At 50.0% G+C, this 57,671-nt stretch carries 53 protein-coding genes (1 of these 53 running past the window's edge); 32 read left to right on the top strand and 21 right to left on the bottom strand.

The genetic code is table 11. The annotated features are described in order from the left end of the window. The 7 genes from CFREI_RS02620 to CFREI_RS02590 form a co-directional block, all read left to right on the top strand. Positions 1-156, top strand: partial view of an acyl-CoA carboxylase subunit beta gene (locus CFREI_RS02620; RefSeq protein WP_035112064.1) — the end only. Its footprint begins 1,467 nt before the window's first position; only the last 156 of its 1,623 coding nucleotides appear in the window; its start codon lies beyond the left edge, outside the window; its stop codon occupies positions 154-156. 15 nt (positions 157-171) lie between these two features. Further along, complete coding sequence (locus tag CFREI_RS02615; RefSeq protein WP_027012836.1) at positions 172-405, top strand: acyl-CoA carboxylase subunit epsilon; 234 nt, start codon at positions 172-174, stop codon at positions 403-405. A gap of 203 nt (positions 406-608) precedes the next feature. Beyond that, on the top strand, positions 609-830 hold the full coding sequence (locus CFREI_RS02610; protein ID WP_027012835.1) for a hypothetical protein: 222 nt from the start codon (positions 609-611) through the stop codon (positions 828-830). 197 nt (positions 831-1,027) lie between these two features. Continuing rightward, the gene (locus CFREI_RS02605; RefSeq protein ID WP_027012834.1) at positions 1,028-1,270 is read left to right on the top strand and encodes a hypothetical protein; all 243 of its coding nucleotides are present in this window, start codon (positions 1,028-1,030) and stop codon (positions 1,268-1,270) included. Between the two features lie 207 nt (positions 1,271-1,477). Then, positions 1,478-1,699, top strand: coding sequence for a hypothetical protein (locus CFREI_RS02600; RefSeq protein ID WP_027012833.1), 222 nt, complete (start codon positions 1,478-1,480; stop codon positions 1,697-1,699). Positions 1,700-1,983: 284 nt separating this feature from the next. After that, positions 1,984-3,330, top strand: coding sequence for an HNH endonuclease signature motif containing protein (locus CFREI_RS02595; RefSeq protein ID WP_156907763.1), 1,347 nt, complete (start codon positions 1,984-1,986; stop codon positions 3,328-3,330). Between the two features lie 250 nt (positions 3,331-3,580). Continuing rightward, positions 3,581-3,829, top strand: coding sequence for a hypothetical protein (locus CFREI_RS02590; protein WP_027012830.1), 249 nt, complete (start codon positions 3,581-3,583; stop codon positions 3,827-3,829). 3 nt (positions 3,830-3,832) lie between these two features. Here the strand turns inward: CFREI_RS02590 and CFREI_RS02585 are convergent, their stop codons facing one another. Then, positions 3,833-4,051, bottom strand: coding sequence for a hypothetical protein (locus tag CFREI_RS02585; protein ID WP_027012829.1), 219 nt, complete (start codon positions 4,049-4,051; stop codon positions 3,833-3,835). On the opposite strand from CFREI_RS02585, the gene CFREI_RS02580 reads away from it, so the two are divergent. Beyond that, a complete protein-coding gene (locus tag CFREI_RS02580) occupies positions 4,050-4,271 on the top strand; it encodes a hypothetical protein (RefSeq protein WP_027012828.1) in 222 nt (73 codons plus the stop codon). The two genes, CFREI_RS02585 and CFREI_RS02580, sit on opposite strands and share 2 nt — an antisense overlap. A gap of 35 nt (positions 4,272-4,306) precedes the next feature. Next, on the top strand, positions 4,307-4,594 hold the full coding sequence (locus tag CFREI_RS02575; protein ID WP_156907762.1) for a hypothetical protein: 288 nt from the start codon (positions 4,307-4,309) through the stop codon (positions 4,592-4,594). An 18-nt stretch (positions 4,595-4,612) separates the two neighbouring features. Here the strand turns inward: CFREI_RS02575 and CFREI_RS02570 are convergent, their stop codons facing one another. The 3 genes from CFREI_RS02570 to CFREI_RS02560 form a co-directional block, all read right to left on the bottom strand. After that, positions 4,613-5,239, bottom strand: coding sequence for an RloB family protein (locus CFREI_RS02570; protein ID WP_156907761.1), 627 nt, complete (start codon positions 5,237-5,239; stop codon positions 4,613-4,615). Next, positions 5,199-6,566 (bottom strand): AAA family ATPase, encoded by a 1,368-nt coding sequence (locus CFREI_RS02565; protein ID WP_027012825.1) that lies wholly within the window; start codon positions 6,564-6,566, stop codon positions 5,199-5,201. The genes CFREI_RS02570 and CFREI_RS02565 overlap by 41 nt, the downstream gene beginning before the upstream one ends. A 406-nt stretch (positions 6,567-6,972) precedes the next feature. Then, positions 6,973-7,644 carry a TetR/AcrR family transcriptional regulator gene (locus CFREI_RS02560; protein ID WP_027012824.1) on the bottom strand — a complete coding sequence of 224 codons (672 nt, stop codon included), beginning with the start codon at positions 7,642-7,644 and terminating at the stop codon, positions 6,973-6,975. A 104-nt stretch (positions 7,645-7,748) separates the two neighbouring features. Between CFREI_RS02560 and CFREI_RS02555 the strand changes: the two genes are divergently transcribed. From CFREI_RS02555 to CFREI_RS02530, 6 genes are all read left to right on the top strand, one after another. Then, positions 7,749-8,639 carry an NAD-dependent epimerase/dehydratase family protein gene (locus CFREI_RS02555; RefSeq protein WP_027012823.1) on the top strand — a complete coding sequence of 297 codons (891 nt, stop codon included), beginning with the start codon at positions 7,749-7,751 and terminating at the stop codon, positions 8,637-8,639. 108 nt (positions 8,640-8,747) lie between these two features. Continuing rightward, on the top strand, positions 8,748-10,175 hold the full coding sequence (locus CFREI_RS02550) for a vWA domain-containing protein (RefSeq protein WP_051255958.1): 1,428 nt from the start codon (positions 8,748-8,750) through the stop codon (positions 10,173-10,175). Between the two features lie 42 nt (positions 10,176-10,217). Beyond that, entirely contained in the window at positions 10,218-10,817 is a 600-nt protein-coding gene (locus tag CFREI_RS02545) for a Maf family protein (protein ID WP_027012822.1), read from the top strand. 10 nt (positions 10,818-10,827) lie between these two features. Continuing rightward, positions 10,828-11,466, top strand: a complete 639-nt coding sequence (locus CFREI_RS02540) for a peptidylprolyl isomerase (protein ID WP_051255957.1) — start codon at positions 10,828-10,830, stop codon at positions 11,464-11,466. Continuing rightward, positions 11,463-11,834 carry a DUF3151 domain-containing protein gene (locus CFREI_RS02535; RefSeq protein WP_027012821.1) on the top strand — a complete coding sequence of 124 codons (372 nt, stop codon included), beginning with the start codon at positions 11,463-11,465 and terminating at the stop codon, positions 11,832-11,834. The genes CFREI_RS02540 and CFREI_RS02535 overlap by 4 nt, the downstream gene beginning before the upstream one ends. 100 nt (positions 11,835-11,934) lie before the next feature. Beyond that, positions 11,935-12,591 carry a DUF6891 domain-containing protein gene (locus CFREI_RS02530; RefSeq protein ID WP_027012820.1) on the top strand — a complete coding sequence of 219 codons (657 nt, stop codon included), beginning with the start codon at positions 11,935-11,937 and terminating at the stop codon, positions 12,589-12,591. A gap of 708 nt (positions 12,592-13,299) precedes the next feature. Here the strand turns inward: CFREI_RS02530 and CFREI_RS02525 are convergent. After that, positions 13,300-14,361, bottom strand: a complete 1,062-nt coding sequence (locus CFREI_RS02525) for a Cj0069 family protein (protein ID WP_027012819.1) — start codon at positions 14,359-14,361, stop codon at positions 13,300-13,302. Between the two features lie 156 nt (positions 14,362-14,517). Between CFREI_RS02525 and CFREI_RS02520 the strand changes: the two genes are divergently transcribed. The 4 genes from CFREI_RS02520 (at position 14,518) to CFREI_RS02505 (ending at position 20,826) form a co-directional block, all read left to right on the top strand. Further along, on the top strand, positions 14,518-15,405 hold the full coding sequence (locus CFREI_RS02520; protein ID WP_027012818.1) for a sulfurtransferase: 888 nt from the start codon (positions 14,518-14,520) through the stop codon (positions 15,403-15,405). A gap of 224 nt (positions 15,406-15,629) precedes the next feature. Then, positions 15,630-17,408, top strand: coding sequence for an acetyl/propionyl/methylcrotonyl-CoA carboxylase subunit alpha (locus CFREI_RS02515; RefSeq protein ID WP_027012817.1), 1,779 nt, complete (start codon positions 15,630-15,632; stop codon positions 17,406-17,408). A gap of 107 nt (positions 17,409-17,515) precedes the next feature. Further along, the gene (locus tag CFREI_RS02510) at positions 17,516-17,872 is read left to right on the top strand and encodes a hypothetical protein (protein WP_027012816.1); all 357 of its coding nucleotides are present in this window, start codon (positions 17,516-17,518) and stop codon (positions 17,870-17,872) included. Positions 17,873-18,204: 332 nt separating this feature from the next. Further along, entirely contained in the window at positions 18,205-20,826 is a 2,622-nt protein-coding gene (locus CFREI_RS02505) for a coiled-coil domain-containing protein (RefSeq protein WP_290246120.1), read from the top strand. Positions 20,827-20,900: 74 nt separating this feature from the next. Here CFREI_RS02505 and CFREI_RS02500 read toward each other — a convergent pair whose 3' ends face one another. The 3 genes from CFREI_RS02500 to CFREI_RS02490 all read right to left on the bottom strand — a co-directional run bounded on the left by CFREI_RS02500 (position 20,901) and on the right by CFREI_RS02490 (position 27,456). Next, positions 20,901-24,302 (bottom strand): pyruvate carboxylase, encoded by a 3,402-nt coding sequence (locus CFREI_RS02500; protein ID WP_027012814.1) that lies wholly within the window; start codon positions 24,300-24,302, stop codon positions 20,901-20,903. 569 nt (positions 24,303-24,871) lie between these two features. Continuing rightward, complete coding sequence (locus CFREI_RS02495; RefSeq protein WP_027012813.1) at positions 24,872-26,278, bottom strand: NAD(P)H-quinone dehydrogenase; 1,407 nt, start codon at positions 26,276-26,278, stop codon at positions 24,872-24,874. Between the two features lie 44 nt (positions 26,279-26,322). Beyond that, the gene (locus tag CFREI_RS02490; RefSeq protein ID WP_027012812.1) at positions 26,323-27,456 is read right to left on the bottom strand and encodes an amidohydrolase; all 1,134 of its coding nucleotides are present in this window, start codon (positions 27,454-27,456) and stop codon (positions 26,323-26,325) included. 49 nt (positions 27,457-27,505) lie between these two features. On the opposite strand from CFREI_RS02490, the gene CFREI_RS02485 reads away from it, so the two are divergent. Then, on the top strand, positions 27,506-29,026 hold the full coding sequence (locus CFREI_RS02485) for a phospho-sugar mutase (RefSeq protein ID WP_027012811.1): 1,521 nt from the start codon (positions 27,506-27,508) through the stop codon (positions 29,024-29,026). Here the strand turns inward: CFREI_RS02485 and upp are convergent. Continuing rightward, on the bottom strand, positions 29,023-29,658 hold the full coding sequence (upp, locus tag CFREI_RS02480; protein WP_027012810.1) for a uracil phosphoribosyltransferase: 636 nt from the start codon (positions 29,656-29,658) through the stop codon (positions 29,023-29,025). The genes CFREI_RS02485 and upp overlap by 4 nt on opposite strands. A gap of 55 nt (positions 29,659-29,713) precedes the next feature. Between upp and CFREI_RS02475 the strand changes: the two genes are divergently transcribed. Genes CFREI_RS02475 through CFREI_RS02465 form a run of 3 tightly spaced genes read left to right on the top strand, consistent with a single transcriptional unit; the run spans position 29,714 to position 31,994 of the window. Continuing rightward, positions 29,714-29,977 carry a hypothetical protein gene (locus CFREI_RS02475; RefSeq protein ID WP_027012809.1) on the top strand — a complete coding sequence of 88 codons (264 nt, stop codon included), beginning with the start codon at positions 29,714-29,716 and terminating at the stop codon, positions 29,975-29,977. Next, entirely contained in the window at positions 29,974-30,768 is a 795-nt protein-coding gene (locus CFREI_RS02470) for a C40 family peptidase (protein WP_027012808.1), read from the top strand. Before CFREI_RS02475 ends, CFREI_RS02470 begins: the two co-directional genes overlap by 4 nt. 11 nt (positions 30,769-30,779) lie before the next feature. After that, on the top strand, positions 30,780-31,994 hold the full coding sequence (locus CFREI_RS02465) for a SatS C-terminal domain-containing protein (protein ID WP_027012807.1): 1,215 nt from the start codon (positions 30,780-30,782) through the stop codon (positions 31,992-31,994). A gap of 664 nt (positions 31,995-32,658) precedes the next feature. Here CFREI_RS02465 and CFREI_RS02460 read toward each other — a convergent pair. From CFREI_RS02460 to CFREI_RS02425, 8 genes are all read right to left on the bottom strand, one after another. Next, complete coding sequence (locus tag CFREI_RS02460; protein WP_035112180.1) at positions 32,659-33,930, bottom strand: adenosine deaminase; 1,272 nt, start codon at positions 33,928-33,930, stop codon at positions 32,659-32,661. Positions 33,931-33,982: 52 nt separating this feature from the next. Beyond that, positions 33,983-35,056: an inner membrane protein YhjD gene (yhjD, locus tag CFREI_RS02455; protein WP_027012806.1), complete on the bottom strand. Its 1,074-nt coding sequence runs from the start codon at positions 35,054-35,056 to the stop codon at positions 33,983-33,985. Positions 35,057-35,082: 26 nt separating this feature from the next. Continuing rightward, complete coding sequence (gene trpS / locus CFREI_RS02450) at positions 35,083-36,099, bottom strand: tryptophan--tRNA ligase (RefSeq protein ID WP_027012805.1); 1,017 nt, start codon at positions 36,097-36,099, stop codon at positions 35,083-35,085. 11 nt (positions 36,100-36,110) lie between these two features. Further along, complete coding sequence (locus tag CFREI_RS02445; protein ID WP_027012804.1) at positions 36,111-36,893, bottom strand: LGFP repeat-containing protein; 783 nt, start codon at positions 36,891-36,893, stop codon at positions 36,111-36,113. Between the two features lie 14 nt (positions 36,894-36,907). After that, positions 36,908-37,798, bottom strand: a complete 891-nt coding sequence (locus CFREI_RS02440; RefSeq protein ID WP_035112060.1) for an exodeoxyribonuclease III — start codon at positions 37,796-37,798, stop codon at positions 36,908-36,910. A gap of 29 nt (positions 37,799-37,827) precedes the next feature. Further along, complete coding sequence (locus CFREI_RS02435) at positions 37,828-39,015, bottom strand: MFS transporter (protein WP_084170760.1); 1,188 nt, start codon at positions 39,013-39,015, stop codon at positions 37,828-37,830. Between the two features lie 91 nt (positions 39,016-39,106). Continuing rightward, on the bottom strand, positions 39,107-40,315 hold the full coding sequence (locus CFREI_RS02430; RefSeq protein ID WP_027012803.1) for a serine hydrolase domain-containing protein: 1,209 nt from the start codon (positions 40,313-40,315) through the stop codon (positions 39,107-39,109). A gap of 49 nt (positions 40,316-40,364) precedes the next feature. Further along, positions 40,365-41,141, bottom strand: coding sequence for a DUF4261 domain-containing protein (locus CFREI_RS02425; protein ID WP_027012802.1), 777 nt, complete (start codon positions 41,139-41,141; stop codon positions 40,365-40,367). A 409-nt stretch (positions 41,142-41,550) separates the two neighbouring features. On the opposite strand from CFREI_RS02425, the gene CFREI_RS02420 reads away from it, so the two are divergent. Then, positions 41,551-43,761 (top strand): NADP-dependent isocitrate dehydrogenase, encoded by a 2,211-nt coding sequence (locus CFREI_RS02420; protein ID WP_027012800.1) that lies wholly within the window; start codon positions 41,551-41,553, stop codon positions 43,759-43,761. A 58-nt stretch (positions 43,762-43,819) separates the two neighbouring features. On the opposite strand, the gene CFREI_RS02415 is transcribed toward CFREI_RS02420, so the two are convergent. Next, a complete protein-coding gene (locus CFREI_RS02415; protein ID WP_156907760.1) occupies positions 43,820-44,410 on the bottom strand; it encodes a TetR/AcrR family transcriptional regulator in 591 nt (196 codons plus the stop codon). Positions 44,411-44,413: 3 nt separating this feature from the next. On the opposite strand from CFREI_RS02415, the gene CFREI_RS02410 reads away from it, so the two are divergent. From CFREI_RS02410 to CFREI_RS02380, 7 genes are all read left to right on the top strand, one after another. After that, complete coding sequence (locus CFREI_RS02410) at positions 44,414-44,584, top strand: hypothetical protein (protein WP_169719154.1); 171 nt, start codon at positions 44,414-44,416, stop codon at positions 44,582-44,584. Positions 44,585-44,631: 47 nt separating this feature from the next. Beyond that, positions 44,632-45,498: a DUF418 domain-containing protein gene (locus CFREI_RS02405; RefSeq protein WP_051255955.1), complete on the top strand. Its 867-nt coding sequence runs from the start codon at positions 44,632-44,634 to the stop codon at positions 45,496-45,498. 122 nt (positions 45,499-45,620) lie between these two features. After that, positions 45,621-46,082, top strand: coding sequence for a GyrI-like domain-containing protein (locus CFREI_RS02400; protein WP_051255954.1), 462 nt, complete (start codon positions 45,621-45,623; stop codon positions 46,080-46,082). Between the two features lie 18 nt (positions 46,083-46,100). Beyond that, positions 46,101-46,919 (top strand): MerR family transcriptional regulator, encoded by an 819-nt coding sequence (locus CFREI_RS02395; RefSeq protein ID WP_027012798.1) that lies wholly within the window; start codon positions 46,101-46,103, stop codon positions 46,917-46,919. Positions 46,920-46,991: 72 nt separating this feature from the next. After that, positions 46,992-47,750 (top strand): SMI1/KNR4 family protein, encoded by a 759-nt coding sequence (locus CFREI_RS02390; RefSeq protein WP_027012797.1) that lies wholly within the window; start codon positions 46,992-46,994, stop codon positions 47,748-47,750. A gap of 273 nt (positions 47,751-48,023) precedes the next feature. Then, the gene (locus CFREI_RS02385; protein WP_027012796.1) at positions 48,024-49,046 is read left to right on the top strand and encodes a TFIIB-type zinc ribbon-containing protein; all 1,023 of its coding nucleotides are present in this window, start codon (positions 48,024-48,026) and stop codon (positions 49,044-49,046) included. A gap of 32 nt (positions 49,047-49,078) precedes the next feature. After that, positions 49,079-50,497: a DUF6620 family protein gene (locus CFREI_RS02380; protein ID WP_027012795.1), complete on the top strand. Its 1,419-nt coding sequence runs from the start codon at positions 49,079-49,081 to the stop codon at positions 50,495-50,497. On the opposite strand, the gene CFREI_RS02375 is transcribed toward CFREI_RS02380, so the two are convergent. Together CFREI_RS02375 and CFREI_RS02370 are read right to left on the bottom strand one after the other, a co-directional pair. Further along, complete coding sequence (locus CFREI_RS02375; RefSeq protein ID WP_027012794.1) at positions 50,494-50,685, bottom strand: YbdD/YjiX family protein; 192 nt, start codon at positions 50,683-50,685, stop codon at positions 50,494-50,496. The two genes, CFREI_RS02380 and CFREI_RS02375, sit on opposite strands and share 4 nt — an antisense overlap. Further along, positions 50,669-52,903, bottom strand: a complete 2,235-nt coding sequence (locus CFREI_RS02370) for a carbon starvation CstA family protein (RefSeq protein ID WP_035112057.1) — start codon at positions 52,901-52,903, stop codon at positions 50,669-50,671. Before CFREI_RS02370 ends, CFREI_RS02375 begins: the two co-directional genes overlap by 17 nt. A gap of 277 nt (positions 52,904-53,180) precedes the next feature. Here CFREI_RS02370 and CFREI_RS02365 point away from each other — a divergent pair, with 277 nt between their 5' ends. Beyond that, the gene (locus CFREI_RS02365) at positions 53,181-53,888 is read left to right on the top strand and encodes a hypothetical protein (protein ID WP_027012792.1); all 708 of its coding nucleotides are present in this window, start codon (positions 53,181-53,183) and stop codon (positions 53,886-53,888) included. On the opposite strand, the gene CFREI_RS02360 is transcribed toward CFREI_RS02365, so the two are convergent. Continuing rightward, on the bottom strand, positions 53,885-57,613 hold the full coding sequence (locus tag CFREI_RS02360) for a DUF5979 domain-containing protein (RefSeq protein ID WP_156907759.1): 3,729 nt from the start codon (positions 57,611-57,613) through the stop codon (positions 53,885-53,887). The two genes, CFREI_RS02365 and CFREI_RS02360, sit on opposite strands and share 4 nt — an antisense overlap. Positions 57,614-57,671 lie beyond the last annotated feature (58 nt).

Raw genomic sequence — 57,671 nt, 5'->3', positions numbered from 1 at the left:
ACCCTTGTCAACCCATATATGGCTGCAGAACGCGGCTATGTTGACGCGGTAATCCCACCGTCTGAAACCCGCGGTCAAATCATTGAAGGCCTCCGCCTCCTCGACCGCAAAGTTGTTCAGGTTCCGGCTAAGAAGCACGGCAATATCCCGCTGTAAACCGAAAGGCACTCAATGTCCGAGGACACCACTACCAGTGAAGTGAAAAAACCCTTCCTGACCATTGTCAACGGTAATCCTGACGACACCCAGGTAGCGGCACTCACTGTGCTCTTTGCCACTATGGCATCCAATGCCCAGGCACAAGAAGAAGAGCGCGAACGCAATATGTGGGGCAGCTACGATGATCGCCTCCGTGCGAACTCCTCGTACAACCCCGCCTCATTCCGGAATGTGAGCTTCTACTAGAAGCAACCAGCAGCCGTAAAAACTCCTCCGTTCCTTGTTCGGAGGAGTTTTTTGTCTCATCGTTTCGTCTGCTCGAACTAGTTTTAGTCAGTAAATACCAATAAATGCCATAGACAAATTAAAAAATTCAAGTACGATCGCGAACGAAGCACTTTAGTTTTCAAAGTGCAAATTCTCATCTCGTATTTGAAATGGAGGAAACCATGTCCAGCAAATTGACTCGCCGTATCGCCACAGCAGGCATTTCAGCAGCAGCTGCAGGCGCATTGTTCGTCCCCTCCACTGCCGCCGATGACCTTGTAAGCGATCTAAGCTCCAAGTACGCCGGTTCCTTAATTGAGTTTTGGTGGAACTTTGCGTGGATCCCTGCATACTTCTCATCGGTCTTCCACGTAAATGAAATCCTTACCTCACTCGGGTTTTAATCACTAGAACCCGACAAGCGAACTTGACGTGAAAGTTATACACGTGCTTGATAGCTTCACATCTGAATGGATGTGCTGAAGTCACTTCCGCTCTGACGTAAGCTACCAGTATTCGGCGGGGCATTGGTTTACACAACACCAATACCCCGCTTTTTCGTCATTAAGACTCAATAAATATTCTCAATCGAAGGAATACCATGTTCAAAGTATCCCGTCGTCGCATCTTAGCGGCAACCTCCACTGCCATCATTGCTAGTACGGTCTTTATCCCACAAGCAGCTGCAGGCGATTATGACACCTTAAAATCAGCACCCGGTATAGGCTCGCTTTTAAGCACTTTCGAAATGCTCTACTCACTTTCCGCTGGTCCACTGACCCTCTCCTCAAACCTCGGCATTTTTGATTTTATTAATGGCATCCTTGCCGCAATCCCCAGCTAAAGAACAGATAGGGGGTCGCCAAACAAATTGGCGGCCCCCTTATTTGGGCTTTACAAACCAAATTTATTCTGAATGAATTGCAGCAAAATACAACTAAAAATCTTTCTGTAATTCTGTAATATCTTCCAACAGGGCATCGATACATAAACTGAGTAGCTCAAAAGCAACTCTATTCCTTTTTCAACCTTCCACTTTGGAAGCATCGTAATGTTTGGTAAATTCACCCGCCGCGCAACTGTTGCAGGAGCTACTGCAGCCGCTATGGGCGCTGCCCTCATCCCTAGTGCAGCAGCACAAGACCTCAGCAAGACTATTAATGATTCCGTTGCAGGCTTTCTTTGGGACCTCTTGAATACTGTTTTCTGGATTCCTGCCGGTATTTCCATGGAATTAGGCATTTTTAATTTATTGGAAAACCTTTCACTCTAAGAAAGTTTGCATTCCCCCAATTCATCTATTGTTGTTGCGAACCACATTGCCCAGGCGTGCCGCGGCGTCGAGAAGCACCCCCAAATAAGGGGTTTCCCAAAACGCATTTTGACGCCCCCACCTGGGTAAACATCACTTTTTGCCGCACCGCTTGCGTTACGACGCCCAGCGCCCCCAATGCTGCCAAATACCTTACGCACAGAACCCCGCCCCACCCAATTAAAACACCGATTGACCTGCGATTTTACACTTGTATCATACCTGCGAATCGGGTAGAATAAGTGGTGAAAGAAATTCTTGGAATCGGGCAGGGCAATACAATGGGCGTTGGATTTTTCCACATACAGGCACCAGATAATCTCGCTGGCGCCCGGCGTATTGCGCTCAATATTGAAACGTGTGAATTTTACCGCTACCACGTGCAAACAGCGAATTTTCAGTACGCCGACATTATGAAACTCGGGGCCCAACTCGCTGCCGACGATCCCACCGTAAGTGAAACCGTACACAAACGAATCCTTGGTTTTATCTACCGCCTAGGATTTCAACTCCCTCGCCTGATCCCATATGTTTTTGAGCAAGGCATTGTCAGCGTGCCAATGATCTCCGCAATGGAACGTGCACTTCAAGACCTCCCCAAAATCCCAGAGTCACACGTAGCTAAAGCTATTGAATCCGCCATTATTCAAAAACTCACGCCGATCCGTAGGCACCAACACCTCCCCACCCCAAACGCACTGGCTGCCTGTATCGAAGAAGAACTCCGCACCTACCGAATCATTGGAGACCCTGACACCACTGGCCGCCAACAATACTGGAATGGCCCCGCCTACACCTGTGGACTTTGGACCGTTGGCGCGGACGTCGATAAGCCTACGGCTGAAGCAATCGACCGACATGTCGAAGCCGTTGCCAACGCCAATAACATCAGCAAACTTGACGCCTTTACACAACTACTAAAAGGCGAAAAAACCCTTACCAAAGTCACCATATTCGGCATCGGTGTACAACAACCAAACACGCAACTCCACATCACCCACCTCTACAAAACCGGGCAACTCTCCGAAGCCGACCGAGAAACCCTCAGCAACACCCCCATTAACTACCGCAACGCCCTGGACATTGCACTCCACCAACGAGCAAGCCACGACCCCAGCCAAGAACAGCGCATCCTAGTACAACAACGTGACGGCCACTGCCGCTACCCCGGCTGCACCACCCCAGCCAACCAGTGCGACATAGACCATGTAATCAACCACAATGACGGCGGACCAACCACACTCAGTAACCTCCAATGCCTCTGCCGCACCCACCACAACCTCAAAACCGACCGTAAAATCTCTGCCACAATGACCGCTGATGGCGCCGTTGGCTGGAAAGACAACACTCCAGCCATTGGCCCCGAACACCAAAACCTCGGAACCACACTCCCCGAAGGTCCCTTAGCGGGCATCACCGGCAAACTAGACATAAAAACAATACAAAGCCCACAAAAGTTGGCGCCCCCAAGCCGCCACGGCATGGGAAGATTTGGCACCACCTTTGATAACTTCAACCACAATATTCACCTACAAAGAAACACAAGAAGACAAATCCCCGAACCAGAACCCGACGACCCACCACCCTTCTAATGAACTAGACGGGGTGTGAGGGTTCCTGGGGGCTTTTGGGCTGGCAGTGTTTTTAGGCATGCCATTTTTAAATTCTGGAGCGGTGCGGTGCCGCTAATTTAGTGAAAAATTCACTAGGGATCTTGTAACGTTTTCCGCCATCGCACCGCTACGATAATTAAACAGATCAAAAATACAAGCGTATTTTAAGGCAGCCGGCGCCTTATTTTGAACTGTTTCATCATATTCACCTACTTTTTGGAGGGACCTTATGTTCAAAACACTCCGCCGACGTGCCCTCACAGCAGCAGCTGCAGCAACTGGCATAAGCGTTGCATTCATTCCACAAGCAGCAGCCGGAGATTTCGATCAATTTGTTAAAGATACACCTGTTTTAAATGCACTCTCCCATGTTGTGGACATCCTTTACCCACTCTATGGAGTTCCGCTTGCCCTCTCCACACAACTCGGTATTACTGATGTCCTCCGCGCAATAGTGGGCGCCATACTACCCGGATAATTTTTAACCAACTTCAGCTAAAGGCACCAAGCTAATTTGGTGCCTTTTTACGTTAACTAAAAGCTCACCAAAATATTTTTCACCTTGGCTGTAATGTTTTCTTATGCCTATACGATGCATTAAATAAGTAGCCCAAGAATACATCAGTATTACTGAGGTTATTGGAACCTCAAAAAAATAAGCTGTTTCGCCATATTCGCCGACCCATTGGAGTAAATTCATGTTTGCTAATTTTCGACGTCGCGCCCTCACCGCTGGCATGACCGCCCTCACCGCCGGAGCTATCCTAATCCCCAACGCCGCAGCCGCAGACCTTAGCGCCGAGATTAATAATGCGTTTACCAGCTTCCTCTACATCGTATTGAGCTACCTATACTGGATCCCAGCAGGTATCTCCATGGAACTCGGCATCTTCGACCTGCTTAACACAATCTCCGGCTAAAACAATTCACACCCGCCGGTTGTGATATTCAATAGATGTTCAAAGTGGGGCGCCAAAAAATTGGTGCCCCACGTTTTTATTTCAGCAATTGCGGATTTGTACTTCCGAATTGCTTCGCTAAATTCACAGAGCCAATTGGAGTACTAGCATTAGCCGCCGCACCCTCACCATTTGAACGACTGGAATCATCGTTGGCACTGTTCCAACCGCACTGGCAGCAGTATATCTCGGTAGAAGAATCGACGAAATCCACTCTTTATCCACCAGGCGGCTTCCTTAATGATCTTGGCCAACTTGGATCCCTAGGAAAACTTTTAAAGTAATCAATAGTTAAGATATTTTCAATTTATTGTGCGCAGTTCAGCAAGGCGTTTTACTAAGTGCGGCACAGCAGTCGAGCAAGTCTTTCCCATTTCATTGTAATCACACAAATCTACTTGTTCGCTTGCCGTATCTATAAGGACAAATGGAAAGGATAGACTCAAGCTCTTACCATTTGACCCAATTAAATGTCCTCCTTTCTTCAATCGTTCCTGAATCTGCTTCCGCCCCCAATTACATTTACGTATGTCCTCAAAATGACCAAGCAGCCATGTATCAAAACTTTCGTTTGATACTACGAACCAATAACTAGTTGATTTTGACGTTAATTTCTTTGCTAAGCGAAACGCTTCATCAAACTGTCGAGTGCTGGAATCATCAACGTCAACAACAAAATAGACTTCGTCATACGGTGCGCGAGAATCCCTTTCAATTTTAGAAAGAGCGGAATTGACCATGGTCTCAGGAGACTCAGGAATTGGGACAATTTGCAAGTTTGGAATTCTCCACATTTCACGTAATCGTCGAAAATACTCCACCTCAGTCACTTCGCCTTGAACAACAATCATCAAGGCTGGATTCGACTTACGCGAACCCCGCGCTCCTTTACGTCGTTTGTGCCGCTGACGATTCCGATTCGCTGCCACTTACTTCATCGCTCCCTTGACGCATCGACTCCAACGCCATCCTCAAACCACTTTCGGACATAATCGGCACTGCCCCAAATGCTCCTTGGAAATAACGTTTTTCAATATTATGCGGTTCCCGCAAAGAAAATTCGTCAAGAGCTACCAAAGTTGATGTAGCTCCACGTTTCTCCACTAACCAAACTTCTTCGCGGTCAAGAGCTTCCACGGGATGTTTACCCAACAAAGTCATATCATGGCTACTAAAAATAAGCTGCGCGCCACGTGTATTTACCGAAGGCTCTCCAAAGTAACCGACAAGTGCACGCACAAGCGCTGGATGCAGACTACTGTCAATTTCATCAATTACCAACACAGAGCCTCGATATAAGGCCCAATACGCGGGAATTGCAATATCCATCCATACGCGAGTTCCTTGGGATTCATCCAACTCACCAAGACTGAAAGCATCATCGCCTTGACCGTGAGAAAACTCCACATATTTCATATATTGTTCAAGGTCTTTGATCTCCAACTTTGACGGATCCTCTAGAAGTTCAACCCCGCCATCATCGCGATTCAATATGAAATGTACGCTTTTAATCCTCTCGGGAAGTTTCTCTTCAACAACGCGCACATCAGATACACCGACATCGGCGGTAACCAATGCCAATTTAAGTAGCTTCATCCAATCACCGTGCTTTGAAGCAATATCAACGACCCACTCGTGTCGCAAAATACGATCGTCGTCATTACACGTGACAATCGGCAATAATGAATCACTCCACCACCGCGCGCCACCAACAAAGCGACCAGGCGTTTTGACTGTGAGCCACGCAGACAGTGTCAATGCCCAAGGCGTCAAAAACTCAGAGATGTTATCTTGAACTGCCTTGGAGATATCTATATTCTTATTAAAGATAATGGCATCACGCGAGCGATGAAAAACTCTTCGCCAAGAACGTTTCTCATTAGCTTCAAGCGTTTCAGTAACTACGCCTTCCTTATCTAACACCAGCACCCAACGAAATCGAATATCATCTGCAACATATTCGACATCGAACACTGTCTCACTTGTCTTTTTGAGCCGATGAGGATCATATAGTTTCTTGACCGCATCTGGATTGCGCAACGACGACAGAACTGCCACCTTCAGATATCCTAGCGGCGCAATCATATTTGATTTTCCCGCTGCATTAGGGCCGAAAATGGCAGCCCGAGGCAGTACTAAATCTTGCCAACGCTCGCCTGACCGAGGCCGCAACGTACTAAAGGTGCGCCGTTGCAAATCTAGTGTTACTTCCTCGGCAAATGAACGATAGTTCTCCAAAGTAACAGAAAGCAACATGCCTCAACAGTAACGTTTTGGAGCAAATATTGCATAATTTGTACCAAAATCACCCCTTATTTGAAGAATTTTACCTCTTACAGCACGTCACGCATTACGCTACGTCGTCACACAGCCGCACCATGCATAGCATCGAACGATCGTTCAGCGATACACAACCTCAAGTATTTAGCTGCATCGCTTGCTATGTTCACACTGGGGCAGGAATGTTGGTTGGATTTATTTTTACACGCATTTGATCATCCAAAATTTATGATTCGAAAAACCGGGTTATAACCTAAGTAACACCGGCAATATTGAGCAAAATTCTTCTCAATACCCCAACCAGCCTTAGTGCAATTTTGGCGCGCCGAACTGGGATCCGTGACAGCACCCAAAGCACTCCACTAGCCGCAAAATATTCTCACTACAGTTCTTCAAGCTCTCTGCGTAAAGCTTCGAGTGCTCGCATGATACTGCGTTCAAAGAATCCTTCAGTGTCTTCTATTGTGCCCTTGAGGTGCCCAAACAACTCAAAGCTTATTATTCCATACATTCCAGACCAAAACGCTACGATCGGTTCGGGCAGTATTTTTTGCTCCAGCATGATTTCCCACTGAAACCGGTCACCGTTTGTTTTTTCTACATAAAACTGTTGGAGCAAAATCTTCCCAACCCCGGCAGCGGGCTCGATTGTGATATCCGGCGCCTTGTAGCCAGGTACCGGAGATCCGTAGATCAAGGCGTAAAAATGTGGATGGGCGTGAGCCCAATTGCGTATTGCTTTTGCTATTTCAAGGGCATTGTCCACTTGTTGTTCCCACCGCATAGAAGTGGGAAGTGTTGCAGCAACCTTAGCCGCAGCCGCGTTCTGGCTTTCGAATGCCCGCACAATAAGTGTGGTATAGAGCTCGTCGATGCCATTGAAGTATCTATACAAGGCGGAAGGAACCATGCCAACGTCGCGGGCGACTTTCCGCAGGCTGAGCCCAGCAGCCCCGTACTTAGCGAGATGCTGTTCAGCAGTTTCAATAATCGCCCGTTCAGTCGCCGCTCGATTTTTTGCTCGATTTCCAACACCTTGGGGCTTTACAGACATAGGAACATTCTTACACATTTTGCGAACACTGTTCTTGATTTATCGCCCTAGCGGTCGCTATCATAAAAGAGAGAACACCGTTCACACTTTCAGAAAGGGTCATCATGTCACAGTTTTTAATCCTTGGCGCAGGCCCCCTCGGCCAGGCTACTGCCACCGCTTTACTCGAACTTGGACACACGGTTTTGGTTGGAACTAGGTCCGGAACGAAAGTACCTGGCACAACTACATTGACGATCGACGCCTCCGACCCTGACGCTCTTACAAAAGCGGCCACAGATTGCGAGGCAATGGTGGTTTGCACAAATCCGACCTATCACAAGTGGGCTACTGAATGGCCACCCATTATCGATTCTGCTATTGTCGCTGCTCGAAAAACTGGTTGCCGAATCGTTCTTGCAGGGAACTTATATGCGTTTGGGCCAAACTCCGGAGTAATGTCGGAGCAAACCCCGCAGCAACCTTTAGAAACTAAAGGAAAGGTGAGGGCACAACTTTGGGAGATGCTTGAAGCGGCATCCAAAGAATATGGCATAGCAGTAGCAGAGCTTCGTGCAAGTGATTATTTTGGCCCAAATGCTGGCAACAATGCTCATTTGGGCGATCGCTTTATGAAGCCGGTGCGAAACGGGGCTACCGCTCGAATTATAGGAGACCCAAATGCACCACACTCGTGGTCATATATTCCGGACATTGGGCAGTGCCTCGCTATTTTGGCCACTCAGCCGGAGCTTTCGGGAAGGTTTTGGGTTGGGCCAAAGTCAGGCGATGCGTCAATGCGTGAGATCGCCGCTTCCCTAAATGCCAAGGCAAAGGTAAAGCAATTGGCAAAAGCGTTGTTGTGGATACTATCGTTATTTTCTCCAACATTGCGGGAAGTATTTGCTATTCGGTATCAGTTTACTGAGCCGTTTATTCTGGATGATTCTGAGCTGCGCAGGGAATTTAATTTCACCCCCACCCCCTTAAAGGAAGCACTTCAGAAGTCATTCTAGCCCGGTTGGCACCCCCAGAAATTCAGCCACTCCCAATTAGGTAGCGCGCTTGCTATTCTATGTGCAGCATTTCTACTGCACACAGCGAATCCTTCTCTGGGGGTTGCCATGTCATTTCGCACAGTTTTTGCCCTGTGCTCTGTCCTTTTTCTCCTCCCCGGTTGTTCCGCATTTAAAAATGAGCCCCCTACCGTACTGGTGTTTGATGCCTCATCAAGCATGCTAATTAATGATGCAAATGGGCTGCGTGTTAATGCGGCAAAGGCTGCCGCTCGCACACTTATTGATTCATTGCCTACAAAGACGGAGTTAGGCATTGTTGCATATGGACAAAGCGTTGGAGATAGCCCGGCAGAAAGAGGCTTAAGCTGTGAAGATGTGAGTTTGGTCCGAACACTTCAGCCAATTAAGGATCCGGCGAATGCCTATAATTCCATAGGAAGTATTACCCCTCGTGGATGGACGCCATTAGCAAAGGCAATTGAAAAGGCTGTGTCTCAATTACCACCAGATATTCCAGCGAATGTGATTGTGCTTTCGGACGGCATTGATACTTGTGATGGGGATTTTGAGGCGCTCGCCAATGCGGTTACGCACTCACATCCAAAGGTACGTATCGACGCCGTGACCTTTAAGGAAGATGCCCACCATCTGGCCTCCATTACGGCAGCCACTGGAGGAATTTCAGTTACAGCCGATAACCAGGAGCAGTTAACACGACGGTTACATGCGTTTCGGGACGAAGCCTTACATGAGGCTCTCAATGGCAATGGAATGAATTCGATTAATTTGGGCGAGCACATTGATCAGATTCAGCAAAATAATCCGGACTTTCCAGACCTCCGTTGTGATGAAAGCACCTGCACGGTGACATTTAAAAAGAGCGACTATATTTTTGTAGATAAGACACTTCATGCCATTGAACCAAACAATGCAACTACAATTGACGGTATTGTAATCGGGGATTCAATCGATAAGGCTATTGGATATTGGGGTGATCCCGTACAACAAAAAGATTTAGGCAATGGAACAACGGAGTACTTATTTCCAGTAGGTTCAACAAACTCCTGGAAAGTCATTGTTGAGCAACAAGAAATCACAAGTATTACATTGTGCAGGTGCAATCCCGACCCAAAAGTGCCGGCTGAGCAGCAAGGAGGAGATATTGCTATAGGCGCAACCTTAGGTGAGCTTCCGGAAGGATTGGATCGGGATCATATTGTTACTATGGGAAATTTTTATGGAGTAAAGCATTCCAGTGGAGTGTTTATTTTGGCGGAAAATACCGATACCGATCCGCTGCAGACAAAGGTTTCTCATGTCTTGCCTTTTAACCGGGACAATGATGTGGCATTTAAGAATCGGCAGGAAGCCGATGAGTATTTCGGCCCGCCAGAAAAATACGGAGTAAAAGAAGATAAAGAGTTCGCCGTATATTCAACAAATAATCCAGAGATGTTTTTTGCGGTGCAATGGCTACCAGGAAAGGAAGGGAATATAGATATTCTGCCATTGCGCTCAGCTGCGGAGTACTAGGCTGTGGGCGGCGTCGAGAAGCGAAACAGTAGTGTGTGAGACATGAAGATTGTGCTTGCCTCAGGCTCGGCATCCCGGTTGGCCATTTTGCGTGCGGCTGGCGTGGAACCCGTAATGCACCCAGCAAACATCGATGAAGAGCAGCTCCTCACCAAACTTGCCGACGCCCCCGCCCAGGAACAAGTCATGGCACTCAGCGTTGCCAAAGCAGAGCATATCCAGCGCGAGTACCCCAACGACATAGTTATCGGCTGTGATTCCATGCTCCTACTTGACGGCCAATTACAAGGTAAACCACTTACCGTAGAAACTACCATCGCCCGTTGGAAACATCAGCGCGGCAAGACCGGGGCATTAATTACCGGGCACTGCATTGTAGCGCCGGGCAATATCCAACGGGTAGTAGAGGCGGCGTGGACAAGCATTACATTTGCCCAGGTCAGCGACGCAGATATCGAGGCATACGCGCACACCGGCGAACCCTTGCAATGCGCGGGGGCTTTTACCCTGGAAGCACTGGGCGGCTGGTTTATTGACCGGATCGAAGGCGACCCTTCAAATGTGCTGGGATTAAGCTTGCCGTTGCTTCGCAAAAGCCTCTACCGATTTGGGTACAACGTTTCAGATTTTTGGATCCATTAACATAACACCCATGAAGTATTTGCCCTACCTTGCAGCTACCGCGCTGATACTCACAGCCTGTTCAACCGAAACCTCTACCCCCACACAACCGCAGGACAATACCTGCGGCTTTACGGAATCTGGCACCGCGGCCAGGGAAGTTTCGCTACCACCTGGGCCAAATGATGGAATGGTCACTGTAAAACTGGCCACAAATCAAGGCGAAATTGAAATGAATTTAGATGGTTCAAAAGCTCCCTGCGGTGTCGGAGCAATCGAACACCTGGCCAAATCTGGTTTTTATGACAACACCTTATGCCATCGCATTACTACCCAAAATATTTACGTACTCCAGTGCGGCGATCCCACTGCCACAGGTTCCGGCGGCCCCGGCTTTACCTTTAAAGATGAATACCCCGTTGACACCGGCGAACAAGGCCTCTACCGCGCTGGCGTTATTGCAATGGCAAATGCTGGACCAGATACCAATGGTTCACAGTTCTTCTTGAACTATCAAGACTCCCCATTACCACCCAACTACACAATCCTCGGCCGCGTCTCTGACCAAAGCTTGCCGGTCCTCCAAGCAATCGCACAAAAAGGCGCAGCAGATGGCGCCCGTGATGCCGCACCTGCCGAAGAAGTCCGCATCGATAAGGCCTCACTATGAACATGAAAGACTACCTCGCCCCACCACCCGTCAAACTCCCAGACACCCTTACACATACCGACGCCCGAAGCCACCCCGAAAGCCCTCTTGCCTGGGCAATCCTTGCCGAAACCTGCGAAGACCCTCTAATACGCTATGCATTCGCCCGCACCGGCTACCACCGAGGACTCGATGCCCTACGAGCCAATGGCTGGAAAGGCTTCGGTCCAGTCCCCTGGTCCCACGAACCAAACCAAGGTGTCCTACGCGCCATTGCACAACTCGCACTCGCCGCCCGCGATATCGACGAAACTCACGAATACGACCGCTGCCGAGCACTCCTCTCCGACTGTGACCCCAGCTGCGTATCCCACTTGCTCGATACATAGTGTTGCAGGTTGCACTTTTTAAACCCTATTTCGGCCATATTCATTCCCCTGGCCCTATTGATCCCTCTTGAACTCAGATTCGGATAGTCCCTGAACTACAATGAACTATAACGCCCAGCCCACAGGCCTCGCTATTCCAGCCCAATACCTCCCAGAAGGTGTCGGAAAAGAACAACAACAAGAGCTGCTCGACATTCTCTGGACAAAAATCCTTGCCGGTGGTGAGCCCTACTTCGAAGAATTCGTCGACTACATTAGCGAATTCCCCTTTTTTAGCGAGGACGCTGAACGACGCGAATTACCACCAATATCGACCCACGACGCCGAAGCTATCACCGAATACTTATTCAATGCCAGGCTCGCCCAACAACAAACCTTTAACGACGCCCCCGAAAACGCGATCACACGCGCCTTTGCGGAGCTAAGCCAACATAACATCCTTGCAAAAGAAAACTTCACCTGCTGCAATAGCACCGGACACGACGAAATCCTAAGCGAAGTCCCCCAATACGGAAACTGGAAAGCCTACATTTTCTTCCACCAGCAAGACACCGAGAGCATGTTTGAATATGGGGATGGTGGCTTAAGCTATGGCCCCATCGGCGATACAACCGAAGCGGAGCTTCTAGAGATCATTGCCAGCACCGTTATCCCAATACTTAATAACCACGGCATAACAACCCAATGGGACGGCACTTCAACATCGCGAATCAACCTGCACAACGTCAACCTGTATTACCCACTCCAATGGACATAACCCAACCTCCGGCGATATTTGATACTGATCTTGTGGGAAGAAATAAAAACTGGGGAGAGTTTGGAGAGTGTGGAGTACCCAGGACAGCGCAGAAAGGCAGATTTATGTTGTGGACTCCTGGTTTGAGGGTGTGAGCTGGGGAAATGCGGTGGTGGGTTGTGGGTGATGTGAAATCTGCCTGATTTCGGGGGGTGGGTGTGTCAGATCTGCCTGATTTTCGGCGTTAGCAGGCTGCTTTTCCCGAGTTTTTTGGGGTGGGGCGGCTGGTTTCCCGAGCCTTCGAGCCGCTTTACCCGCAATTTGATAGGTCTACCCTATCAAACTAGCGATGTTTTCATCTCTACTGTCGCAGATTCCATAAAATCGCCTGAAAAAATGGAATTTGCGACAGCAACCCATGTTGTGCACAATCGTTGACCTGGGGTTTGTCGCAGATTCCATTAAAACAGTGAAAAAAATGGAATTCGTGACAGGTTCCCTACCTATCGTGTCGCAGATTCCATAAAAACAGCCGAAAAAATGGAATCTGTGACAACACGCCCAACCAGCGCCCAAGAAGGACCAGCCAGCACCCGAAAAGACCAACCAGCGCCCCAAAAGACCGGCCAGAAACCACACACCCCCGCCCCAAAAAACATTACTCCAGTTCCACACAAGAAAACTCCCCACTAAGCGGGCCTTAGCCCGACTTATGGGGAGTTTGTGTTGTTAGGCGTGCTTCTTTTCCACCCGGGAGATTGCTTCGTCAGCGACCATTTCTTGAATACCCATGTCAAGTTCGGACGTAAATCCAACGCAGGAGCAGTTGATTTCTCCAAGGACGTAGGTGTCGCCGCCATCTTCAGCGTCATCAAGCATAAAGTCGGCGGTCCAGATCAAAGGAATATTGTCGCCGCCGAGTTTTTCTGCGATCACTGGGCGGACTTCGGCAAACATATCTACGAGTTCTTGCCACTTCTCAGGGGAATCGTAGGTGTACTTTGCGCCAGAGAAGAGGGTTGCGGAGAAATTGTCTCCACCTTCGGCCGGCTTCTTATGCACTACGAATACTGGGTGTGGTCCTACGAGCAGAATGCGGATTTCGCCTTCGACAATGCGTGGCATAAAACGCATGTCTACGAGCATGCCGTTGTCGCCAATGATGTATTGGTCACAGAAGTCCATGAATTCACCGAGTTCACGAATTTCGGTGTGGTTGTCCACGGCTTCGGTGCAGCGCAATTTGGTGTCCAGCGGCAATTCCGTGCCGGGCTCCACAGAAGCTGCAAGCTCTTTGTCTTCCAGTTGAACACGCCAAATGCCCTCACCTGTGGAGCCGCGGTTTTGCTTAAGAACGCGTTCACCATAGGAGAGGGATGTTGGGAAGGTCTTGTGGAAGGTTTCTACGTCGTAGTACGCGTAGGTGTCAGATGGAACAAGTTCGGTATCGGCAAGCTTAACCAACGCATCCTTTGCCCCATAGGACATCATTTCGTCTGGGCGAGACATGCCTACCAGACCGGCTTCATCGGACAGGCGGGTAAGTAGCTCAAAGTAGCCTTTTTCTCCACCTGGGATATTGCCAGGGTTTACGCGGGAGATGTATGCGTCAAAATTCTTCGAGATGTACTCGAACAAAGCATCGGACCACTCAGGGCGGTAGTACACCACTTCCGCGTGCCAGCCTTTAGCTTTAATGGCGTCGACAATTGGCATGGTGTCTTTGCGGTGACCGTTGAATTGCTTGTCGCTGCCGCCTTCAACTTCAAAAACGACTATGGCCTTATGCATAAACTCTCCTTTGGGTGGGGATTCAATATCCATCGACAGAATAAGACATCAGGCCACATCACCGCTGAGGACGTAACCGACGCCACACTAAAGCACGCGCTTCATTATGGCCTTATGCATAAGCTGGAATAGGCATGATCCTAGAAAGGAAGTTTTATGACTGCACCATTCGACCCAAATCCCCAGTTCGCCGAGTATGCACATCCTGAGCGTTTGGTTTCTGCTTCTTGGCTGAGTGCCCGCCTTGGCACACCTGGTCTACGAGTAGTTGAATCTGATGAAGATACACTACTTTATGACATAGGCCATATCCCTGGCGCCGTTCGAATTGATTGGCGTAAGGACCTCAATAATCCGGTTACACGCGATTACATTTCAGGCGAAGCGTTTGCAGAGCTAATGAGATCTAAGGGAATATCGCGCGACGATACAGTGGTTATATACGGGGACAAGTCGAACTGGTGGGCGTCTTTCACCTTATGGGTTTTTGAGCTTTTCGGACACGAAGATGTCCGGCTTCTTAATGGTGGCCGCGACGCATGGATGGCAGAGGAACGCGACACCTCATTTGTGGTTCCGGAGTACCCACGCACGGACTACCCAGTCATTGAGCGTAACGACGTCCCGCTACGCGCATTCGCAGCTGAGGTTAAGGAAAATATCGGTACCACTCCGCTACTGGATGTTCGGACGTTAGAGGAGTACACCGGTGAGCGTTTCAATATGGAAGGCTACCCCGAAGAAGGGGTAATGCGTGGCGGCCATATTCCAACTGCTACACACATCCCTTGGAATCTTGCCGTACACCCGAATTCCCGATTCCGCTCATTGGCAGAGCTAGAAGATATTTACGCAGAGGTTCCAGATGATGTTATTGTCTACTGCCGAGTTGGCGATCGCAGTGCCCATACATGGTTTGTTCTGAAGTACCTTTTGGGCCGGAAAGGTGTACGCAATTATGATGGCTCTTGGGTCGAATGGGGGAATATGATACGTATGCCGATCGCCATTGGCCCCACCCCCGGAGAAATTCCAAGCAATTAAACATTATTCAGGCACGCAGGTAGTGGCGACTCTTACCCCATTCCAGGGGAATCAGGCTACCCCCTAGCGTGCATTTTCGCTGCAATACCGCCTTGGTTTCACAAGTTTGTGTGTAAGAATGAGTGGTGTCTTACTGCTCCTCACCCCCCATGTGAGGAGTGGCACACTCGTTTTTCAAAAGGCGGCGCGTCGCGTCGCGGTGCAATTCTTCAGGAGGGGTTCTCGTGACAGTCGAGACCAAGAAAATCACTAAGGTACTTGTCGCCAACCGCGGCGAAATCGCCATTCGGGTTATTCGCGCAGCTCGTGATGCTGGCATTGCCAGTGTTGCTGTCTACGCAGAACCAGATGCTGATGCACCTTTCGTTTCAATGGCCGATGAAGCATTCGCCTTAGGCGGGCAGAACTCTGCCGAGTCGTACCTTGTGTTTGACAAGATTCTCGACGCCGCGAAGAAGTCCGGTGCGGACGCAATTCACCCTGGTTACGGCTTCTTGTCTGAAAATGGCGACTTCGCTGAGGCTGTTATTAATGCTGGACTGATTTGGATTGGCCCATCGCCGCAATCCATTCGTGATCTTGGCGATAAGGTGACCGCTCGTCATATTGCATTGAAAGCCAATGCCCCTATGGCACCTGGCACCAAGGAACCAGTCAAAGACGCTGACGAGGTTGTTGCTTTTGCCCAGGAACATGGTCTTCCGATTGCTATTAAGGCCGCCTTTGGTGGCGGTGGTCGTGGCATGAAGGTTGCCTACAAAATGGAAGAAGTTAAGGATCTTTACGAGTCCGCTACTCGTGAAGCACTAGCTGCTTTCGGTCGAGGCGAATGCTTTGTGGAGCGCTATCTTGATAAGGCTCGTCACGTTGAGTGTCAGGTTCTTGCAGACCAGCACGGCAATGTTGTTGTTGCTGGTACCCGCGACTGCTCCCTGCAACGTCGTTTCCAGAAGCTCGTCGAAGAGGCGCCAGCACCATTCCTTACCGACGAGCAGCGCACTCGCCTACATGAGTCCGCTAAAGCAATCTGCAAAGAAGCTCATTACTATGGCGCTGGCACCGTCGAATACTTGGTCGGTTCCGATGGTTTAATTTCCTTCCTCGAAGTAAACACTCGTCTGCAGGTAGAGCACCCTGTAACCGAGGCAACCACCGGTCTAGATCTAGTTCGTGAACAGTTCCGCATTGCGGAAGGCCGCGAGCTCCATATCAAGGAAGACCCAACTCCTCGTGGTCACGCAATTGAGTTCCGTATCAATGGCGAGGATGCAGGCACAAACTTTATGCCAGCTCCCGGCAAGATCACCAAGTATGTTGAGCCTGCTGGCCCAGGTATCCGCATGGACTCCGGCATTGTTGAAGGTTCTGTCATTGGCGGACAGTTCGACTCAATGCTTGCGAAGCTCATCGTGTACGGAGAAACTCGCGATGAAGCTTTGCAGCGTGCCCGCCGCGCACTCGATGAGTATGTTGTCGAAGGCATGCCAACAGTCATTCCATTCCATCGTCATATCGTTGACAATCCTGCATACATCGGTGATGGCACCAAGTTTGATGTTTACACCAAGTGGATTGAGGAAGAGTGGGATAACCCGATTCCTGCCTATGTTGATCCGGAAGAGGGTGAAGAGGCCGAGGAAGCAACACCTGCACAAAAGGTTGTCGTTGAGATTGATGGGCGTCGTGTAGAGGTGGCTCTGCCTGGTGACCTAGCACTTGGTGGCGGCAATGGTGCCGCTAAGAAGAAGGCTAAGAAGCGCCGTGGCGGTGCCGGAAAGAAGGCTGTTTCAGGTGATGCTGTGGCAGCCCCGATGCAAGGTACCGTGATTAAGGTCAATGTTGAGGAAGGCCAAGAGGTCGAAGAAGGCGAGACGGTAGTCGTTCTCGAGGCCATGAAGATGGAGAACCCGGTAAAGGCTCATAAGTCTGGTGTGGTAACCGGTCTTGCATGTGCTGCTGGCGAAGGTGTCAGCAAGGGTGCTGTCCTTATGGAACTGAAGTAGCCTCCTTGTAGGAAGTTTTACTAGGCCCGGAGAAATCCGGGCCTTTTCCATACACGCATAAGGCCACACGACTTGAACGAGCTTCAATTCCATTACAATCCACTCGTATGGAAGCAATGGAACTCAATGGCGGCCGTTTCTACTTACGGCCGCTCCACAACGACAATCGCATCGACGACCGACCAGCCCTGCAGCATATTACTGACAACCCCGACGACCTTATTATGCAAGCCCAAGCCGGATGGGCGTCGGAAAGCATATTTAGTTGGGCTGTGTGTGAGCAAACCAATGTGGAAATGCTCGCGTTGGCGGTATACGACGGGAAAATTCGAGTGACACCGATCGGCGACCCCGCGCGTGTTTTGCCAAATGATCCAGTACTGCCACAGAAAACCGTGGCAGACGCGGTGGCCGCTGGTGAGGAAACCGTAGCACGTTGGGTCACGGGATTTTTACAGCAGTAATCGCGTTAAAACATGCTTCAAATATTGCATTAATTCCACTCAGCCATTTCTTAAGCAAAATGCTTATCCATATTACGGACCTATAGCCAGAAATCCCTTCAATAGGCAATCCCGCAATAATCTGCCTCAGCCTTAAAAACCGCGCTTGTACTGCAGTTTTAGTACCCTCACCCATTCGGGTGATGAACTTTTGATATCGCAGATCTCAAACCGATAAATAATTGAAACGCGCAAGAAATACATTAAGCTGTCAGAAGTAAAACCTGAGGCAAACCTATGAGAAGGGATTTATAAGATTGTTTCAGCGTAGCCGTCTGACCGCAATTGCCGGTATGGTCGCAACCTCTATTGTCCTCTCGGGAACCGCACCAGCATATGCTGACCCTTCCCCAATTCAGCACCTCACCTCTGCCGAATCTGCTATTGATACAGCGATCACAAAGGTTGCTAACGCAGAGACTCAAACACCTGACAAGCTTGCGGATATACAGGAAAAGATCGCGCAAAAGCAGAAGGAAATAGCGAGTCTTGAACAAAAAATAAAGGACGCTGGAGCGCAACAAAGCGAAGCTGACAAGCTCCAAATTGAACTAGAGGAATTAACGAAATCCCTAGAAAGCGCTAAAGCTTCAGAATCAGTTGAAGCTGCGCTCGCACGTGCTACCGAGCAGCTTGGCAAGGCCAAAGATACAGTTGCTAAAGCCACAGAAACCGCCAAACCGGAAAGCATTGAAGCCGCAAAACAAGCAATTGTCCAGGCGGAAAACGAAGTAAACGCAGCCCAAGCAAAGCTCGGTGAAGCTACCAAACAACTGGACGCTCAGGCTGCAGAAGTCACAGCCGCTGAAACTGCACTGAATGAAGCCAAAACCGCTCTGGCAGAGGCGAAAAAAGATGTAGCTGCTGCACAATCCGATGTGGAAGCCGCTAAGAAAAACGATGAAACCGCCCTCCAAGACCATGCAGCCAAGCAAATGGAATTGGAAAAGCAGATCGAAACTGTAGCACAAGAAGTTACTAAAGCTCAGGGCAAAGTCGACGAGCTCGCAAAGAAAGCCGAAGCGTTTGAGGCATTGACTCAGCGCCTCAAAGAAGACAAGCAAGAACTCGAAGAAAAAAACCAGGATAAAGACTTTATTAATTCTGGTAAAAGCGCCTCCCCAGAAGATATTGCAAAAGCCCCGGAAAGGCTAAAAGAAGCTCAAGCACGGCTTGCCACGCTCGAAAGGGAGATTGCACAGCTTAAGGAACAAATCAATGGGAATGCCGAACTTAAGCAAGCATTCGATCAGTACACTGCGGCTAAAGAGCAAGTACAAAAGAAGAGCGCCGAGCTCAATGCCCTAGAACGTGAAGTTGAAGAATACGAAAAAACAAATTCCACTCGGAATGCAAATAACCAAAAGATTCAACAAAAACAACAGGAACTAGACACTGCTCGTGCGGCTGCCAGTGATATTGATGCTTCGTTAACAGAGCTTCAGCAAAAGGCGAAGGAACTCGATACAAAGCTTGCCGACCGCAAAACAATTAAAAAGGATGCACGTGCCCATCAGCGTCATTTGGCATACCTTGAGGCACTCGATGCGGTACCTGAAGAACAGTTCGAGGCAAAGCTCAATGAGCTTGATACCCAATTTGGAAAAGAAGTCGCAGAAGCTGCCAACAATAAAATTGCTGCCGAGGCAAAACTCGCTCAAGCACAAAAGGCACTCGACGAAAAGCCAAATGATCCTGAAGCCCAGCGTGCCGTTGCAGAAGCTCAAAATGAGGTCGATGCAGCGACGATTGAAGACGACGCACTCAAAGACGTCGCTGATTATGTTTTCGAATCTACGTCCAGTTCGCTAACGGTAAAAGAGGCAATCCCAGAGACCCGCAAGCTTGCCAAACTCGGTGCCGGACAAGTGGAGTATATTGAACAGCAGATCGCTGAACTGCGGGCTGCATTTAGTGGGCTATCCCCTGCAGATAAAATTGCTGAAGTAACAGCTGCGCAAGCAGAAGCTAGGCAAAACATTGAATCTTTGGAACGTGAAATCGCTAAGCTCCAAGGAAATAATGCTTCGGTAGAGTCCGATGATCCTTCGTTTGCGCCACTGACAGATCCACGGCCACGCCTTGCTGAAGCAAAACGTGCTTTTCAAGCCGCTGAAGCAGACCTACAACAGAAACAGGCTGCATATCAGGCGCTTGCACAGCAACATAATGGGGTCGCTCCGGAGAATCTTGAAGATAAACTCGAAGAACAGGAAATTCTGAATTCTCAAATTCTCCTGCTTCAGGGGCTTATTGATTACTCCTACCTGCAGAAACTTCAGGGCAAAATTCAAGAAGCCGAAGCTGAAAAAGCAAAACTTGAGCAAGAACTTGGACAAAAAGATTCAGCGGAGCAGGCACTTTCTGCCGCAGAGAAAAAGCTTTCCGATCTGCAGGACAAGCTTCAGGATCATCAGTCGGCTGCCCCTTCAGCTACTGCTCCAGCAGCTGAAGAAAAACTGAAAGCTCTGACTACCAAGGCCACCGAACTTGAAGGCGAAGTCACCAAAGCCCAAGAAAAGCTGAATGCGGCGAAGCAGGCTCATGCTGCGGGCGTCGAAAAGCTATCTGAAGTGCGCACCGCCAGCATTGCGCAAATCGATGCGGCTATCGACGCCCTTATGATCAGCATCGCCACGTTCGAAGCCGATGTTGCGCAACATAAAGCCAATAACTCCGCTGAAGCAGCAGAACAAGCCCAAGGCGAATTAGATAAGGCCCGCGAAGAACTCAAGCAATTGCAAGAGCTCCGCGATTCCCTAATCAAACCACCAGCTGACAAAGAACAAGAAAAACCGAAACCTAAGCCGAATTTCTGGCAAAACTGGTTTGGATCTGGATTCTCACTCTTAGGTGGACTGCTCAGTATTATTGGTTATATTTTATTCAAAATCCTTGGCGTAAAACTCTGGTAGCGCCAAACCAATAGCAAAGGGGCCCTCCTTTCAAGAGGGCCCCTTTGTAGTGCTTAAGGTTTCAATGCTTCAGGTTAGGAAATAACCAGTAGCAAGTCACCACCTTCTACCTTGGTGGCCTGTGTAAGTACAACGCGTTCCACGGTGCCGCCGATAGTGGCAGTAATCGTTGCTTCCATCTTCATGGCTTCAATAATCGCCACCGGTTGGCCCGCTTCGACCTTATCGCCAACATTGACGGTTACGGTCACTACACCAGCAAATGGTGCGGCAATATGACCCGCATTACCGGTGTCCGCTTTTTCAGCAGAAGCAGTAACGGATTCCACCGAAAGATCACGCACGCGCATTGGACGAATCTGCCCGTTCACATTGCACACAATAGTGCGCATGCCTTTTTCATCGGGCTCGGAGACGGCGTCGAGACGCACCAGCATATGCGTGGAATCGCCAAGGTCGATCATGGTTTCTTTACCCTCAACCAAACCGTAGAAAAACTCACGGTCAGTCAATACTGAGGTATCACCAAAGCGACGGCGATGCTCCGCAAATTCCGCCGCAGGCTTCGGGAACATTAAGCGGTTAAGAGCATCACGACGCTCCTTAGCTTCAGATGATCCCAATGCTTGCTGCTCAGCTTCAGGTACTTCGACCTTTGCAGGAGGCTCGCTACGTCCTTCCAAAGCACGGGTGCGCAATGGTTCCGGCCAACCACCGGGTGGGGTGCCTAACTCGCCACGCAGAAATGCGATTACAGAGTCTGGAATATCGTATTTTTGCGGATCTGCAGCAAAATCGGCGGGATCTACCCCAGCGCCTACCAGGTGTAGCGCAAGGTCACCAACTACCTTAGAAGACGGCGTAACTTTGGTGGGGCGCCCTAACATCTCATTGACGGCCGCATAATAATCCTCAATGAGTTCGAATCGATCCGCCAAGCCCAATGCAATAGCTTGCGCACGCAAGTTCGAAAGCTGCCCACCTGGGATTTCATGGTGATAGACACGCCCGGTTGGACCTGGAGTTCCCGACTCAAATGGCGCATACATTTGGCGAACCGCCTCCCAGTACGGTTCCATATTCGACACCGCATCCAATGAAAGACCAGTATCCCGAGGAGTATTTGCAAACGCTGCCACAATTGCCGAAAGCGAAGGTTGTGAGGTCGTACCAGAAAGCGGCGCAGAAGCACCATCAACGGCATCAGCACCAGCATTTGCGGCAGCTAAATATGTTGCAAGCTGACCACCAGCGGTATCGTGCGTATGCACATGCACCGGCAAATCGAATTCCTTACGCAATGCGGTAACAAGCTTGGCCGCCGCTGCAGGTCGCAACAATCCAGCCATATCTTTCACAGCCAAAATATGCGCACCGGATTCAACAATTTGTTCGGCAAGGCGCAAATAGTAATCCAGGGTGTATAGCTTTTCACCTGGGTCCGCAAGGTTGCCGCTATAGGCCATAGCAACTTCAGCCACACTCGTGCCGGTTTCCAGCACTGCTTCGATCGCCGGGCGCATTTGGCTAACATCGTTCAGGGCGTCGAAAATACGGAAAATATCCACTCCGCTGCGGGCCGCCTCTTCCACAAAGGCTCGGCACACAGAGTCCGGGTACGGGGTGTATCCGACGGCATTCCGACCCCGCAACAGCATTTGAATATTTACATTGGGCATTGCCTTACGGAGATCATCTAAACGTTCCCAAGGGTCTTCGTGCAAGAAGCGCAATGCCACATCATAGGTTGCCCCACCCCATGCTTCTACCGACAGTAATTCCGGCGTGCTATGCGCAACATGACGCGCGGCGTCGACAAGCGCTGAGGAACGCACACGCGTGGCCAAGAGGGACTGATGGGCATCGCGGAACGTTGTATCCGTCACCGCAAGCGCCGTCTGACGCCGCAACTCCTCTGCAAAACGCTTCGGCCCCAAATCGCGCAGGCGGTCACGGGAGCCTCGGCGCAAATGACCCAACTGCGGCAGCTTATCGACGGCCGCGCCCACTGCAGGTGGCTTACCATGTGGACGGTTTACAGTTACATCCGCAAGATAATCGAGGATACGTCCAGCCTCATCATCGGCTGGTGGAGCTGAAAGCAGCCACGGGTGATCCTCAATAAACGAAGTGGAAACCCGCTTACCAGTAAAATCAGGCTCCCGCAGCAATGCCCGCAAGAAACCAATATTCGTAGCCACACCAGAAACATGGAACTCCGCAAGCGCCCGCTGCGCCCGAATCACAGCCCCATTAAAATCCGCACCACGGCACGTCATTTTTACCAACATAGAATCGAAATGCGCAGTGATTTCACCACCGAGCTGCGCCGCACCATCAAGACGCACACCGGCACCACCAGGACTACGATACGCCGTAACCACACCTGTATCCGGACGGAACCCATTCGCAGGATCCTCGGTAGTAATACGACATTGCAATGCCGCACCTTCAGTATGGATCTTATCTTGGGTCAACCCGAGTTCTGCGAGCGTGGCACCCGCAGCAAGGCGCATCTGCGCCTTGACCAAATCCACACCGGTCACTTCTTCTGTGACAGTGTGCTCGACCTGGATACGCGGATTCATCTCAATAAACACATGGTTGCCGTTTTCGTCCACAAGGAACTCAACGGTGCCTGCGCCGGTATATCCGATCTCTTTACAAAACTTCACTGCATCGTTACAGATACGATCACGGAGTTCTGGATCAAGGTGCTGCGCTGGCGCAATCTCCACCACCTTCTGGTGGCGTCGCTGCACCGAACAATCACGTTCAAACAAGTGAACTACTTCACCTGTGTGATCTCCAAGGATCTGAACCTCAATATGCTGCGGGTTTAGTACCGCCCGCTCAATATACACACGAGCATCGCCAAATGCACTCAAGGCTTCCCTAGAGGCCTCCGCCGCGAGATGCGGCAACTCTTCGGGCGTACCAATAAAGCGCATACCACGGCCACCACCACCGGCAACCGCCTTAACAAACAACGGATACGTTTGGCCTTTAGCCTGCTCAACAAGAAAATCAATATTATCGCTAGGCTCCGTATCATCCAAGGTCGGCAAACCAGCCCGACGAGCCGCCGCAACCGCAGCAGACTTATCGCCAGTAAGGTCCAATACCTCAGGAGACGGGCCAATAAAAGTTAAGCCGTTTTCAGCGCACTCGCGGGCAAGTTGAGCATTCTCCGAAAGAAAACCATAACCCGGGTACACGGCATCAGCGCCAGCCTCCCGAGCAGCACGAAGAATCTCATCAATATCCAGATACGCTTTTACCGGAGAACCTTCCGAACCAATCCGATAAGCCTCAGATGCCATCGAACGGTGAAAAGAATTACGATCCTCCTGCGGAAATACCGCTACGGTCTTGGCTCCAATTTCAAACGCAGCACGAAACGCACGGACTGCGATCTCACCACGGTTCGCAACGAGTATCTTTGCAAAAGTAGCAAGTTTGGATTTTTGGGTCATGGTGAACACCTTTGCAATGGGTAGAGAAAGTGAGGTCAATCACTAGATCCCTGATTCTATCGCAAAAATAGCGTGAAAAATGAAAAATCTTCCCAGCTAGGAAAACTTTCACTTTGCGCCAATAATATTCGCTATTCCCCCTGCTACACGACGATTAATGCAGTATAAACTTGCAGCAATAACGTCAGTGCTTGTAAAAAAATTTGCTTTCCAGCAGTTCGGGGTCACTCAAGTACATCTAATGCCACTAGTTAGTGGGAGCATGGTCGTATCGATGCCGGCTATTGGACGGCCGTGATTCCAACCTTAGCCACAACAGTTTTAGGGGCAAGCAGCCCGAAGACCCCGCACGGTGCAGCCCGACAAGCCGGGAGCAGTTCACATTCAAAGGCCCCAAACTTAAACTTCATGCTTAAATTTTGCTTGAGTTGGGGGCGATGTAAATCTGCCTCAGGCAGATTTAACGCAGCGCCAAATTAGCGGCCGCATTTCCTCAGGTCACAGGCGAGACCTGAGGTGCGCAAGATAAATCTGCCTGATTGTCGCAGAAATCCAAAAAGAAACCTGCCCTATCCTAGATCATCGTGTTGGACAAGTTGCCGCGCTGCTTCAGTGATAGAGCCGGAGAGTGTTGGGTACACAGCAAATGTGCTCGCAAGGTCTTCGACTGTGAGATTATTGTTTACTGCCACGGCAATGGGCAGGATAAGCTCGGAGGCTGTTGGGGCTACTACAACGCCGCCGATAATGAGTCCAGAGTTTTTGCGGCAGAAGAGTTTTACAAAGCCATGCCGTAGTGAGCGCATTTTTGCTCGAGCGTTTGTCGCTAGCGGTAGTACGATAACGCGGGCGGAGACTTCGCCAGATTCAATTTGGGCATGGGTTACGCCCACCGCCGCAATTTCTGGCCTGGTGAATACCGCAGTGGCAACGGTTTTCAGACGGATTGGGCTGACTCCTTCTCCTAATGCATGGTACATAGCAATACGCCCTTGCATCGCGGCAACGGAGGCGAGTGGGAAAAGGTCGGTGCAGTCGCCTGCGGCATAAATTCCTGCGACTGTGGTGCGGGAGACTCGGTCAACTTTAATATGTCCGGAAGGCGTAAGCTCTACGCCTACACGTTCTAGGCCAAGATCCTTGGTATTAGGCACGGAGCCTACAGTCATAAGGGCATGGGATCCCCGAATTTCTCGGCCATCAGCAGTACGCACAAGGACGCCTTCGGGAACACGGGTCACAGATTCTACGCGAGCGTGTTTTTCTAAGGCGACGCCACGTTCAGCTAATACGGTTTCAAGAACGTCGGCGGCGTCGGCATCGTCATGCGGAAGGATGCGATCACGGGAAGCCACCATAGTAACTTTTACCCCGAGCTCGGCAAATGCAGAAACAAATTCAGCACCGGTCACGCCAGAACCGACTACAACGAGGTGTTCAGGCAATTCATCAATGTCATAGACTTGGCGCCAGTTTAGAATCCGTTCACCGTCGGGTTCGCAATTTGGCAAGACCCGTGGGGAAGCCCCAGTAGCCAATAACACAAGATCGCATTCGATTGTTTCTTCGGTGCCGTCGGTATGTGTAACTGCAATATAGTGCGTGGTTTGTTGAGGGTTATCGTCGCCAAACACTGCTCGACCATTAATTACCCGAATACCTGCGCGATCCATTTGGGCGCGGACGTCACATGATTGCGCATAGGCAAGATCCTTGACACGGGCATTCACGGCGTCGAGGTTTAGCCGGGCTTCGCCTAACGCGGCGTCGAGACCCATATCATCGGCTCGACGGAGGTCAGTTTTAATGGCCGTCGCTGAAATAAATGACTTTGAGGGGACACAGTCATAAATGACGGCAGAGCCACCAAGCCCTTGATCCTCCACCAACGTAATATCAGCGCCGTATTTTGCACCGGCGAGGGCTGCTTCATATCCAGCAGGCCCACCCCCGATTATGACTATCCGTTGAGTCAAAGTGAGTCCTTACATAGGTGTTGCATAGGTGAAGTCAGATTTGCTCACAGTCTATCTGCATGCAGGATTGATGCAAATAATTTGACCCCCACATCAATACAGTCTTCATCCACGATTAGGTCGGATTGGTGGAGATCATACTCTTCCGTAGTTTTGCAACCCAGGCGAACCATGCACCCTGGGATCTTTTGTAAATACCAGGAGAAATCTTCACCACCAGAGGATTGCAGGGCTTCCACCACACGAAATGGTGAATGATCGATTAAGAGATGTGTTGCAATTGGGTCATTGACCACTGGTGGAATGCCGCGCATATAGTCAATATCAAAACTGCAGCCGGCGGGGGCAAGCACATGGCCTATGAGTTCTTCCAATAAGGGTTGAATGGACATCCAAACATCTACGGAAGCAGTGCGTAAGGTACCGGAAACTGTGCCGGTCTGCGGGATTGCATTTGCAGCGTTTCCCGCATGAATACTACCGAATACTAGGACGGTTCCTGTACGGGGATCTACTCTGCGGGAAAGTAAGGCTGGCAGCTGGGTAACTAAAGAAGAAAGCGCAAAGACAACGTCATTGGTAAGTTGTGGTCGCGATGTGTGACCGCCAGGACCGTGAACATTGACCGTAAGGATATCGGCGGCAGAGGTAATCGCCCCGGCGCGCACACCAATGGTTCCGGTGTGTAATGCTGGCTCACAGTGCACAGCGAATATTTTTTCTATTCCCTCAATGCCACCCCAAGAAATCACATCAGGTGCTCCGCCGTACATTACTTCTTCGGCGGGTTGAAAAATAATTCGGGCGTCGATTGGCTCGGGATATTCCGCTAACGCACACGCGGTAGCTAATGCAATTGTGGTGTGCACATCATGCCCGCAGGCATGCATAACCCCAGGATTCTGGGAACTAAACGGTAGCCCGGTTTCTTCTTGAATTGGCAGGGCATCTATATCGCCCCGAAAGGCGATTCGCGGATTACCTATATCCACCATAAGTCCGGTTGTGGGGAAGAGTTTGGGCTCTAATCCATAACCTCGTAATATGCCTGCAATATATGCTGTTGTGCCGTGCTCTTCATGCGATAACTCTGGGTAAGCATGCAGGTAGCGACGCCACGAGAGCACTTCATCCCGATTCTGTTCGAGCCACCGGTCGATGTGCGAGCGGATGTTCACTTTATTCCTTTCCCTGGCGAGCCTGCTGTGACCATCCTATTATCAGGCCATGACCTTATTAACGTTCGGTACCGCTGGTTTGCGCGCGCCGGTGGGTCCTGGCCCCGGGCAAATGAACGTTGCGCAGGTGGCACGTACAACCGCAGGGGTAGCTGCTTGGTTAGCTCAGCGTTCCGCCAGACTGCATTTGCAGCATGCCCCTTTAGAGTCGGTAGCACTCCATAAAGATGATGGCCCATTGCAGGTAGTAGTGGGTTTTGATGCCCGCTACGGTTCCCACACCTTTGCCACCACAGCTGCCGAAGTGCTTGCTGGCGCAGGAGTTGAAGTGCTATTGCTCCCAATGCCCACCCCCACTCCATTACTCTCGTGGCTGATTCGTGATCGCAAATGTGATGCAGGAATTCAAATCACTGCATCCCAAAATCCAGCAACGGACAATGGCTATAAAGTCTTTGATTCAGATGGTCGGCAAATTACCTCCGAAGATGCCCATGCCATTGAAGCGGCAATTTCGGAAGTCGCCCAGGTTCCCCGAGTGTCTGTTCGACCCGGCGCGGATCAATTGCGGCGTTATTTGGATGAGGTTGTAGAAATAGTTAACCCCGGCACGGATTTGCTTAAGGTGAATAATGAACGCGCCGCCTGCAAAGTGGTGTACACCGCTATGCACGGAGTTGGCGGCCGTGCGCTACATCATGCCCTGCAAGCGAGTGGGTTTGCACTAAGTTTTCCGGTTGAGGAGCAATTGCACCCAGATCCAACTTTTCCAACGGTCCGTTTCCCAAACCCAGAGGAGCCGGAAGCTGTGGAGTTATTACTTGCGACGGCCGCAGAGGTTGAGGCGGACGTATTGGTTGCGCTGGACCCTGATGCAGATCGTTGCGCTGTCGGTTATCGGCGCGGTGACCAGTACATTATGCTGCGTGGCGATGAACTCGGCCCACTGCTTGCGCATCGCCTAGTACCAGAAGGTGGCGTTGTAGCTACCACTGTGGTGTCTTCCCAATTGCTTCAAAAAATGGCAGAAAAACGCGGCTGGGGTTATTGCGAAACTTTAACCGGGTTTAAAAACCTCTCCCGCGCCCACGAAGAACTGGTGTTCGCTTATGAGGAGGCCGTTGGTACCTCACCAGCACCGCAAATGGTCCCCGATAAAGATGGCATCGCCACCGCGCTCATTGCCTGCGCTTGGGCCGCCGAGTTAAAGGCCCTTGGCAGAACACTCGGCGACGAGCTCGACTCCCTGCACCGCGAATTTGGCGTACACCTAGGCACTCAGGTCCCGGTTCGTACTACCGCCCCTCAGGCGTTTGTCGACGCCCTGCGCGACAACCCACCCACCCAGCTCGCGGGTTTCCCGACCACTTGCACTATGCTTCCCGCTGATCAAGGGCTTATTTTCACCGGCGAATGGGAAGAGGGTACCTTCCGGCTTATCGCCCGCGCATCTGGAACCGAACGCAAGGCGAAACTCTATCTTGAAGTAGTAAGCCCGTGCCGGCCAGCTGCCGAACGCATACTGGCCGAATTGCGTAGTGATGCCGAGGAACTAGCGATTAGCCACTAAAAATCGATATTCCGGGGACCATACAACCTATCGCCGGCATCACCTAGGCCCGGGACAATATACGCTGCTTCATTAAGTTCTGGATCGATCGTGGCCGTGACCAACCGAACCGGCAAACCGGAATCCGCCAATGCATCAACGCCTGGCTGCGCGGATACCATACATACCGCTGTAATGTCCGTGGCTCCCCTTTCATGCAAAAGACGAATTGCATATAACAGCGATCCGCCCGTGGCCAACATAGGATCCACTACAAATACCGGTTGCCCAGTCAAGTCTTCGGGAAGGGCTTCAAGGTATGGCACCGGCTCGTGGGTTTCTTCATTACGGGCCAGTCCAATAAAACCAACCTGGGCATCTGGAATCATTTTCAGTGCTGGGTCAATCATGCCCAATCCAGCCCGAATCACAGGCACAATAATCGGCGGATTCTTGAGCCTCGTCCCCTGTGCCATTGCAACAGGTGTTTGAGTATCAAAGTGTTCCACTGGGAGGCCTCGTGAGGCTTCATAGATCAGCATGGTTCCAAGATCAGCAAGCGCTGCCCGAAATGCAGTGTTATCACTGCGGGCATCGCGCATAATCGTGAGTCGAGAAGCAGCAAGTGGATGGTTGACAACGGTGATCTGCATACCCCCAATCGTAACCCCAAGGAACCCCTAAGAATCCGAATAGCGTCCAAGAAACATGGAATTGCAACCGGACCACGTTCGTTCCCTAGCCACCGAACTGATTCGCGGTGCCGAACTCGCCGCCGCCGGACACCACACTCCAGACCCTGCACTGGGAGAATTCTCCCATGCACTAAGTAAAGCTATAGAAAGCTGTTCGAGACGCAGCCTGCACCTAAAACAGCACGCAGAAAGCATTGCCGAGCGGGCAGCAAATTACATGCTAGAAGTCGAAGATATTGACCAAGAACTCGGGCATACTTTAGGTCACCTCGCATGATCCAAGGCATGATCGAAGATCTGCAACGGCGTATCCCCCATCTAGAAATTCAGCCAGTAACTCTCCCCGATATCACCGCTGCTGCCCCACTGGCAGAAGCGCTTGGTATCGAACTTCCACTTATTGGTGCCCACAACGAACTTGCCGACGATCTCGAACACATCAATCGTCTTGTACAGGACCTACCCGATATTGAATCGCAACTCACCAATCTCGCGGGCCAGGTACTCAATCATATTGGTGGATTACTACCCCGCCTGGCCACCTTTGAACCAGCCGCCTTCGCAGAACTCACCCAATTGCCAAATATCGTATCCGGTATTGCAGACCAGCTTATGCCCGATTTAGGACCAGCAACCGCAGAGCTCCAGCGGATTGCAGAATCTACAGCCGGGCTTGAACTTACCGTAGACAATGTTGTGGAAAGCGTCACTGGAGGGGCGTCGACAAGCGGTGAACAAGCAGTGGCAGCCGCCCGCAGTGCCATAGGAACGCCTTACTGCTGGGGCGGTACCACGCCAGGGGTCGGTCTTGATTGCTCCGGACTCACACAGTGGGCGTGGAGACAAGCCGGAATCGAACTGCCGCGGCTTGCCGAAGACCAAACAATTGGGCGAGAAATAAGCGAAGCAGAACTACAACCCGGCGACCTTGTGGTGTGGGACGGGCACGTGGCCATGTACTCCGGCAATGGAAACATCATCGAAGCAGGCGACCCCGTGCAAGAAAGCCCATTGCGGACCACCAATATGGGTATGGCCTTTAAAGGTTTCTTTCGACCGACCGGGTAGAATTTCGCGACATGGCACAACAAGGCATCGTTCCCGTTTCCCTCGAGCTCACCGAAGGCACTTTCTATACCCTTTGGGCACCGCGCTGGAAGGAACACGGCCAAGAATGGCAAGCGTTCCTAGGCCACGGAGACCACGTCTACCTTTTTAACTCGCCGGAAGAAGTTCTAGTATTCCTAGAATCCGGCCAACCACACGACCTAAACACGCACCCCAAGTGGGGACAATTCAATAGTGGCGACGCCGCGCGCGTGGTACCAAACGAACGCGACGAAGTCTCAATGGTGGAAGCCCCTGCATACCTCGCCGGACGGCCCTCCTATAGCAACGTCACCAAACTCGCCCGCGCATTCGCAGTATCAAAAAGCCTCGGATCCGTATGTTCCCTTACCGACATTGAATCCTTCTACTCCGGGCACTCGATCCTGGCCAATGTAGACCGCGGACACGACCACTTTAGTGGCGAACGAGGCATGTCCGAGTGGTCCACCATCGGGCGCGTAGTACTTACCAACTGGAATAAAGTTGTAGACGCTTTAGACAGTATCGTTCACACCCCAGAAGTAGCGGAAGAAGACGCCAAAAACGCACGGCAACGCATTCAAGAAGCCCAAGAGGCAGCCGAAAAAGCAGCGGCTGAAAAAGCCAAAGCCGAAGAAGAAGCTGCCGATCCATACGACACCTCAATCTGGGCGGCAGCCGGCATCGATCCAATTAAAATTGCTATTGATGGGCGCACCCTTTACACCTTGCGCACCTACCTAGGAAAACAACCACTCTTCCTTGGAAAATTCGGCCAAATAGTCACCTTTAATAACCGCAAAGCAATGGCGCGCTGGCTTGCCGAACACGACGACCACGACCTGGCCACCGTCTCAACCTGGCCCACTATTATGGACGCAGTCAATGGCGGCGAATTAGAAGTAACCGTCCACGAAGACAATACTTACGTATTCACCGGCCTACGTGAAGACATTGCCAAAGGCACCAAAGAAGTAGACACAAATCAACTACGTCAAGCCTACGAACTTCTTGCGGACTCGGCTGACTGGGCATCCGACGACTCCGTAAATTCCATCCTTGTAGCCAATCCAGCCCTCCAGGAATACATCGCTTATATGCTTGGATCCGCCACAGGATACGTACCCTCAGCACCATTTACCGCTGAAGTAGACGGCTGGAAGCAACTCGAAGAAAGCCTTGTTGCACGATTCACTAAATACTAGAGCTGGTTTTTTTTGGGGGGGGTGGGCTGTGGGCTGAGCTTTGGGGGGTGGTCTGTGCCTTTTTTTGGGGGGGCTGGATCCCGGAAACGGGATCCGTGTGGGGGTTTTGGTATGGGGAAGAATTTAGGCACCGGGCGGTTTTAAGCACCGGTTTACATATGTTTAAATATCAAGTGTCGTTTTTTACACCATGTTGTACACAATTGGTGTTTTTTGCGACAAAACTATGGCTTCTACGGGGCTCCGGTGACGCTTTTTACACCAATTGCACACAAGATGGTGTTTTAAACGACAAGCCCCAGCTCGGCAATTGTGCACGATTTATAACCCACACCCTCAAGGTATGGAGGAGCATCAAAACACCTGGACAGCGAGTAGCTCGATGCAGTAAAACACGAGCCACACATGGCAGATATTGTTGTTTTAATAACAAGTGTCGTTTTTTACACCATGTTGTGCACAATTGGTGTTTTTGGCGACAAAATTATAGCTCCAGAAGGCTCTCGGTGACGTTTTTTACACCAATTGCACACAAGATGGTGTATTTAACGACAACCCCCAAGATAACGCTCGCCCACAACACATCACCAACAAATAAATGTTCCTCAACTAAGGCATCAGTCTGCCCAGCAGCACCTCAGCCAAGGCTTGTTTACAATGTGCCTTATTTTTGGTTGTCCAAGCCCAGGTCTTTGAGGTCGATTCCCAAGTCCGCGAGGGTTTGCGGATCGATTGCATCGAGGTCATCTTGGGTGAGTTGTCCTAGTCCGCCGGCATGGTCTTCATGTGGGGCTATACTGCCGGTTTGGTTGAGCACAGCATCTTCAGAAGCGAATCCGTGTTTGACCAAGAGTTCTTCGTATGCTGGATCTATCAGCGCGCCGATTATTTCTTCACGTAACTGTTGTGGGATAAATGCGCTGCGAATCGCATTAAGCGTTAATTCGTAGAGTTCGCCAAGACCGAAATCAAAAGCATCGACAAGGACCATCATTTCTTTTGTCATGGTGGTGTCTGAAACGAGGCGATTATCAGTATTAACAGTGCAAGAGAATCCGAGTTCATATAGCAGCGGGAACGGATGATCGAGAAGGTTATCTACCACGCCGGTTTGAACGTTCGATGTTGGGCAAAGCTCAAGGGGGATGCGCCGGTCACAGACATAGGAGGCCATTCGTCCTAAGGTAATTCCGGACATATCGGCAGAGATATCTTCATAGATTCGTGCACCGTGTCCAATGCGGCAGGTGCCTTGCCGTACTGCGGATTCAAGTGACTCGAGCCCTGCAGCTTCACCAGCGTGGATGGTGAATGGAACAAAGTTTTCCCTAAGGAGGGCAAAGGCTTCGGCATGTTTGGATGGTAGGAAACCGTCTTCGGCACCGGCGATGTCGTAGCCCGCGATTGTGCCGCCGGGTTGGTAGTTATCCACCATGAGTTGCGCTATTTCGGCTGTGCGTTCGGCATGACGCATGCCACAGAGAATAAGTCTTACATAGATTGTTTTGCCCATGTCTGCCACTACAGCGACGCCCTTGTCGACGCCCCGCACAGCGGCGTCGACAACTTCTTGGAGGGTGAGTCCGGCCTCTTGATGTTGTTCTGGAGCAAATCGGAGTTCTGCGTAGATAACATTATCGGCGGCGAGGTCTTCAACAGCTTCGCAAGCTACGCGTTCGATTGCTTGCGCGGTCTGCATCACTGCGCACGTGTGTGCAAATGTTTCGAGGTACTTTGGCAGGGAGCCGGAGTTGGCGGCGTCGAAAAACCACTGCTTGAGTTTTGTGGGATTGGTGGTTGGCAGGTCCCCGTAACCACAGTCGGCGGCTAATTCGATAATTGTGGATGGCCGCAATCCACCATCCAAGTGATCATGGAGAAGAACTTTTGGTAATTCGTGCACAATTTCTTCAGACAGCGGTAATGGAGAAGTCATGGTATGCATGAAGCCCACAGTACCCGCAGCAATCGAATTGCACGCCAATCACCTAACCCCGAGGGCGACGGAACAAGCGTGCTATTACAGCAGTGGCTGCTGCACCTGCTGCAGCTGCTGTAGCCATACTCCGCGGCGAAGGCGCCACTCGAATTTCCTGGCGAACGCGGATTACGGCTGGCTCCGGAACCGCAGGTTTTGTTTGGGCAAGCGATTCTTCGGTAGTCGCTGCCCATGCAGAGCAATACAAAAGTATTTGCCAAATAAAGTACAACAAAACCATTACGCCGATAATCGGCCCGAAGGTGGCACCAGCAGGGTTTGTAAGCGCACTGGCAAAGAATAACGAGGCTACCTGTTTAAAAAGCTCAAAGCCTATAGCCCCAATCCAAGCGGCTTTTAATGCTGACCTTGGAGGCACCTTTACACGCGGCATGTACTTGATTAACCAGAAAAATACAACGTAATTCGCAAGTACACCAAGGATGAGCGAAACAAACCAGAGCAGCGTAAAAATGCCTGGAATATCATCTGCGCCTATCCATGCCACAATTCGGTAAGCCAGCCCGGAAGAGCCCACAGCAGTAATACCGAATGCAAACACGAAAGCGACGAGCAAACCAACGAGACCTAGTAGGTCTTTGAGCTTGTCCCGCAGGAAATTTCCTGCGTGTGGGTCGAATTTCCACATTTTGGACACCCCATACCGCAGGTTGTACATCCAAGCCAAACCGGACCATAGAGCTGTGGCCGCACCGACTCCAGCTACGGCACCGCGTTGGCTAATTGCGGTTTCCACAATTGTGTTAATTGGGTCAGCAACATCCCCAGATACCTGGGCAGCGATCTGTTCTTGGATTTCCACAACCATTTCTGGGCGGTTAGCCAATGCAAATGCAATGCCCGCAAAAGCGAGCATCAGTATCGGAAACATTGAAAGCACGGAAAAGTAGGTAATGCCAGCGGCGTATTGGCTGCCGCCCATTTCAACATAGCGTTCATGCATACGCATGACGTGGTCGAACCAGGGCCATTGTTGGCGGTAGCGATCCACAAACCCCGGTTTGTCTGGGCTTACTCGCTCAATACCAAATTCATCTCGTCGGGTTTGTGTGGTCGCTGCCATAGTTTTGCCTTTCTATAGTAGGGCCGCTACTTTCGGGCTAAGAATCCAATTCGGTCATACACATCCGCGAGGGTACGGGTGGCTACTTCACGGGCACGGTCAGCACCTGCAGCGAGAATTCGTTCTAATTCTCCTTGGTCAGCCATGAGTTCATCAAAACGGGCTTTCAATGGTGTAGTAAATGCTTCTAATGCTTCAGCAGTGTCTACTTTAAGGGCTCCATAGCCTTTACCTTCGTATTTGGCAACGAGCTCATCAATTGGGGTGTCAGTAAGGGAAGATTGAATGACCAACAGGTTTGACACACCTGGCTTTGCTTCTTTGTCATAGCGAATTTCAGCTTCGTTATCAGTAACAGCACTTTTGATTCGCTTTGTAGAAACTTTAGGATCATCCAGCAGATTTATCAATCCCCTTGAATCACCATCAGACTTGCTCATTTTCGCCGTGGGGTTTTGGAGATCATAGATCTTTGCAGCGCCTTGCGGAATAAAAGGTTCTGGCACTGGGAATGTTTTTTTATAGCGAGAGTTAAAACGTTCTGCCAAATTCCGGGTGAGTTCCAGGTGCTGACGTTGGTCTTCGCCCACGGGAACGAATTGTGGCCGGTAAAGCAGGATGTCTGCGGCCATAAGCATTGGGTAGGTGAACAGCCCTGCTGAGGTGTGCTCGGCACCGCGTTTTGCGGATTTATCTTTGAATTGGGTCATTCGGGATGCTTCCCCAAAGCCAGTAAGGCAGGTGAGTACCCAGCAAAGTTCAGCGTGTTCAGGCACGTGTGATTGCACAAAGAGCGTCGATTTTTCGGGATCAATGCCTAGGGCAATAAGTTGTGCTGCTCCGGCGACTGTGCGGTGGCGTAGTTCCTTTGGATCTTGTTCCACGGTAATGGCGTGAAGATCCGGGATAAAGTAGTACGCTTCAAACTCTTTTTGGAGGTTAATCCATTGCTTAAGCGCGCCTAAGTAGTTCCCTAGGTGATAAGAATCTCCTGTAGGTTGGATGCCGGAGAGTACACGCTGCTTTTTCTCGGGGGTTGTCATGGTGGTATAGCCTACTCGGTCGCACCAAAGGCTGCTTCACTGACCACACCCGTCCGTGAATTTGAAAGAATTACCTTATTGTCTCCGAAGATTACGGCGCGGTCGAACTGCCCTGCGGTATCACTTCCTACATTGACAATGTCAGTTTTCGGAAAGCCGTAGTCGCCATCCACACCGCCGCGTTCTTGCCAGTGTTCATGGATTCGGCCGCCCACATAATGCACTCCGCTTTCTTGCGAAGAATATAGCCAGGCCGCTTGTTCAAATCCTTGCCGGGCCCCTGTTCCTACTTTTTCGATTCTGGTTGTGGGAAATCCCAGGATACCTTGCTCACCTCCGAGGAGAATGTACTTGAGTAGGAATTCGTTATAAAGGGCATGGGCTCCGGTCCGTGGGGACCAGAGGATCATGCCTTTTTCGTAGACTGCTTTGGCACCGTGATTGCCTGCTTCTACGATTTCAGTAAGCGGTTTACCTAAAGAACCTGTTTCCCCACCAAGGCGTTGATACTCTTTTTCGATGGGTTCCGGGTGGGCTGCTAAAGGCACATGAGCGGCTTTGGTAGCTTGTTGTTGGACCATACCGCCAGTGAATTGTTCAATTTCTTCTTTGCTGGGCAGGCTTGCGTCCAATGGAGTGGGTTGTGCGGCTGCAACAGCTTGGACTTCTTTGTAGGTAAACGTTGGTCCGTGGTCGGCGCTTGGCGCACTCAAAAATACGTTTGCGGCTATAAGTGAGCCGACGCCAAGCACCGCGAAGATTAAGGACAGTGGTAATGCTTTTGAGTGATTCACTCGGCCTATTCTAACTAAAGGTATTGCACATTTACGGGAGCATGATCGGACCACCGCATGTCGTATGCTTCGGCTTTATCTACCCAGGTGCGCTGTGCTCGTTCAAGCATGTTTTTCGTTACCGCTTGGTAGTCGATACGCCATCCAGCATCGGTGTCAAAGGCTCTGCCGCGGTAGGACCACCAACTATATAGGGCATCCTCCGGCTGGAGTCGACGGGCAACATCGAACCATACCGGCTCAGTATTTGCTTCTCGACGTCGCTCACTTACGTATTCAACAGCACCTAGGTAATCTCCATAGGCGGGGATTTGGGTTTCAGCATCAGGAAATGTTCCAAAAACGGCATCCATAAATGCACGTTCATCGGGGAGGAATCCAGATCGCTTTTGGTTGGTTTTCCAGTTTTTAAGGTCTTGCTGCCGGTGACAAATATTCCAGTCTCCCCCAATCACCATATCGCTGTGTTCTTTAGCTTTCTTGCCTAATACATCTTCGAAAATATCTAAGAATCGGTATTTTTCGTCTTGTTTTTCGCTTCCGGCTTCTCCGGAAGGCAAGTAAAGCGAGGCTACACGAATATCTGCTGTGGTCGCTTCGATATAGCGACCGGAATCTTCAAAGTCTTCTATACCTACCGCGACGTCGATAAGCGGAGTACGGGAGAGGATGCCAACCCCGGCGCGGCCTTTTGCTGCAGCTTCAGCGCCGGCGAAATGCCAACCGGAATCAAGTACAGGTGCAAGAGCCTTCAGGGTGTCTTTTTCGCTCGCCCGAACTTCTTGCAGCAGTACAACGTCCGAACCTGAGTTTGCAAGCCAGTGAAGGAAGCCAAGGTTGGTTTCACTGCGTTCTTTTACAGCTGCGCGAATACCGTTGACATTCACGGTGGTGATGGTAAGCATAAAGCACAGCGTACTGGATGTAGTGCGCCCTATACATGTACCGGTTGGCGTTCGCCTACGGTTTCGGAAATCGACGCAGTACGTGGTGCACGTTTGTGTAGGGCAAATGCAGGGACCCACAGCACCAAGGCGATGGCGGATAGTGCAGCACCACCCAGTGCCGGTGCACTATAGCTATAGCCCGCTGCAATCATGGTGCCGCCAAGTGCCGCACCAAGAGCATTGGCCAGGTTTAATGCAGAGTGGTTCAGGGCCGCAGCAAGAGTTTGGGCGCGGCCCGCAACATCCATAAGCCGAACCTGGAGCGAAAGCACGAGCGTAGAGCCGAAAAACCCAATAATTCCAAAGTTCGCTACGGCAAGCCATGGGTTTATAGTGGTAGCAAAATAGAAGGTAATAAGGCTGACCAGAATCATAATTAATGAACCAGCAATACCGCTTTCTACATTGCGGTCTGCCATTCGGCCACCAGCGAAATTACCGGCAACCATGCCTACGCCGTACACCATAAGCACCAGCCAAATCCAGGAAGCACTAAGCCCTGCATCGGTCATGGTCCAAGTGATATATGTATACACCGCAAACATGCCGCCGAATCCGACGGTCCCGATTGCTAGCGTTAACCAAACTTGTGAACGCCCCAGCGCCCCGAGTTCCGTAAGCGGACTGGTTGGTTTCATAAGGGTCATATGCGGAAATAGGAACCACAATGCCAGCAAACACACCACACCAGTTGCTGCGACAAATACATAGGCCCATGCCCAACCAAGGGCAACCCCTAGCCATTGTGCTGCGGGAACCCCAATTACGGTAGCTACAGAAAGCCCCATACCGACCATGGCTACGGCACGACCACGCTGACCTGCTGGCGCCATTGATGCTGCGGCAAGCCCAGCGACGGAGAAATACGCACCATGCGGTAAGCCAGCAATAAACCGCGCCCCTATCAAACTCCAATATGAGGTAGCAAAGGCACTGGCAATATTGCCAAACACAAACGCCGCCATAAGCACAAGCAAAAGTCGGCGCCGCGGCACCATGCCCGTTAATGCGCTAATCAACGGTGCGCCGACCACCACGCCAAGGGCATATGCAGAAATAACATGGCCCGCTGCGTCCTCAGAAACGGCAAAATCCGCAGCCATAAGGTTCAGCAGACCCATTGACACAAATTCAGTAGTGCCAATACCAAAACCTCCAAGGGCGAGGGCAACCATAATTACTACTCGCCGCGCCTCAGAAATCTCGGTCTGGCGCAATACAGGACGTCGTTGATAATTCACGGCTAGGTACGCTACCCCCTTATGCTTATCGACGCCGCTTCCTTACCGCACCCCACAGCAGTATTGCCGATCCACATCCCAACACACTCGCAAGATCTGGGACAAATCTACCTATCCATCGGAGCGGAGTCCGTACCACCATGCGTAGCGTGACCGGCACCACCACCGCCAAACCTGCACTCAACCAAGCTGGCATCCGTCGCGAAACAAATCCACAAAACACCAGGTAAAAGCCAAACCCGACTAAATTTCGTAGCCTTGCCTTTGCTACCTGATGCCCAACCGATGGGACACGATACTCCATGTTTCCAGAAGCCACAGCAGCAACAATGTGCTCGCCCACTTCTTCGATTGCAGGTGTGCCAACCAGAAAATCACCATAATTGGTGAGAATGATTACACCACGTTGCTGATCCGGCAAAACCGCAAACATTGTTGTAAATCCCGGCAGCTTCCCAGTATGGAACACAACCCGTTGTCCTGCCGGACTATTTCGAACTGCCCAACCCAAACCATATTTGGCCCGAGAGCCAAACGCTGGATCATGTTCGGCGCTAACAAGCTCGACTGACTCCCCTATAAAACGCTCAATATTGCATGTGCCATCCAAATACGCTTGGATATAGCGCGCGGCATCTCGTGCACTCATACAGACACCACCTGCGGCGTAGGAAATCCAGGGATCCGAATGGAAATCCGATGGCTCAAAGCTGGGTATTTGCCCACCAAAGAAATACGTATAGCTCGAGACACATTGGTTTATCTGTTCAATCCCCAAAGGTTCAAGTACTGCCTGATACACAACTGAGCGGAAAGGCTGTTTTGTTACTTGCTCAATAACCTGACCTAATAGGTAGTAATTTACGTTTGAATACCGGAATTTCCGGTCTGCGGCCAAGGAACCATCCGCCCGAATTCCACTGATGTGCTGCGCCAGGTTTTGCAGGGTAGTTCCTGGGAGCACTCGAGCATTTGGGATATAGCGTGCAACTTCATCATCGATCTTTACAAGACCTCGATCCACAAGCGAAAGCAGCACCCTAGACGTAAAAGATTTACTCAGTGACCCCAACCCTACAGGCGAATCAAGCCCCAAATCGCCGAGTGAAGCTTGCGCAAGAATCCCTTCAGGACCTACCACTAGCGCAACGGCACCAGGACCATTCGAACCGTTTGTACGAATAACTCCACGTAGTCTCTGATCCAAAACTGTTTGTAATGCAGAGGAATCCATACCTTCAACATACCACTGGTCAAACAGTATCTAGGGGAGTTTTTTGCGGTTACCGGATCGAAGCGAATTCTTCTTGCAATTGGATTACAGTAGTTTTGCCATCCACCGACGATGGCGCATACACCGCTTGAATACGTTCGGTTTCAGATTGCCCAACCGTATCGCCGTCTTGGATAATCAAACCGTTTTGGAGCAAATAACCAGCAAGGTTAACGGTGAATTCGTGAGTTTCTTTGGCTGTTCGCCGACTATGTGGAATTTCAATATCCATAAGACCCAAACGATCAAGCCCTTTGGTTAATGCGTGCAATTCACCAGAATCACGCTCCCAAATATTAAATGCCACCCATAAATATAATGGCGGCTCAGGGAGGATACTCATTGACATCTCTCGGAATAATGGTGGATAAATCAAGTGATTAGCCGCCGCCCAGTACACTGCAAAACTCTCTCGTGATACCCGAATGAGCGATGCCATAACTTTGGTTAAAAGTACGGTAGCGCTACGTTCATCGCCCACCTGGTCTTCCACCGCAACAATACAATTGGCCTGATAATTATCATTGAACGGCTGTTCGTTTGGCCAAAGAAGGCTTGTTTCACACAATTCACCTGAATCTTCAGCGAATGGCGCCGACACCGGAGTAACAATGACTTTTGCCCCACCATTTGCAAGTACAAATTGGTCTTCAGCTTTACCGGTTCGTTCCTGGGTGATAATAATATCTAGGTCTGGCCAGTCCCGTCGCATTTGCTCTTGTAGGTTTGCCGCTTGTAAATCTGATTCCGCACAATGCTGAAGTAATACCGCAAATGCAATAGACACTGTCAATTCCTCTCACTGTGTATTCGCCTTAAACACCCTGCGGAGAATCGACCTTAGCAGAAAAACAAACACCAAAACATGCAGCTAAACGAACAAAATTACTAACTGTGCACAATGTATTTATGGGAAAAATTAAAAGCACGGTAAAAACCGAAATACGAGATCTAGAAAATGGCAATTTTGATCGAAGTGCCGTAAGCGCATCCCTGGCGACATAGTTGGTTCTTTCCGGTTGCCAAATGGATTGCAGCAAATGCAAACAGCAAGCGTTTTCGCCACACACTGAAGCATGAAACTTACCTACGGCGGCTACCCCCTTGGGCGTCGATAAGCAGAAAAAGCTAGTTGATTCTGCCCTAAAAGGGGTACTCTGGTTAGCCGAATCGCAATCTTTTTTAAGGGAGCTCCATTGGCAAAGATTATCTATACCCGCACCGACGAAGCGCCATTGCTGGCCACTTTTTCCTTTAAGCCCGTTGTTGAGGCATTCGCCGCAACCGCTGGCATTGAGGTGGAAACTCGTGATATTTCGCTGGCAGGACGCATTCTCGCCCAATTCCCGGACTTCCTAAGCGCCGAACACCGCCAAGAAGACGCCCTGAGCGCACTTGGTGAGCTAGCAAAAACCCCGGAAGCTAATATCATTAAACTTCCGAACATTTCTGCGTCTGTTCCGCAATTGAAAGCCGCCATTGCCGAACTTCAAGGCCATGGATACGCTCTTCCGGATTACCCAGACAATCCAGAAACCGACAAGGAAAAAGATATTCGCGCGCGCTATGACGCCGTAAAGGGTTCCGCCGTAAACCCAGTGCTGCGTGAAGGCAATTCCGATCGCCGCGCCCCCATTGCGGTCAAAAACTTCGCAAAGAAAAACCCACACCGCATGGGTGTTTGGTCTTCCGACTCAAAGACCAATGTTGCAACGATGGATGCCAATGACTTCCGCCACAATGAGAAGTCCGTTATTATCCCGGCCGCCGATGAGCTCACCATCAAGCATATTGCCGCCGACGGCACCGAGACCGTCCTTAAGGATGGCCTGAAGGTACTAGCAGGCGAAGTAATTGACGGTACTTTTATGTCCGCCAAAGCACTTGACGCCTTTTTGAAAGCACAGGTAGCTCGCGCCAAGGAAGAAGGTGTGCTGTTCTCCACGCACCTCAAGGCCACTATGATGAAGGTCTCCGACCCAATTATCTTTGGCCATGTTGTGCGCGCATTCTTCGCAGACGTATTCGCCCAATACGGTGATGTGTTGGAAGCTCACGGCCTTACTGGAGAAAACGGCCTCGCCGCAATCTATACCGGCCTGGATTCCCTGGAAAATGGCTCCGAAATCAAAGCCGCATTTGAAAAAGTACTTGCAGAAGGACCAGCACTTGCCATGGTGAATTCCGATAAGGGAATTACCAATCTGCATGTTCCATCTGATGTGATCGTGGATGCTTCAATGCCAGCCATGATTCGCACATCTGGTCATATGTGGAATGCGGCCGGTGAAGAGCAAGACACCCTGGCTGTCATCCCAGACTCCTCCTATGCCGGCGTCTACCAAACCGTGATTGATGATTGCCGGGCACACGGTGCATTCGACCCATCAACAATGGGCACCGTGCCAAATGTTGGCCTTATGGCGCAAAAGGCAGAAGAATACGGCTCCCACGATAAAACCTTTAAAATTGCTGCAGACGGTAAGGTCCAGGTAGTTAATAGTGTTGGCGATGTTCTTATCGAACATGAAGTTGAAGCCGGCGATATTTGGCGCGCTTGCCAGACCAAAGACGCACCTATTCAAGATTGGGTAAAACTCGCCGTCACCCGTGCTCGCCTCTCCGGTATGCCAGCTATTTTCTGGCTCGACCCAGAACGTGCACACGACCGAAACCTGACCACACTAGTGGAGAAGTATCTTGCTGACCACGATACTTCCGGACTTGATATCACCATTAAGTCCCCGGTTGAGGCCACTCAGGTTTCTATCGATCGTATTCGCGAAGGCAAAGACACCATTTCGGTCACCGGCAATGTCTTGCGTGACTATAACACCGACCTGTTCCCGATTCTGGAACTCGGCACTTCCGCAAAGATGCTTTCGATCGTGCCACTCATGGCCGGCGGCGGCTTATTTGAAACCGGTGCCGGTGGTTCCGCGCCAAAACACGTTCAACAGGTCCAGGAGGAAAACCACCTGCGCTGGGATTCCCTTGGCGAGTTTTTGGCTTTGGCTGAGTCGCTACGCCATATTGCCAATACTGGTGGCACCGCAAAGGCTGCCGTACTTGCCGACGCCCTCGACGCTGCAACCGAACGTTTACTTGACGAGAATATGTCACCATCCCGCAAAGTTGGTGAGATTGATAACCGTGGCTCCCACTTCTTCCTTACCAAGGCTTGGGCTGAAGCACTAACAGCACAAACCGAAGATGCAGAGCTCGCAGCAACCTTCGCACCAATCGCGGAAGCACTGGTAGCAAAGTCTGATGAAATCAATGCAGAATTGCTGGCAGTTCAAGGTTCACCAGCTGACCTTGGTGGCTACTATCAACCAAGCGAAAAGGGCGAAAAAGTCATGCGCCCATCCGCAACCTTTAATGCAATTATTGACGGCATGAAGTAAACCGTTTAGAACGGTAACCGCCCGGGTATTCGAAGTACCCGGGCTTTTGCATTGTCTACTACGATTGTTTTCGTTGTTCGAATTGCTTTAATGCAGTATCGAGTATGCTGGCGGCGCGTTGCTCCGTCATACGCTCATTGTTTTCCGCTGCACGAGCAACCGCAATGCCATCTGCTAGAGCAAGTAGGTAGGCGGCGTCGTCACGCACAATCCCACAACCCGGAAATGCTTCGACCATAAGGGCAAAAATATATTCTTCTACATGCGCCCAGTTCTCACTATGTTCTGTACGCAATCCTTGATGAACACACGACCGCGCAGCAAAAACAGTCCAGATTATTGCGCCATCTCGAGCTTCGGAATCAACGGCGGAAATTGCATGAATAAATGCACGAAGGCGCTGTTTTGCATCTGGAATTTCCGCCAAGATTTCCTGCATTCGCGTAATAAATTCCGCATTAAGGCCTCTCATTGCCGCCAGCAGAAGGTCATCTTTCGTTCGATAGTGGTGCTGGACAGCACCAATGGAAACGCCAGCTTCCGAAGCAACATTGCGCACGCTAGTTTGCTCTGGCCCACGGGTGGCAATTAGCCGTACTACGGCCCTCAATATCGCATCATTACCCATACGAGTGTATGGTACACTCACACCATGGACAATACGATCGTATTGCGCATTGCGGCGCTCGACGTGGCGCGCGGCATAGCCATTCTGGGCACACTCTGGACAAATATCTGGCTTTTTACGAATGCCGACGGTTTGTTCGGCGCGGTCAACACATTAGAAACCCCCCACTACTCGAACGTTTTATCGCCTCACTGAGCCAAGGGAAATTTCTGGCTTTACTTTCACTGCTCTTTGGAATTGGTATGGCGATTCAATTCAACTCCACCCGCCAATGGCCCGGCCGATACTTACGCCGCATGCTTATTTTGCTTCTCGACGGCGCCCTCAACTACCTCTTTATTGCCGAGTTCGACGTACTTATGGGTTACGCAATCACCGGAATGGTAGTGTCCTACCTCCTTCTCACCCGCCCCCGAACCCGTTGGGTATTTATTGCGTGTTGCGGAATACTACACACGCTATTTATCAGCATAATCGCATATTTAAACTATATTCTGACTTACGAATATGAGTACGCACCCACTCCATATGCACATGGAAACTTTATAGAACTCGTAGTATTCCGAATTGAAAATATTGCATTTTTTCGCGCGGAATCAATACTCATTTTCCCATTAACCATCGCCCTCTTTCTCCTCGGCGATTGGCTATACCGTCAAGGCATATTCGATGCAGAAAACCACAGAATACGAAAAAACCTTATGATTCTTGGCGTCGTGGCTCTGCCCTTAGACCTTGCCTTAGGCCTCTCTGGCAACGATGCGGCAATTATTGCTGAAAGATACCTCATTGCTCCCGTTGTAGCTCTTGGGCTTCTGGGATTTATTATCGAATGCTGCCAGCGCTATGGAACCCAGACGCTGGCAGCAAGGCTACTTGCAAGTGTTGGCCGCACCGCACTTTCCTGTTATCTGCTACAAAACCTGCTTGGCGGAATGCTGTTTTACGGATGGGGGTTTGGCCTGGTCAACCACGTTGAATCTTGGCGCATAGCTGCCACAATGCTCGCATATATAGGCATAGCCACAACTATTACATTGTTTGCACACCTCTGGCTACAGAAGTTCCGTACTGGACCAATGGAGTGGTTATGGAAAAAAATTGGGTAATCTCCGGACAATATTTACCCCAAAACCCGACACACAATCGGGGGTAGGCACTGGAAACTGCCACGATGTCAGATTGTTAAGTGGACTTATACCATTTGGTTCCATTCAGGAGGCGACAGAACATGAGTACTATTTCCCAAGAAACTATGCCCGCATTCATTATCGCAAGTTTGCGTAAAATAATCCCCAACTACCATCATGAACGCACACTCTGGCAAGAAATTGAACAGCTGCTGCAACAATCCAATGCGAGCGTAAAAGCACACGGCATGGCTGGTGCAACATTTTACGATACAGATTTCAAACCAAGCAATGTGGATGTGGAAGTGTGGGTTGAGGTTACCGAACCTTTCGAAGCCCAACCACCGCTTAACTGCCAAAAAATCCCCGAGCGTCCCGTTCTGCGCGCGGTGCTTCACGGTGACTATTCGCTCATGCCTGCAATTGCCCGTGATGTAGATACATATATTGAGGAGCACAATCTCGCTATTGGCCCAATGTTTAATATTTATCGTGTAGGGCCGGCACAAAACCCCGACCCGAAAACTTGGGTAACTGAAATGTGTTTTCCCATTCTTCACTAGCAAAATAACGGAAATGCGATGGATGGCCTGCTAAAAATTGGAATGTTCTCGCGGCTTTCAAATATAAGTATTCGAATGCTGCGCTATTACCAAAATCACGGCATCTTAACACCTGCAAAAGTAGACGTTTTTAACGGACACAGGTTCTATCTCCCTGAACAGGTCGAGGATGCGCAATTGGTAGTGCAACTTCGTGATGCCGGATATGCTGTAGAAACCATCGCCGAAGTTTTAGCCAAGCGAGAAAATCCTGTAGTCGTGGCGCGTTTGCTCGAACAGCAACGGCACACCCTTAATAAGCAAAGAGACGAACTCCATGCTCGATTAGCAGCCCTAGATCGACTCACATGCCAGCTACAAGGACAAGCAACTATGACGGAGGTAGCCGAACGAGTAATTCCTGCAATGACCACAGCTAGTCTGCGTAAAATCATTGAAACCTACCATAATGAATACGTACTGTGGCAAGAGATAGAACCCTTACTCCAACAAGCAGACGTCACATTTCCAGCAGGCGGCATATCAGGGGCGATATTCCACGATCCGGAATATCGAGAATCTGATGTCGATGTCGAGGTTTGGATTCAAATCGCTCACGATTTTCCAACCAGTGGCGCCCTACAATGCACCCAGGTGCCTGAACAAAGGGTCGTAAGTGCGGTATTGCACGGAGATTATTCCCAAATGCCCACCGCCACTAGAGCGATTGGCACATACCTCGCCGAACGCAACCTTGAAACCGACAAAATGTTCAATATCTACCATATCAGCCCCGCTCAAACCTCAGACCCCAGTCGCTGGGTCACCGAAGTATGCTTCCCAATTATCCAGAGGTAGTACCCCTATGTACCAGGTACACTAAGGGCATTTCTTTCCACTAGAAAACCATAGTGAGGGGCATTCGGGCACATGCATGACCATAAGAAACGAATCCGCCGGGCCGAGTCGAATTTAGGGTGTAGATTACCTTCGGATTACCGAGATTTTCTTCTTGACAAATCGAATGCAGACACGAAAATCTGGGGGTTTTTCTATGGCGAACCACTTGTGCCCACTGACTGGTCGCAAGACTTTCCATTCACCCCCGAAAAGACTTTTGAAGCTTCTACCCCGGAGCTTTTTTGGAAACGCCAGGAAACAGTGAACTCCGAGGCCGAACTCGAGGCACTCCAAAAAGATTTATACGCCTATATTCGGCATGAATGGGAATTACCGGCCACCAGGGGGATTGCGTTTCTTGCCGATGAAGGCTGCATCGAGCACACCATATTGGTGTTACGGGGTGCCGCCGCTGGCCAAGTATGGATGTATAACATCAATACCGACTGTGCAATACTTCGCCCACGGTTACACCCGATAACATCCCAACCGTTGAGTTTTCAAGATTGGCTAGATCTGCAAGCGGATCCATTTCGCCTTTCCATTGCACGGCGTAAAGACCTGCCAGACATGATCACATTCCCGAAAATAAGTTCGGAAGGCAAACAGGCTATGCGTTATTGTATTGCCACAAATACATTGCGGGGCATGACGCTTAGCGACATCGCAAAGCTTAAACGTAATAATGATATTCCGGCTGATGCAGAGTTTTTGGACCCCCACTCACAGTCTTGGCACCCAGTCCGAAACGCCCAGGTTTTCTCATGGGCACAGGGACGATTAACCTAAACTCATATTGTGCTACTGATCGCTTTTCCGCGAGCATTACCTATGTGGTCTTAACTAAATAAATTGTGAATTTCTGAGATAAGACGCGCATAATTATTAGGGTTTGATTACGTGAATTCTCTCCGGTTTTAGGAATGGTTAGAGGCCAGACATTACCTCTGTTATTCCTGGGCCGCTATCTCAGCAGAAGCTCACTATGGTAGATGGTGAATATTAGTGATCAAGTCATGTATGGAATTTAGTATCCGTAGTAGCCCCGGAAGGGAGTTTTAAATGAGCCATAATCTTGATCAGATCATTGAATTGCGTGATCGTCTTGAAGTATTCCTGGGCAAGTTAAAGGAACGTGCGGTTGAAATTACTGCTGAGGCAAAAACAGTCACGCCGGAGCCTAGTTCCCAGGATCAGGCTGAAATTGATCGTCAATATGCCACGTTCGAAACCGCTTTACGCAAGCAAATGCAAGATATTACCGAACGCGGAGAAAATATTTTTCAAGAACGATTTGAAGCATTCGCTAATGACAAAGACCCGCAGATTCGAAAAATTTACCTTCAAGCAGAATCTGACGTGGAAGAGTTCGAAAAAGAAATACGTGCGCTTACAGATGATGTCTTTGCGCCATCAACTAATAGTGAAGCAGAGCGACATTTCAAGCAGGCTATCGCAGATTGGAAAGAAGCGGAGGCCAAATTCAAGTGCAAATCATGTGGCGCCCCAGTGGCTATTCCCGAATTGTATTATCAAGCGAAATATCTGCGGTGCTCTGTGTGCGGTACACAGACTTTGTTTACGCCTACTACAAATATGCAAGTTGCCCCACAATGGGCAGAAGCTCTAGCTGATAGTAGAACCGCCACATTAAAAGCCGAACTCGACCGAATTGCAAAAGCCCCGACCACATGGCCTGGGCAACTTATTGTTGCACGCATCAAATATGCCTTAACACGACACCGGCATCTTATTGAATTGCTCCCTGGGTATGCCCCCACCCAGGTGGATTCTTTGCGCCGCGCCGTGTTTATGGAAGCCCATAGCAAGAAACACTCGAGTATTGAACCCGCAGGCCTGCGCAAAACAGATACAACCTACTACAATGTGATGGGTAGTTTAGGGGACACTTTAAAGGATTTCCGCGCTCAAAACGATACTGTTTTTGTGGGAATCGTTACTGGTATTGTCCATGATTTAACCCGTCCTGGTTGTGAGGTAGCCGCTTCTGTTCTAGATAATTCTTTCACCCACAAGTTGTGGGCTAAGTACTCACGGATAGCTCGCCAACAGCCAGAGGTATAAATTCATGCAACGCAAAGGAAAAGGGAACACACGTGTTCGGAAAATTTTTTCGGAAGCTCCTAGGCTCTGAGTCCACACCAGAGCAAAGTAGCAACTTTGCATCAAGCAATGTTTTTTACCCCCACCCCGATTCACTCAACACCGGTATTCCCAATCCTGACGGAGCAACCTCCGGTTTTCGACCCGACGACACACCATTTATCGCCCACCCATTCCAAATACCAGTTCAAGATTCCGATTTTTTCCGACCAGAGATCACCCCATTTCTCACTAAACCTTCAAACGATCAATCACCAGAAGCTCTTGCTCACGCCGAGCAATGGTTTAGTCTCTGGGAACAAATCCTCAATCCACACGTTGATGCCGTCTTCTATGCAGATATTGGAGACCAAATACACGCGCACCAACAATTCGAAGCTTGGACAAAGCACATTGAAACTACCTGCCCTAAACTTTCACACTCCAGTGATTTTCTTGGCGGTAGGACTCTTTCGCTTGGGAATATTCAACTCTACGAAGTACTAGACCAATACCGCCAAGGCATAGAAGCTTACGTTCACCAAAACCTGGATATAGACCAGCGCCGGGAGCGAGCTATTGATCTCGCACATATTGCAATTCGGTTTTATTGTTTACGCAATTTACTCTTCGGCACTTTTTTACAAACACCCACCGAAACGCACCAGCCGACACTGCCTGTGTCTAAAGCCCTGGAAGCTTCTGTAGCCCCAGACGCCCCCGCACATGTTGAGACATCTGCTGAACAACCCAAGACTGATACCACCCCGGAATCCGCCCCAGACGCAGCACCAAAACCCATTGAGGCTCCAAAACCCACTGAGACTCCAGAACCCATTGAGGTTGTAGAACCATCTCCAGAGATTTCTCAGCCCCCCGTTCAGCCTAAAGAACGTAAAACTCAAAAAACCAAGCGAATCCCAGCAACCCCATATGAATTATCTCCCGTGGAGGGAGTTACGCTGCATGACTATGTTGCAGCGTCGGGAAAAATTCATAGTGGTGCGCCAGTTTCAGATATTTTGACAGTCTTGGGGATTAGCCGTAAACAGTGGGATGAGGCCGCAATGGAATGGCAACAACGCATTGAGGTATTCCCCGAAACCGTTGGAAAAAATTACAACTCGTTTATTTCCCAACCACACCCGCTTTTTCCTGCCGAACCTTCTCCCGATAATTCCAAGCGCTTAATTTCCGATCGGGATTTTTATATTGAGGTAGCTGCGGCAGTAAATGCTGCCACCGAGGTTGGTATTGATGCTGGTGACTTTATTGAAGAGTGTTACGGCGTATCACTTTCTGAGGCAACAGCTGCGGGAGTCACTTGGATGTCTGATGTATCTCAAGTGCATGAAATTATTACCCGAGTGCAAGCCAGGCAAGCCGAATTAGTTTCAGAAATGCCTGGCGTTGCAGATGATATTGAGTTCTAGCAGCACCTTCCTTTTGGGTTCATTTCTTGATCGGCCCAACGCATGCGCCAGTATTCACGCTCGGTTGGAATGTCCGCGCAGGGATGTTTGTGTTGTAAGTAAGCGACGTACTTTTCATAGTCACGCTCCCCTAACACATCACCCATATATCGCCAGCAAGCTAGAAGTGCTTTACTGATGCTGCGCATTCCACTCCTTAAGCAGTTCTTTTTCTGCCGCAGTAGCCATTAACCCACTGGGCGCAAAAAGCGCTGAGGGTTGGAATGGTTCTTCCGTGGTTTCATTTTGACCACGGATTGCCTTTATGCAGGCAGCTATGGCAGCACCAAGAACAATCAGTACAAGGACTGCGAAGAGTACGGACAGTGACCCCTGTATTGCGGTATTGCGGATCACGGCGTCGATAGCCTCTGGTGATTTGGCGCTACCAAACTCAGTAAGCCCTTGGGCGGCGGCGTCTTTAAAGCGGTAATGCTGCGCCCAATACCCAATTGCGGGATTATCGGAGAACACCTTTTGCCATGATGCAGTCATGGTCACTACAACATCCCACACAAGCGGCACTCCTGGTATCCATGCCCACTTGTAATACCCTTTCTTCACCACAACAACAAGCACTAGCGAAAGTGCGATTGCGGCAAGGAGCTGATTGGCAATACCAAAAAGCGGGAACAGTACGTTAATACCACCGAGCGGATCAGTAACACCCATAAGCAGAATTGCACCCCATAGTGAGCACACTGCGATTGTGGAAACCCAGTTGCCAACAGTCCATGTTGGGTCTTTAAACCGTCCAAGGCCTGGGACATTCGCCAGGGTATCTGTCATCATAAAGCGTGCCACACGAGTGCCTGCATCTACGGTAGTTAAGATAAATAATGCTTCAAACATAATGGCAAAGTGATACCAAAATGCCTGCATTTCTGGATGCCCAAAGATATTAGTAAGTACTTCGGACATACCGAATGCGAGTGTCGGTGCGCCACCCGTCCGAGATACCACCGTATGTTCCCCTACTGCGGCGGCGGCTTCGGATAATTGTGCAGCTGTAATATCCGCACCTGGCAGCCCAAGGGAATTTACAAATTCCGCGGCTTGTTGCTCATTTCTTCCGGTTTTCGCCGTTGGTGAATTCATTGCAAAATACACATGGCGATCAAGAATAACAGCAGTAATCAGAGCCATAATTGCCACAAATGATTCCAAAAGCATGCCGCCATAACCAATGGTGCGCATCTGCGATTCTTTTTCTACAAGTTTCGGTGTTGTACCCGAAGAGATAAGCGCATGGAATCCTGAAAGTGCACCGCATGCAATGGTAATAAAGAGAAATGGGAAGAGGTTTCCGGCAAATACCGGGCCATTTCCTTCCAAAGCAAAAGAGGTTACCGCTGGCATATGCACTTCTGGCCGGTCGATAAGAATACCTACTGCCAATAATGCAATTACGCCGACTTTCATAAACGTTGAAAGATAATCTCGGGGCGCCAATAAAAGCCACACAGGCAGAATCGCTGCGACCACGCCGTAACCAATCAGCACCCATGCAAGCGTAACTTTCGACCAAGTGAACATTTCGACGCCCCATTGGGTGTCAGCAACCCATCCTCCAGCGATTATTGAAAGCAGGAGAAGCAAAACACCAATAAGTGAAACTTCACTGACCCGCCCTGGGCGAAGATAGCGCAAATATATGCCCATAAATAGTGCGATAGGCACGGTCATTGAAATAGAGAATACGCCCCAAGGGCTTTCTGCTAGAGCATTCACTACCACCAGTGCAAGCACCGCGATAATAATAAGCATGATTGTGATTACCGCAATAATGCCTGCTACACCACCTACGGCACCCATTTCATCGCGAATCATTTGCCCTAGGGAACGTCCTTTTCTGCGGGTGGATACCCACAGTACAAGGTAATCTTGCACCGCCCCGGCGAAAATCACACCAATAACAATCCATAACGTACCGGGAAGGTACCCCATTTGAGCGGACATAACCGGACCTACCAATGGGCCAGCACCAGCAATGGCTGCAAAATGGTGGCCAAAAAGTACTCGACGGTCCGTGGGCATAAAGTCTTTGCCGTCATTTGCATACTCTGCCGGTGTTGCTCGGTCATCACGAGGCCGAACTATTTTGTATTCAATAAGACGCGCATAGAAGGTAAAACCGATAATGTAGGATCCCACTGCCGCGAACACCAGCCATACAGCATTTACGGTTTCCCCACGAGCAGTGGCAATAATCCCCCAGCCCAAAGCGGCGACGATCGCCACAATAAGTAAGGCAATTTTCTTACCTATAGTCATGGTTGCGCTGGGCCGTATGCCTACCGGCAATTCGGATGCCTTCGAATACACATACTCCGGTTTTGACACTGGTTCTGCATCTTTTGTCAGCATGACATCGTGTCCTTTCCTCAAGGTTCAACAATGAAATAGTCCAAATAATGGACTAAATCGCTGCAAAGAATTGAATAGGTATACGCAACTTACATTACGCCCAATTTAAATATTTTGGCGATTTCAATACACTCATTTGTTATTAATTTGCTAGAAAATATTTAATTAACAGAAATATTACTAAAACAACGAGTAATCGTGCATTTGTTTACCTGGTATTACTTCAAAACGGTCGCAACAGAAGTGCATTTACAAAAGTTCTTGTACCCTCGTCCATATGAATCGCTTCATTGCTTCTATTGTTGCCACCATTGGTTGCTCTGCTCTTCTACTCCCCTCACAATTAGCTGGAGCAACCCCATCCACACCGAGTATTCATGTTTCGGTAAACAACGAGCAATGCATAATTAGCCCAGAAGACCAAGATAAACTTTTGAAATTTTGGGATGGTATTGAATCTTCCGCACGGGAGCAGCGTGTGGCGGAACTAGATAAAGAAATCGCTGGTTTTGCCGAAGAACTACGTCGTTATGATGAAGAGCAGGCACCGATTGCAGGTGAACTACAGGCCAAACTTACCGCGGCAGGCGTGCCGGAATCACTAGCGGAGCTTTCCTCACAGAATTCGGGTTTTACCCAAAATCCAGATTTTCAAACTAGCTATTCATATGAACAAACACTGGCAGCAGCGGAAGCAATTAGCAATGACCCCGCTGCCAGCGCCCTTGAAAAACTCGAGGCTAATCGACACTCCCGGCTTGATGAACTTCGTATTCAAAAGCTCAGCCAAGAAGACCAACGCAAACAATATAACGCTTTGCAATCAGCATTAAAGTCTTCTTTGGAATCTTGTGCCAATGAAATAGCACCACCACCGACATGGCCTTGGTATGTCGGTGGTGGTGCTCTCATTGTGGCGCTTATTGCAGCTCGAGCTTGGTGGAATTCACGAAAGCCGAATCGTCATTCCAGGGCAACCGGCTAGTTACGTCGGCGCCACCATAGGGTTGTGGCAGCAATACTTGCTATAGCTACGAGAATGTAGACCCAGTGCAGTGGGTATTGCTTGGGTTGAATATTCGCTGCAGGTTGGATTTTTTCGGGGTCGGGGGGCGTCGATACGCGTGGGGCAGCTTCCACTGGTTTGCCCATAACCAAGGGCGCAAGCGGAACCGCAAGCCACCATGCGGGAGGGTTCGCCATATTGGTAACCGTAAGTTTGACGCCTTGTTCGGATATGTCTCGGGGTTGCACATATAGGGTGACATTGCCATCACCGTGATTGGTCAATGCATCCTGCGGATCGCTCAAATAGCTTGGGACTCCCCAGTGCACAATTGGGTTCTTTTCTGGCAGTACTTCTTGGATGGAAACCGGGGTCCCAACTGGAAGTGGCGGCAATTCCTTATAGGTTTCACCATTGCGAACATTGAACTCCTCAACGTATTCTTGCCCGTTTTCCTTCCAAGATGCTTCGAAGGTATACGTATTGTCCTTATCAATAATGTCGCTCGCAATTCCGTCAAGGGCTGTTGCAATCTGCACTTTGCCCAATTCGGTGTATACATTACGCAGCGTGGTTTCTGACGTACCTCCCTTAGCGGTGATTTTTGCAGCAACAACCTCGACAGTGGATTCTGCATCTTCGAACCGAAGTTGATCAGTTTCCAATACATCTGGTTCTTCACTCACCGTGCATTCTGCGCCCACATGAATGTCCTTGATATCCATACTTTCTCCCGGAGGAAGGGTTTGGATACCTTCAGCTACAAGGACATCATTAGATACGCATGAATAACTCACTCGGATTTTATGGTCCTTTACTTGTGGCGCATTCGCCCCGGAACCTGCGACCGCATTATTGATGCGCAGCGTGCCACGCCAATCATCGTATTTGCGTACTGCCTGCATTTGGGGGTTTTTATTGCGCTCAAGCACCAGCACACTATTAAAACCTGAGTTCGCCAAATCTCCACTGGGGTGACCGGTGTCATGCTGAGTTACGGTGCACACTGATCCTTCCGGAATGCTTTCCGACGTCGCGGAATCACCCGCACCAATAGCGCCAATAATGCCGGACACCGCGCCTAATTCTGGTTTATCCTCTGGAGGTTTGCACTCATATTCAAAGGCGTATGTACCACCAACGGTTGATGCTTTTGGATCCTCAAGTTTCATGGTGATGGCAAGATCACCTTTTCCTCGAGCATATGCGTGCGTGACCTCTACCTGTGGAGTGTTTCCTTTAGCAATCTGCACTGGTGAACCGATGTCCGTAACCAGTGTAGAACCCGCAGATTGCGGATCCTCACCTCGTACGAAGCAGCGATACCCGGTTGGAATAGGTTCAGATTCCTTGGATTGCCCGTCAGCAACCCCAGTAATCTTGCCTTCAATTGGAGCACCGTCGGATTTCGTACAGGTATATGCAAAATCAAAGACCTCTGGGACACGGCCTTTATTCCCCACAGTGACTACTTTATTTCGTACTGTAAACGTCCCCATTTCCGGCGCATAAACATGGTGAAATTCAACTGGAACAAATGGCTCCTGAGCTTTACCAATTGTCACTTCTTTACGCTTCTCCATGGGGTCTGAAACAACATCAAACCCAGGAACCTCAGCAGACGTGACATCCAGTTCCACTTTGCATTTGGTTCCCACCGGAAATTCTGGCGAATCCACAGTCTGTCCTGGTAGTGCCTCCAGTTCTCCACGCGCAGCACCACATTCATAGCGGTACATCAATGGACGAGTTAAAGCATCCGTTCCTTCAATATGATTCACAATTTGAAAGCGTGATACCTGCGGCACATAGGTATTGAGCAATTGCACAGTTGCTACCGGAGTTGAGGCACCTGAGCCGACAGGCACCACAATATCGGTTTTATCCAAATGCGCTACAAGATTTTGATCAGGTAAAGCAGCGGCTTCCTCATCTGTTCCATGAATAGTGCACTTAGTTCCCGCAAGAAACTCCGGCGACTCCGCAATGCTTCCATCACCTAATACTTTGAGTTCACCTGGCCCCTGCACACTGCCATCATTACTGGGCTTATCGCATTCGTAGCGCAGTGTGTACTCGGCTTGCGGATCAACACCCGCAGGTTTCGGATCAGCCACACGCGCTTGCGCCGCAAACGTTCCGGATTTCGGAGGCGCCTGGTACACGCTACCAAAGCGCAGCGCCTTTACCTCCCCAGCTTCAATCACAATTGTGCGCGGGTTTTCACCTACATCGAGTTTAAACCCGTCTATTTGAACACTTTCCGCATCTTGCGTTACTACACAAGTAGTGCCATGCCGGAATTTCGGCGACTCTTTGGAAGTTCTCCGAGCATTTGCCGTAAGTGTGCCCGTAGTACCTTCACAATCAAAGTCGAAACGAAATTCTTTCTCCTCTGCTTTGCCAGCATCGCCCACCACAGCGTTATCAATGCGGAACATACCCATTGTTGCCGTAGCACCAGAACCATCTGTTGGCTGTGTAAAGATCTCAGCTTGCTCATCAGACTGAATGGTCAAACCGTTCAAATCAAGAGTATTTCTGGCTATAGCTTTTTCTTCCGCACCATGTTCTGGAAGGTTTTCAGCAGGCACAAATGTATAGAACACAATGCGATATGCTGCACCCTTTACCAATGGTGACATTTTCACCTTAAATTCAGTGGGAAGTTTCTCATGCCATTGTTCTTCCTGGATCCCTCCCTCCACTTTTATGCCCTCAACAATGCGTCCAGGGCGTTCCATGACTTCATTACCGCGAATAGTGGCCACCAAGTCGGCACAGTCAATACCTTGCTCCATGGCTGCAGCACAGCCATGTTCGCTAGCATCCCAAACACCGCGCTCCAACGCTCCACCATCACGCCGTAAGATTTCGATTTCCATATCAGGAGCTAAGTATTGCGGCACAGTCCAACCACCCCACGCATCAGATTTCACTTCTTGCAATTTGTCATGCAATGTCAGTGATTGCGCGAGATCAAAGTTCTCTGCCGGAACATCAACAACCCACTGAAGCCGCACATAAGATTCGCCATCATATTCGACTTCTCGGAAACTATGCAACGATTGTGTAATCGGGCCCGAACGAGCATTTTCATTTGGGGCCAATTGCAAATGAGTATCCTCTGAAGGTGGTTCCACTTTATCGCTGGTCGAACCAACTACAAGATTGAATACATTTGTTTCTTTTGCTCCCCAGTAAATTGGATTAGTGCCGTTATTTTCTAACGCAATCATCCCAAGCACAAAATGCCCGCTGAGTTCTTTATCCTTATCTTTTTCATTCTTTACTTTATCCGTAAAGGTACATACCACTTCCTTTTCTGCTTTAGTCCACGAACATGTTGTGTAGTCACCGGCTTTTAAATCCGTATGATCCTGGGTGGGCCGCAACCATTCTGGAAGTTGAACAGTCATCGTGTCACCTGGATTCGGGCGAGGATCACCCTTCGGAACGACCCAGGTAAATGTTGATTGAAGTTCTTCGCCATGACGCAGCGGCGACTGCACATAGCTTTCACTTTCAACATCCACCTTATTGCGTTTGATACTCAGCTCCTGACCGTATTTTTCGGCGTGATCGACGGTCTCTGCATAGGCGACCACAAGAGAGCTACTTCCAAGTATCAAGACGAGTACTGCTATAAGGACCCAAAATACGCGCAAGCTAGTTTTGCGCTGAATGGGATGCATCCTTGACATCTGGACTACTTTCTCCGGTGTTGGGGATGAACCGTGGAAAATACAACCTAGTTATTGA

Source organism: Corynebacterium freiburgense, from assembly GCF_030408815.1.
Classification (GTDB): domain Bacteria; phylum Actinomycetota; class Actinomycetes; order Mycobacteriales; family Mycobacteriaceae; genus Corynebacterium; species Corynebacterium freiburgense.
Note: the sequence above shows the minus strand (reverse complement) of the source record. Positions and strands in the feature narration are given on the sequence as shown.

What these genes read in the sequence shown, in the direction of transcription:
- CFREI_RS02615 (WP_027012836.1), top strand. Translation starts at nt 172, where the DNA reads ATGTCCGAGGACACCACTACCAGTGAAGTGAAAAAACCCTTCCTGACC.
- CFREI_RS02610 (WP_027012835.1), top strand. Translation starts at nt 609, where the DNA reads ATGTCCAGCAAATTGACTCGCCGTATCGCCACAGCAGGCATTTCAGCA.
- CFREI_RS02605 (WP_027012834.1), top strand. Translation starts at nt 1,028, where the DNA reads ATGTTCAAAGTATCCCGTCGTCGCATCTTAGCGGCAACCTCCACTGCC.
- CFREI_RS02600 (WP_027012833.1), top strand. Translation starts at nt 1,478, where the DNA reads ATGTTTGGTAAATTCACCCGCCGCGCAACTGTTGCAGGAGCTACTGCA.
- CFREI_RS02590 (WP_027012830.1), top strand. Translation starts at nt 3,581, where the DNA reads ATGTTCAAAACACTCCGCCGACGTGCCCTCACAGCAGCAGCTGCAGCA.
- CFREI_RS02580 (WP_027012828.1), top strand. Translation starts at nt 4,050, where the DNA reads ATGTTTGCTAATTTTCGACGTCGCGCCCTCACCGCTGGCATGACCGCC.
- CFREI_RS02585 (WP_027012829.1), bottom strand. Translation starts at nt 4,051, where the DNA reads ATGAATTTACTCCAATGGGTCGGCGAATATGGCGAAACAGCTTATTTT.
- CFREI_RS02575 (WP_156907762.1), top strand. Translation starts at nt 4,307, where the DNA reads ATGTTCAAAGTGGGGCGCCAAAAAATTGGTGCCCCACGTTTTTATTTC.
- CFREI_RS02565 (WP_027012825.1), bottom strand. Translation starts at nt 6,566, where the DNA reads ATGTTGCTTTCTGTTACTTTGGAGAACTATCGTTCATTTGCCGAGGAA.
- CFREI_RS02560 (WP_027012824.1), bottom strand. Translation starts at nt 7,644, where the DNA reads ATGTCTGTAAAGCCCCAAGGTGTTGGAAATCGAGCAAAAAATCGAGCG.
- CFREI_RS02555 (WP_027012823.1), top strand. Translation starts at nt 7,749, where the DNA reads ATGTCACAGTTTTTAATCCTTGGCGCAGGCCCCCTCGGCCAGGCTACT.
- CFREI_RS02550 (WP_051255958.1), top strand. Translation starts at nt 8,748, where the DNA reads ATGTCATTTCGCACAGTTTTTGCCCTGTGCTCTGTCCTTTTTCTCCTC.
- CFREI_RS02545 (WP_027012822.1), top strand. Translation starts at nt 10,218, where the DNA reads ATGAAGATTGTGCTTGCCTCAGGCTCGGCATCCCGGTTGGCCATTTTG.
- CFREI_RS02540 (WP_051255957.1), top strand. Translation starts at nt 10,828, where the DNA reads ATGAAGTATTTGCCCTACCTTGCAGCTACCGCGCTGATACTCACAGCC.
- CFREI_RS02535 (WP_027012821.1), top strand. Translation starts at nt 11,463, where the DNA reads ATGAACATGAAAGACTACCTCGCCCCACCACCCGTCAAACTCCCAGAC.
- CFREI_RS02530 (WP_027012820.1), top strand. Translation starts at nt 11,935, where the DNA reads ATGAACTATAACGCCCAGCCCACAGGCCTCGCTATTCCAGCCCAATAC.
- CFREI_RS02525 (WP_027012819.1), bottom strand. Translation starts at nt 14,361, where the DNA reads ATGCATAAGGCCATAGTCGTTTTTGAAGTTGAAGGCGGCAGCGACAAG.
- CFREI_RS02520 (WP_027012818.1), top strand. Translation starts at nt 14,518, where the DNA reads ATGACTGCACCATTCGACCCAAATCCCCAGTTCGCCGAGTATGCACAT.
- CFREI_RS02510 (WP_027012816.1), top strand. Translation starts at nt 17,516, where the DNA reads ATGGAAGCAATGGAACTCAATGGCGGCCGTTTCTACTTACGGCCGCTC.
- CFREI_RS02505 (WP_290246120.1), top strand. Translation starts at nt 18,205, where the DNA reads ATGGTCGCAACCTCTATTGTCCTCTCGGGAACCGCACCAGCATATGCT.
- CFREI_RS02500 (WP_027012814.1), bottom strand. Translation starts at nt 24,302, where the DNA reads ATGACCCAAAAATCCAAACTTGCTACTTTTGCAAAGATACTCGTTGCG.
- CFREI_RS02485 (WP_027012811.1), top strand. Translation starts at nt 27,506, where the DNA reads ATGACCTTATTAACGTTCGGTACCGCTGGTTTGCGCGCGCCGGTGGGT.
- upp (WP_027012810.1), bottom strand. Translation starts at nt 29,658, where the DNA reads ATGCAGATCACCGTTGTCAACCATCCACTTGCTGCTTCTCGACTCACG.
- CFREI_RS02475 (WP_027012809.1), top strand. Translation starts at nt 29,714, where the DNA reads ATGGAATTGCAACCGGACCACGTTCGTTCCCTAGCCACCGAACTGATT.
- CFREI_RS02470 (WP_027012808.1), top strand. Translation starts at nt 29,974, where the DNA reads ATGATCCAAGGCATGATCGAAGATCTGCAACGGCGTATCCCCCATCTA.
- CFREI_RS02465 (WP_027012807.1), top strand. Translation starts at nt 30,780, where the DNA reads ATGGCACAACAAGGCATCGTTCCCGTTTCCCTCGAGCTCACCGAAGGC.
- CFREI_RS02460 (WP_035112180.1), bottom strand. Translation starts at nt 33,930, where the DNA reads ATGACTTCTCCATTACCGCTGTCTGAAGAAATTGTGCACGAATTACCA.
- yhjD (WP_027012806.1), bottom strand. Translation starts at nt 35,056, where the DNA reads ATGGCAGCGACCACACAAACCCGACGAGATGAATTTGGTATTGAGCGA.
- trpS (WP_027012805.1), bottom strand. Translation starts at nt 36,099, where the DNA reads ATGACAACCCCCGAGAAAAAGCAGCGTGTACTCTCCGGCATCCAACCT.
- CFREI_RS02440 (WP_035112060.1), bottom strand. Translation starts at nt 37,798, where the DNA reads ATGCTTACCATCACCACCGTGAATGTCAACGGTATTCGCGCAGCTGTA.
- CFREI_RS02435 (WP_084170760.1), bottom strand. Translation starts at nt 39,015, where the DNA reads ATGGTTGCCCTCGCCCTTGGAGGTTTTGGTATTGGCACTACTGAATTT.
- CFREI_RS02430 (WP_027012803.1), bottom strand. Translation starts at nt 40,315, where the DNA reads ATGGATTCCTCTGCATTACAAACAGTTTTGGATCAGAGACTACGTGGA.
- CFREI_RS02410 (WP_169719154.1), top strand. Translation starts at nt 44,414, where the DNA reads ATGGACAATACGATCGTATTGCGCATTGCGGCGCTCGACGTGGCGCGC.
- CFREI_RS02405 (WP_051255955.1), top strand. Translation starts at nt 44,632, where the DNA reads ATGGCGATTCAATTCAACTCCACCCGCCAATGGCCCGGCCGATACTTA.
- CFREI_RS02400 (WP_051255954.1), top strand. Translation starts at nt 45,621, where the DNA reads ATGAGTACTATTTCCCAAGAAACTATGCCCGCATTCATTATCGCAAGT.
- CFREI_RS02395 (WP_027012798.1), top strand. Translation starts at nt 46,101, where the DNA reads ATGGATGGCCTGCTAAAAATTGGAATGTTCTCGCGGCTTTCAAATATA.
- CFREI_RS02390 (WP_027012797.1), top strand. Translation starts at nt 46,992, where the DNA reads ATGCATGACCATAAGAAACGAATCCGCCGGGCCGAGTCGAATTTAGGG.
- CFREI_RS02385 (WP_027012796.1), top strand. Translation starts at nt 48,024, where the DNA reads ATGAGCCATAATCTTGATCAGATCATTGAATTGCGTGATCGTCTTGAA.
- CFREI_RS02375 (WP_027012794.1), bottom strand. Translation starts at nt 50,685, where the DNA reads ATGCGCAGCATCAGTAAAGCACTTCTAGCTTGCTGGCGATATATGGGT.
- CFREI_RS02370 (WP_035112057.1), bottom strand. Translation starts at nt 52,903, where the DNA reads ATGCTGACAAAAGATGCAGAACCAGTGTCAAAACCGGAGTATGTGTAT.
- CFREI_RS02365 (WP_027012792.1), top strand. Translation starts at nt 53,181, where the DNA reads ATGAATCGCTTCATTGCTTCTATTGTTGCCACCATTGGTTGCTCTGCT.
- CFREI_RS02360 (WP_156907759.1), bottom strand. Translation starts at nt 57,613, where the DNA reads ATGTCAAGGATGCATCCCATTCAGCGCAAAACTAGCTTGCGCGTATTT.